Source organism: Micromonospora sp. NPDC049048 (genome assembly GCF_043197615.1).
Classification (GTDB): Bacteria; Actinomycetota; Actinomycetes; order Mycobacteriales; family Micromonosporaceae; genus Micromonospora.
On record NZ_JBICTM010000005.1, the window covers coordinates 1 to 54,923 of the forward strand.

The window sequence follows — 54,923 nt, forward strand, 5'->3', positions numbered from 1 at the left end:
CACACAACCACGAGACTCAGCGGTGGCTGCTCCATGCCCACGGACAAAACCACACCGCCACAGCAGGCCAGAACGGATCTCCTGCTGGAGTACTAGGGCGAAGGCGACGAAGTCACCGCGCAATCTAGTGACATGGTCAGTGCGCTGTTCCAGGTCCGTCAACGACCGATCCTGCCACTCGTAGAGCTGACGCACATCGTCCTCGTAGCTCTTGGCTGCTATGGGCAGGGCATTCGCCGCGCCCGCCGCCCGAATCCCCCGCAGGAGGTCGGAGGGAGTGGCGAGAGCGGTGATCACCTGCCGCCACCAAGGCCGCTGCCAACGGCGCAGCAACTCGTATGCCGTGACCCGAAGCCTCGGGTCGGTAGCAGTCACCGTCAGCGCCATCCGCACCGAGGTCAGGGCGGTCCGCCGTTCCCGTCGACGCCACGCGATCACGGCAAGTGCGAGTAGCGCCCGGCAGAGCCCGGCCGGATACTCCTGCGGCAGCCCACGGATCTCGTCGAGGACCGCACGGATCTTCTCGTTAGCCTCGTCCAGTGAACGGCGCCGGGAGGAGGCAAGCGCCAGGTCGATTCGCGCCTCCAACGCATGTCGGTCGTCGGGTGCACCCTCCGCTGCGGCCACCTCGTAGTGGAGCAATGCTCGGTCCGAGTCCCCGAGCATCTCGTACACGTGCCCCAACTGCTTGTGGGCCACACACCGCGCAGCCGCATCGTCAGCCAGTTCGATGGCGGCCAGGTAGGAGCGCAGCGCCTGCTCGGGGACACCGCGGTACAACTGAAGAAGGCCCCGCTGACTCGCCAGCCGACTGCGCAGCAGTGGTGCAGGCAGCTGGCCGACCAGCGGCTCTGCCCGCTGTAGCGCCTCCTCGCCACCAGCAACATCGCCTCGCTGCGGCAGCTTGCCGGAAAGTCGCAGCCACATCTCGGCGGCGAGTGCGAGATCGCCGACCGACTCCGCCGCGCGGGCGCCTATCCGCACAAGCGCGAGATAATCATCCCAACGGCCTGTGTGGTTGAGCCGGTCGAGCAGTGAGCGCTTCTGGCAGATCCGCACCACCAGCCTCGAAAACCCTAGCTTCTCGAGCCGGTATGCAAGCGCCGCCGCTATCGATTCCGCAGACGCTGCCTCGTCTGGCCCCGCCTCCAACACTGCGTGAACCATGTCTTGCGCGAGAAGGGCGACAGTGTCAGAGGCGACGGCCAGAGCGGCCTCCTGCACGAGCTCGGAGATCCGAATCTCGGGCTCCAACATCTCGACCATCGCGCTGCGCAGCAGTTCGAAACCGGCGTCGGCTACCTCGGGCCCACTGAATACGGGTGACCATCCGATCAGGCGCGAGGGTGCGATCCCGACGACCGGCAGCAAGCGGAACAACAGGATTCGGTCCGCCTCGGGCAAAGCCTTGATCATTTCCTGCACAGTCGTGGTCTGCGCCTTCATCGCGGCCAGTTGCCGCCGTGCGACGGCCGATGGCAGCCGGTCACACCGAGCCAGAGCAAACAACAGCGACCTTGGATGGCGCCTCACCGCCGCCGGTGCAGCGGCTAGCACGTCTGCAGAGTCGACTGCGAGTCTCAGGTATCCGACGGCCGTCTCCGCCAGCGCCGCCGCCTCCTCGTCGCTGAGCGCCTCGACATGTACGACGACCGCCGGATCTCCAGGCGGTGGCCGCCGCCGCGCGGTCGCGAGGACCCTCAAGCGCGGGAGGTCGGTGAAGGTGCGGAGCAGGACTGAACGGCGCTGGTCGTCGAGCCAGTCCAAGCCGTCCAGCACGAGGAGGACCGGTAGATCCGCCGCCACCGCCGCCAGCTTCTTGAGGGCTACCTCGTCGGGCAGGCGCTGCAGTAGCTCCGCGTCAAGGTTGATCCCGTGCGAGCGCAGGAACCGGTTCAGTTCGGTATGCAGGTACCCAGGCTCCACCGCTGCCGGGCCGTCGAAGCTGACCACGACTGCCTCGGGAAGGCGATCCGCCACCAGTGCGGTGACCTGCGCTAGGAGTACCGTCTTGCCGCTGCCGGGCAGCCCGACCAACACGACCGGTGGACCGCCGGCGAGCAGATTGTCGATGGTGGACCTGACCACCGCTTCGCGGGTCCACGGAACCCCTCGGTCGAGTCCGACGACTGCCTTCTCGGTGCCGAAGGGAATGGGATCGCGGTGTGGGACGGGTGCCTCGCCGGTGCCGTCCGGGCGTGAGCCGATCGGCCGCTCCGAGAACCAGGCCACAAGGACGCCAAGAACGACAACGATTACCAGCAGGATGCCGGCCCACCGGAACGGGTGGCGCCGGATCATCTCCAAGCCGTACGGCCACGTTGCGTCGACGTTGCTGGCCGCGTTAACCGAGATGGCGAGGAGTCCTCCGGCCAGGAATACGGACAGGGCAGTCAGGAGCGACGCCACCACCCACCGTCGCCGACTCGGCACCCTCGACCTCCAGACTGGTTGGCTTCATGGTAGGCGGTCTGCACTCCTCGCCGATGTGGCCGAAGGACCGAGGACGGTAGGTACGCGGCGCAGGCACAGACTCTCGCTGCCGTGCCACGGATGAGTGGGCGGCAACCGAAGGTGGCACGGTCGCCGCCATCGGCGAGGTAGGTAGATCATCGAGTCGGCGCCTGCCGGCGCAGGGTCAGCCGGTGACCGTACTGGTATGGGCCTTATTCGGGAGGGGCGCGCTCGGGCCGGTGTCACCCTTGGCGCACGGTGTCCCACAGATCCGGGTGGCGGTGATGATTGCGGGCACCGGTCTCCAGGACCGCGCGCAGCGGGGAGAGATGCTCGGTGTCCGCGGGTAGGTGGAGACGGTTCAACAGGGCGAGCGCCGGCCCCGGTTCGAGGTCGCCGTAGACGTCGTGGTAGCTGGTCAGCAAGCCTCTGAACAACGCAGGGTGCAGCTCGGGCACGGCCGTGGCGATCTCATAGACATCGTGTTTGCAGGTCCAGCGCACCGGCCCCGAGTGCTCCAGGACCCGGGCGATTCGGCGGTGCACAGGGTCGGTCGCCAGATCGCGAAGACGCTGTCGGGCGAGCATGTCGCGCACGTCGTCGCCGGCCACCTTCGAGAACGCCTCCTCGACGGTGTCGAGGTCCTCGAACCAGTCGACCCACAGCGAGTACAACACCTGCCTGGCCGGCTCGGTGGCTTCCAGGCGCTGTCGGTATCCCGCCCAGAAGACGTCAATGACCACCGGGTCCGCCTGTTCGGCGATGAAGAGACGCAGCTCGACGGTCACCCAGTACTCGTCGAGCAGATCGAGCAGGCCAAGGCCCGTACGTAGCCGCCGCACCGGGGTCAGCCGGTCGTCTCCCAGCGCCACGGCCGTCCACTCATGGGCGAGATCGTTGTCGGATCGCTCGATGTGACCCGACGGGCTGGACTCCTGCCAGCGTCCCTCACCGAGCGGCGTCACGCCCTGTTCGGCCAGCCAGCTCAGCGCTTCGTCCGCCTCGGGTCCGTGCACCCCAGGATTGTCGGCGATGCGGGACCAGCACCGCCACCACCTGCCACCGGGCATCGACCGACCTGCGGACATGGCGTACGACGCCGATCGAGGGGCCCGCTCTGCGTGCACCGTTCTCGGCGGTTCCGGACGGCCGCCCACCCGAGGCCGGATACCACGAGTGATTGCCTCGCCAGAAGGAACAATGAGACGGACCGCCCGGCCCGTACTGCGTACTGAAAGGCGGCTCCCGTGAAGGGCACACCGGTCACCCTCAGCCCGTACGACCCGCAATGGGCTGTGCTGTTCGAGCAGGAGCGGGTCAGCCTCGAAACCGCTCTGGCGCAATGGCTGGTCGGGCCAGTCGAGCACATCGGCTCCACATCGGTTCCCGGGCTGGCGGCGAAGCCGATCATCGACATGATGGCGCCGGTGGGCAGTCTGCCAGAGGCGGCAGCCGCCATCGAGATCGTGACCGCTCTCGGCTACCGCAAGGGCATTCACCGTCCGAAGGAAGCGCACTACTTCTTCAAGCCGGAGACCGACAACTGGTGGGAACGCACCCACCAACTTCATCTCACCGAGCCGACCTCTCTGCTCTGGCGGCGACGAATCGCCTTCCGCGATGCGCTCCGGTGCCGGGCGGACTACAGGTCCCGGTACGAGCGACTGAAGCGCGATCTCGCGCAAGCTCACGGCGCCGACCTCATGGCCTACGCACGCGATAAGGACGACTTCGTCAACGAGGTCCTCGGCGTACGCGACAAGACGGCGGCTCCGCCCGTCAGCGCGCCTCGGAGACCGGGGCGGTCTCCCTCAGCCGACGGATGAGGCCGAGCGGTCGCCGATCTGCGCAGGGACGTCGCGGCCATCGGCTACCCGATCGCCAGATTCAGCAATCCAGGAATTTCCGTCAGCCGTTTTCTCGTCACCAGTGCCGCGCCTCGGTTACCGCAAGCAGTCGTCGCCGCAGGAGTGGGCGGAGTAGAGCGGTAATGGTCACAAGTTCCGCCATGGGCGCACCATGGCAGTGCCAACCGCGAGTTTGAGAATCTCTTTCCGCTGACCTGATCCCCCTGAAGTGCCTGGTCAGCTGAGGTGCCCTGCGTCCGATCATGACCGCGCCCAGCGGGATCAGGCTAACGATTTCGTACGCGATTGGCGGGTGTGGACCCGACCTCGGAGGCAACGCTACTCGTCAGCGGGTCTCGGCATGTCAAGGCGAGGGCGGGGATACCCTGCCTGCGGTGCCTCGCACCGCATGACGGAGGAGTCGATGCTGGGATGACGGCAGGGCGACTGATGCCCACACAGGACGACGTGCTCGGGTACTTCGACACGCTGTCGAACTGGGGACGGTGGGGCGACGACGACGAGATCGGGACTCTGAACCACATTACCGACGACGTCCGGGTGGCCGCGGCGCGAGCCGTGCGGCACGGCAGGAGCGTGTCGTGCGCATGGGAGATCGCCGTACCGGACGAGATGGAGCGGTCGACGACGACATGCCCGTGCGCGGCCGACATGCCGGGTGCCGAGAACATGCCGTTGCCGGGATTCCGCGCCGATCGGCTCTGGGGCTTTTCGTCCGAGCGGCTGGGCATCACGTTCCACGGCAATACCGTCACCCATGTCGACTCACCGTGCCACGTTTTCTGGGACGGCATGATGTACAACGGGCGGTCGCACTCTTTGGTCGACGCCGCGACGGGATCGGGGTGGGCGGCCGTCACGGCGGCGGCGAACGGGATCGTCACGCGTGGTGTCCTGCTGGACATCGCGCGGGTCCGTGGCGTGCCGTGGTTAAAACCGGGGCAGGCCGTGTTTCCCGACGATCTCGAGGAGGCCGAGCGTCTCCAGGGTGTGCGGGTGCGATCCGGCGATGCGGTACTGCTGCGGACCGGCTATGGCCGCGTCCGGCACGAGGTCGGTGCGGCAAGTGGCGTCACACAGTCCGGCTGGCACGCGTCCTGCCTGCCGTGGCTGCACGAACGGGAGGTCGCGCTGATCGGTGCCGACACCCCCCAGGACGTTCAACCGTCGGGGTACGAAAAGGTGTTGATGCCGGTTCACGCCGTGAGCCTCGTCGCGATGGGTCTGTGGCTGCTCGACAACTGCGACCTGGAGGAATGTGCGACGACGGCTGCCGAGTTCGGCCAGTGGGACTTCCACCTCGCGGTCGCGCCGGTCCGCTTCGCCGGCACGTCCGGCAGCCCGGTCAACCCGATCGCCACCTTCTGAACCTGAGCACCCCAGCTCGGCGGGCCTGGATCGAACCGCCCTCTCGTGTCCCGGCCGGTACCTGCGATCGCGTCAGGATGCGGTGACGGAGGCATCGCCCTCTACTTTCGTGTGGTGTTGCGGGCAACGTACGGGCTTTCCCCGGTGACACCGGAAGTGCACGCTGACGCAAGAGGTGTGCACCCTTCGTTAAGGACAGCCGTGCGTGTGGCAGGCATCCTCGTTGCAGAACGTCCGCAACAGACAGGGGAAAACCAATGCTAGCTATACGGAAGACCCGGGTCCTGGCGGCCGCCGCCGCAGTCGCTACGCTGCTCACCATCGCCGCTTCTCCGGCGCGGGCGGAAACCACGCTGGAGGTGAGACCGGGACTCAGCCCGTTCTATGCCAACGGCAAGAACAACGGACCCCGGGAGTACGTGACCCGCAACCTCAGCACGGAGGCCCGGAACCAGTACCTGCGCAGCTGCAAGTTGCGCTACTCCTGCTACGCCGTGGGAGAGGGCGACGGCCAGCACACCTTCTTCGAGCTCTACTACTGCGACAAACGGACCCTCGCGAACTTCCTGGGCCGTGGCGCCGCCGTCAACCACCAGGAAGGCGGCGCGGTCGTGGAACTCCTCTGGCTGAACGATGTCGTGGAACAGCGGATCAAGCCGGACAACGTGCCGGTCTCCGTCGAAACCTGGGACCCGATCTGGTACATCGATCCGTGCTGACCCATGAACAGGCCCGCGCCATCGTGGTCCGGGGGCCACGGCGCAGGCGCACAGTCGGCTCGGAGAGGCCGCCGCCGGCACGGGGGTGCAGGAGACCATCCTGCCGCCGACGGCAGACCCGCACGGGCCGTAGCGCGTACAGGTGGTGGAACGATCAGCCACCGTACGCCTCGACGCAGTGACAGGCCGGCCCTCCCGAACTGAGGGGCGGACCGGCCTGTCACTGCGGTCGCCGTTAAGCGCCAACGGCACGCTGGACAGGAGAGTCACCGACACCGACACCGCGCAGTCGACCAGAGTCACCACCGAGCCGTCGGCAACGACCGCTCCCAGAGTCGCGGCCAGAGGAGTATCCACTTCTCGGCAAGCCAGCTACGACAAGTGCGGAGGCTTGGCCTTCTGCGGGTAGATCGTCTCGTGGCGGGCCAGCATGGCGACGAACTCGCCGATCTTCCGCTCGCGGGTCTGTGCCCGCTTGACCGCGTTGACGCGGTGGATGAGAGCGAACCGGTTGGTTTTCGTGAGTACGTCGAACATGGCCTGGGCGGCGGGGTTGGCAGCGATAGCGGCGAGGAGGTCGGCCGGCACCTCGGCCTCCGACGGCGGGGCGTAGGCGGCCGCCCGTCCGCCTTCGCGGCTTCCACCGCGACGCGACCTGGGGGCAGCATCCGCCCCTGCGCCTCCAGCCGGGCCACGTGGGCGACGTTGCGTTGCGACCAGGAACTGCGGGGCCGGCGAGGGGTGAACCGGATCCAGGAGGTTTCCTGATCCCGCTTACGGGCCTGCCCGTCGATCCAGCCGAAACACAGGGCTTCGTCGACGGCCTGCTGCCAGGTCAGCGTCGTGACCGTGCCGCCCTTCCTGGTCAGGGCGAGCCAGACACCGGGCGACGTGGCGTGGTTGGCCGACAACCACGCCGCAGCGCGTCGGCGTCCGCGAAGATCAACTCATTCAATCCGGCGCTCACCATGACAGCAGGCTATCGCTGCACCATGGCAGCAGCCTCTGCCCCGATCGAACGCGTCCGGCCCACCCGCCCCGGTCCAGCACCGCCACCTCGAGCTGGTTGCCCAGTTCGCCGGTTGCTGCACTTCCCTGCTGTGCTTCTGGCGTCAGACGAGGCGCTGGATGCGGACCTTGGGGTGCTCGTTCCTGAGGTGGCCTTCCTTGTGTTGACGGACCTGCTCGTCCCAGACCTCTCGGTCGTAGTCCGGGTCAGGTGGGATCAACTTGTGGGAGCCGTCGCTGTAGTGGAACTTCTCGTCGCCGCGTCGCAGGATGTTCATCGGGTCCAGCCGAGGAATCGACGGTGCAGGTAGCCGGCGGGGACGTGGGCCAGGTCCGGGCGGCGTCGACGAGCTGGGCGGCCAGATAGAGGGCCAGCGAGACCGGGGCGCGTTCGTACTCGGCTCGCAGCTCCCGCCGCAGCGTCGGACATGGCCACGGCAGGTCACAGCCGCCACAGCTCCAGATAGGCAGTACCGGCCCGTGGCTGGTCACTGCTGATCATCCGCCTGCGGCCAGTGTCCCCGGTTGATCGGTATGCGGTGCCGGGCCCGGCACGGTAGGTCGGATCCGCAGCCGTAAATGCGCCGCCAGCGCTGCCAGGACCACACCGGCCGATGCCGCCGGGCGAAGGTCAACGCGGTGGCGGACAGGTAGCCGTCGTACGAGACGCGCCGCACGTACCCCTCCCTCGTCGCTCACGAGGGCGGCGGCTCCGTCGCCCCTGGCTGAGGGACGCGGTGACCGGGCGTGACTCGCACCGACCACCGCATCCCGTGAGCGAGAAGCTACGTTCGGCGGCGAAGCGGAATGGGTAAAGTTCCTACCCCTGGTTCAGGAGACGAGTCCGACCCTCATCGCCAGGTCACGAGCGTCATCCCGGGCGGCACGCGGACCGTCGAGCAGGTCCATGGTGATCTGGCGGGCGTACCCGTTGAACCGGACCGTCTCCGGAGCCGACTCGTACGCCTGTCGAAGCATCGCCACGGTCGCTTCCTTGTCGTCCTTGCCATAGTGCGCCCGCGCGACCTCGATGAGATGGCGTGCCCGACGCGGCCTCGACGGAATCGCCGCCGCATCATGGCGACGGGCCTGCCGCACCGCCTCGCCCGACTGCTGCAACTCCACCGCCACAGTCACCGCATGAGCGTTCATGATGACCCGGGAAAACGACGTCTGCGGCTGGTAGAAGCCCTCCGGCAGACGCTGCGCCACCTGATCCGCGCGGTCCCAGTACCGCCAGGCACGACCTTCCTCACCAGCACGAGCAGCGGTGTACGCAGCCTCGAAGTTGAGCGCACCCCACAACGCCAACAGATTCGTGCTCCCGTCAGCCGCCCGCGACTCCAACGCCGACAGCACCTCCAGCGTCACCCTCATCGCGGTGTCCCAGTCGCCGGCCTCCCGATGCACCTGGCACAGGAACCATCCCGCACGGGCGATCGCCTCCGGATCACCCGACTCCTGCGCCGCCACCATCGCCCGATCCGTCACCCGCCACAACAACTCGGCGGCAGGCTGATAGGCGATGAACATCTGCGCCAACCCGAGCGTCTCCGCCCACAGAGCCTGCGCCGCCCGCCGCTGGTCACCCTCGTACGCCAACACGGCCCGCTGCCCGTCCCGCAACAACTCCGGCAACAACCCGCCCACCACCGTACGGTGATCCGCCGCCTGATGACGCGCCCGCCACCCTGCCGCAAGCCGCTGCCGCAGACCCGACAACGACTCCGGCGGGGCGTCATCGGGAAGCGCGACAAGATTCAAGGCAGCCCGGACCGACACCAGCGCCCGATGCTCCGGCCCGTTCACCACAGCAGACCGATCGCCCAACTCTGCCGCCAAGACAGACACGTCGATCTTAAGAGCACGCGCGATCCGATCCAGCATGTGAATACGCGGCGGCAGAATCCGATCCGTCTCCACCGCCTTGACCCACTCGGCGCTGCGGCCCACCAACCCGCCCAGCACCGTCCGAGTCTTCCCCGACCGCTCCCGATAGACCTTCAACCTCTGCCCGAACGTCAACTCCGGCAAGGAATCCACCCGGCACCTCCTCGCGTAGCGCAGGATGCGGCACCGACCCATCGGCCGCCGCCACGGCCAACGCTACCGACCAGTCCGACTCCTCATAACCCCTCACAAGCCAGCGACAACTCGCGCCCTGGCAGGTATCCGGACCTCTCGCTTGTAAGTTCTGGGCGCTCCGTCTCGACGCGTCCGCGTACGTCTCCGACCTCGGGCGCTGATCCGTAGCCCTCCGTCGCCGGCCCCAGACGTCCGGCCCTGTTGCTGTCACACCGTTGCTGTCGACAGCAGCTGCGCCACCTGCATTCGGTAGACCTCGCGCAACAGACTGTCAGCTTGGGAATCGAATTGATCTGCACCGCCCATAGCCTTGCAGGCTGGCAGCGGAGCACCAAGAACCGGTTTGCCGTCGCCCACCTGCCGCTGATCACCGGCTTTGACCGCTGCTTCGGGCACGCACCTGGCACGCCGGTCCGCCCGACGGGGAAGACAGCCCGCTCCGGCAACATACCCAGCCCTCTGCCCAAATCTACGCAAAAAGTCACTCATCGGACAACATCAGCGTTTGACGCCTTACGCAAGAATCAGCGAGTGGCCACCAACGACTACCTTGCGTTGATCAACGTCAGCCTTGGAGGAGCCATTGCAGGCGTTTCTGCCCTCCTTACAAGCTACTTAAGCAATAGGCACGATAGAGCCAAGTTCGAACGCGAGAGAACTCTGGTTGATCAGACCCACCGCCGCGAGCGGGTGGGCGATGTTTATTTGGAGCTACTTGCCTTTCTGCGGCGGCAACTCGAATCAGTCGAAGGGCCCCTCGACGGACGCAAGCCCGAATCGGTTCCGATGGAGCAACACGCAAGAGTTGAAGCCCTCACGAGGATCTACGGCAGCGCCGAGGTTTGGCGGCTCCTAAAGATGTACTACCTTGTCCTTGGCGGCCTAAACGGAATCGACCGAGAAGATGTCGATTCGAGACGTGCACAATACAAGAAGATGGAGGCATTGGTTAATGCAGTAGCCACTCAAATTCGAATAGAGATGGGAACGGTTCCTGACGGCAGCTCTTTGAGAGTAAAGAAGCGGCGGCGCTATCGGAGGCAAATCGACTCATGGGAGGCCGCCACCTAGCCATCCCGATGCTCCTATGGAGGTCAAGGGGTGAGGGCGGCGAAGTCGGCGCGTAGGGCGGTGTAGACGTCGCGGACGATGTAGCGCTTGAGGCAGCGGAGGATTTCTTGCTTGCTGAGGCCTTCGGTGATGCGTCGTTGCTGGTAGGCGCGGGTGCGTGGGTCGTAGCGCAGGCGGCAGAGGGCGATGGTGTAGGGCGTGGTTGGCGCCGCGGTCGCCTCCTCGGTGGAGGCGGTGGCGGCGCACTCGTCCGGAGCTGGCGGGGATGGGTGCCGCTCGGCAGAGGTGGGCCAGGGCTGCTTCGGAGCGCAGCCGGTCGGGGTTGTCGCCGTCGGTGGTGAGCAGTTGGGCGGCGACCTCGGTGCCGACGCCGAACAGGGCGCTGGTGCGGGGTGCGGCTTGGCTGACCAGTGGTGTCAGTTGCCGGTCGAGCGTGGTGATCTCCTCGGTGAGCGCGGTGACCCGTCGGGCAAGGCCGGCCAGCGCGGCAGCGGTGGCCTGTTCCGGGTCGTTGAGCTCGGTGGGGTCCACCTCAGACCCATGAGCGGCCTGACAGATTCCGTTCGGCAACTCGACCGACCGACCGTCGACCGGTCCGCGGTGAGACGTCACCAGGGTTGAAAGCCACGGAAGGTAGAGCTGTCGCGTGGTCCCGGTCATCTCCGGGACTCGTCACCAGGTCCCTTCACGGACCCAGAAGTGACGCGCGGGGCGGGGCGTGGTTTGCGGGCCGGCTGACTTTCCGCCCCGGCGCCGCAGGCGGCCGGGGCGGCGGCTCCGTCAGGAGCCGGTTGCCGCGCCCCGGCCCGCGCCGCGCGGAGCGCCTTGACCTGACCAGGAAGACGGTCGAGCTGGTCCGGGTCGCCGTGGAGGTCGCGGGCACGGTCACGATCAAGCCCTACCCGAAGTCGCAGGCAGGTCGGCGTACGGTCCCGGTCCCGGACTTCGCGTTCGAGCTGCTGACGGCCCATCGCGACGTCTTCCCCGCCGGTCCCCGCGGTGAGGTCTTCACCAACTCGTCCGCCGGTCCGCTACGCCGGACGCTGTTCCGCGCTCGCGTCTGGCGGCCGTCGCTGGTCCGTGCCGGCCTGCTCGGGAACGTGAGTCGGCTCGGGCACTTCAAGTGGCGTGCGGCCTGGCTCGACCTCGAAGGCGTCGAGTGGACGGCGGAGTTCACCACCGAGCGGGAAGCGGTCGCGCACGTGGCCAAGATGGCGCCGGGCGGGCTGCGCTTTCACGACCTGCGGCACTCGTACGCCACGGAGCTGGTGTCGCGGGGCGTCCCGGTCAACGACGTCCAGGCCGTGATGGGCCATGAGAAACCGTCGACCACCCTGAACCTCTACACCCACCGATCCGACGGGCGGGATCAACGCATCCGCGAGGCGTTCGCTGACGATCCGCTGACGCCCAACGACGACTGACGATGGAATCAGCAAGAGCCACCCTCATCCGAGGGTGGCTCTTCTGCGTTACTTCGATGGTGGGCGATACTGGGATCGAACCAGTGACCTCTTCGGTGTGAACGAAGCGCTCTCCCGCTGAGCTAATCGCCCTCAGCGCCGATGACTCTACCTGATCGTGGGACCGGACCGGAAATCCGGGGTCCGCGTGCCGCGGGCGGTCGGTCGACCAGGCGATCCGCCCCGTCGGACCGGTCAGTGCGTCGCCAGGTAGTGCAGCGCCTCGGCGACCACGTCGATGCCGAAGCTGTACTTGAGCGACAGCCAGACCACCGAGCCGACGAAGACCAGGCCGACCGAGCCGAGCAGGAACCGTACGGTCAGCGATCGTTCCTTCACCCACTGCGTCCAGTTGTGCACGTGTCGGCGGGTGAAGCCGAGCAGTCGGCGGGCCCAGTGGAACTCGACGGCCCACACGCCGAGGCCGGCGATCACCAGCAGCCAGCCGGGGCCGGGCAGCGGGATGAGGGCGATGCCGATGGTGACGACGAGGGCGCCGGCGATGGCGATGAAGATCTTGAGGGTGACCCGTCCGGTCGGGTTGGCCCGGATCAGGGCGAGGGTGGTGCTCAACCGCTGCCGCCAGCGCGGTCGCTGCCGCCGCTCGGCCAGCGCCGTACGGCCCGCGCCGCCCTGGTCGGCTCCCGGCCGACCGGGCCGCTCGTGCTGTTCCATCGGCACTCCGTACCCCCGCTTTTCGGCTGTCCGGGCCGCGACTTTCGGCGGGTCCGGCACTGCCATCGGATCCACTGAGGATCGTTTCGTAACCATTTCCTCCCCCAGTGTGGCTCGCGCCCGTCACTGGAACGGACGACTGGACGTTACCGGAGTAAGTCGACGACTGAACCACCCGATGCCGGGCGGGATCACGCACTGGGCAGAACCGGAAATCCTACATGAATCTTCACATTCACGCGGCCTTTCCGACCCCCTTCCCACCACTGGGTGAAGTCAGCGTATGGCGGAGCGTAGCCAGGAGTAGCACCTGAGTATGGGAAAAGCGGGACACGCGCGTTCCGCAGCGGTGCCGGGGGGAGATCGTCCATGAGTGTCATCCGACCGACGACCGTAGAGGTCGAGACGTCGCTAAGGCTCGTCGCACCTGACGCCACCGCCTTGCCGGTGCGTGCCAGTCTGCGTTACGACCCTGCTGATCCGTATGCGGTCCATGTCCTGTTCCACGCCGAATCTGCCGGCGGCGAGGCGGTCAGCTGGTCGTTCGCCCGGGAGTTGCTGGTCACGGGTCTTGACGAGCCGGCCGGCATCGGGGACGTGCGGGTCTGGCCCTGGGCCACCCCGCGCGGGGACTTCGTCGCGCTGGCGCTGTCGTCGCCCGACGGCAACGCCCTGTTCGAGGTGCCGCGCAGCGTCCTGGTGCGCTTCCTGCGGCGGACCTACGTCGTCGTCCCGCGCGGTCGCGAGGCCGAGCACCTGGACGTCGACACCGCGGTGACCCGGCTGCTCGCCGGCCGCTGAACCACCGGCCGCACCGGCCGTCCGGGGCCGCGCGGATCTGCCGAGTCCGCGCGGCTCCGGCCCACCAGGGGGTACGCGCACCGTCTCCCGCCCTTCGTCAGGCTCAGCCGTGGGTGGTGATGCCGCCGTCGACCGGGATCACCGCACCGGTGAGGTACGCCCCGGCGCGCGACGACAGGTAGATCGCGGTGCCGGCCATGTCCTCCGGTCGGCCGATCCGGCCCAGCGGCACCTGCCCCTCGATGGCGGCCCGGGACGCGGGGTCGTCCAGCGCGAACGCCATCATCCTGCTCTCGAACGGCCCGGGGGCGATCGCGTTGACGGTGATCCGCTCGCCGGCGAGCTGGTGGGCCAGGCTGCGGGTGAGCATGTGCACGGCGGCCTTCGTCGCCGAGTACGCGTACACCTCCATCATCGGCACCCGGATGCCGTCGATGGAGCCGATGTTGATCACGCGGGCCGGGTCGTCGGCGCTGGCTGACGCGCGCAGCGCGGGCAGCAGCGCGGTGGTGAGCCGGAAGAGCGCCTTGACGTTGACGGCCCACAGCTTGTCGAACGCACTCTCCGGGTACGACTCCAGCGGCGCGCCCCACGTGGCGCCCGCGTTGTTGACCAGCACGTCGAGCCGGTCGAACCGCTCCCGTACGGCGGCGGCCAGCCCTTCGGCGCCGGCGTCGTGGCCGAGGTCGGCGGGGATGGCCTCGCAGCGCCCCTCGGCGGCGAGTTCCTTGGCCACGGCCTCGCAGACGTCCGCCTTGCGCGACGAGATGATCACGTGAGCGCCGGCCCGGACGAAGCCCTGGGCGATCATCAGGCCGATCCCTCGCGAGCCACCGGTGACCAGGACCGTCTTGCCTTCGACCGAGAACAGATCCGTCATGCCCATCCCATCGCGAGTCGGCCCGGGGCCGTCGGGCGGGGCGACCTGACCGGCGTGGGACCGGCTCCGGCCGTGCCTGGACCGGACGGCGCTACCGTTCGGTAACGTAGCCCGGCCCGCAGGACCTCGACAACCCCCGGCCGCCGAGCTGGGAAGCCTTCCCGGGATGCGTTGATCGTCGCTCCGGGCTACCGTCGCAGGCGATGGTCTCTTCCGGTCAGCTCTCCCCCGCCCCGCCCGACAACCCGGCGACCGCCCCCGCCGAGATCGACACCGTGGCCCTCGGTGACCTCGCCTCCGAGCCGCGCTGGCGGCGCCCGGTGCTGCTGGAGAGGGACCTGCTCGTGCTGACCACGGGCGGACACGGCACCGCCGAGCTGGATTTCCGCGCGCTGCCCTGCCGCCCCGGCACGCTGCTGCGGGTACGCGCCGGGCAGGTGCTGCGCTGCGCCGGCCCGCAGCTCGACGCGACGGTCGTGCGCTGGGAGCCGGCGGCGCTGCGCGGGCTCGACGTCGACCCGGACGCCGTCACGTCCTGGCTCCAGCTCGCGGGCGAGGACGAGGACGCGGTGATCAACGAGGTGAGCCAACTGGCCGTGGACTGCCTGCGGCACCGGGGCGTGGCCGCCGCACGCGGACTGCTCCGTCACCAGCTGGCCGTGCTGCTGCTCCGGCTGTCGCTGCTGCCCGCTGGCGCCCAGCGGGCGACCCGGGCGGAGGCGGCCACGTTCCACCGGCTCTGCCGGGAGGTCGAGCGCGGCTACCAGCACACCCGCCGCGTCGAGGACTACGCCGCCCGGCTGGGCTGCTCGGTGCGTACGCTCACCCGGGCCTGCCTGGCGGTGACCGGGCGCAGCGCCAAGCAGGTGGTCGACGAGCGGGTGGCCCTGCAGGCGAGCCGGCTGCTGGCGGCCACCGACGAGCCGATCGCCCGGATCGGCCGGCGGCTGGGTTTCTCCGAGCCGACGAACTTCGGCCGGTTCTTCACCCGCGAGGTCGGGATGAGCCCGGGCGCGTTCCGCGCGGCCCGCGAGCAGCCGGTACCCGGGGCGCCCGTCCGGCCGCGCCCGCCCGCCGACATGGCCGGTCGCCCCCGCGGGGCATGATGTCAGGGTGCAGATCTCCGCACGCGGCGACTACGCGGTACGGGCGGCGCTGAGCCTCGCCACCGCGTACCCTCAGCTGCTCTCCACCCAGGCCATCGCGGCGGAGCAGGACATGCCGCGCAAGTTCCTGGAGGCGGTCCTGGCCGACCTGCGGCGGGCCGGCATCGTCCGGGCGCAGCGCGGCGCCGAGGGCGGCTACACGCTGGCCCGCCCTCCACGCGAGGTGACCGTCGGCGCGGTGCTGCGCGCCGTGGAGGGCCCGCTGGCGGGGGTACGCGGGCTGCGCCCGGAGGAGACCAGCTACGAGGGCGCGGCGGAGAACCTGCCTGGGCTCTGGGTCGCGGTGCGGGCCGCCGTGCGGCGGGTCGTCGACGAGGTGAGCCTCGCGGAGATAGTCAGTGGCCGGCTGCCGGCCCACGTGCGTAGGTTGACCGCGTTGCCCGACGCCTGGGAGCCGCGCTGATGCCCACCCCCGTCCTGCGTACCGACCGGTTGCTGCTGGAGCCCTACCGGCCGGACGACGCCGAGGACTCCATCGCCCTGCTCACCGACCCCGAGGTGGGCCGGTTCATGGGCGACGGCCCGCTGAGCGCCGAGGAGGCCGGCGCCCTCTTCGGACGCGTGTTCACGAAGGTCTACGCCGAGGAGCTCTTCGACGTCTGGGCGGTGCGCCGGGACGGTCGCTTCGTCGGGCACGCCGAGATCAAGCGGACGGACCAGGTCGACGGCCACGAGATCATCTACGCGCTGGCGAAGCGGGCCTGGGGTGCGGGCCTGGGCACCGAGCTGGCCGGGGCCCTGGTCCGCTACGGCTTCGACACCCTCGGCCTGCCCCGTGTGTACGCGACGGTCGCCGACGCCAATCACACCTCGCTGGCGCTGCTCGGCAAGCTCGGCTTCGTCCACGAGCGCGACATCGCCGAGGACGACGGCAGCGTCACCCGCGTGCTCGTCGTCGACCGCGCCGGCGCCTGACACCCGCCCGCCCTCGCCGGAGCGTCACAGCGTGGTGATCACCTCGGCGGCGTCCAGCCGGGGCAGTCGGTCGTGCCACGCGTGCGGCCCCGGGCGGCCGATGTTCATGAGCAGCAGCACCTCGTGCCGGCCGTCCGGGAAGAACTCCTGCCGTACGCCGACGGGATCGAAGCCGGCCATCGGACCGGCGGCCAGCCCCGCCGCCCGTACGCCGACCACCAGGTAGCCGATCTGGAGGGTGGCGTTGAACCGGGCCTGCGCGACCCGCTCCGCCCGGTCACCGAGCCAGTCACGTGCCCGCGGCTGGTGCGGGAACAGCTCCGGCAGCCGCTCGTGGAAGTCCACGTCGGCGGCGAGCACCGCCACCAGCGGCGCGGCGGCGGTCTTCGCCCGGTTGCCGCGGGACACGTGCGGCAGCAGCCGGGCCCGGGCGGCCGGCGAGCGCAGCAGCAGGATCCGCAGCGGCTGGGCGTTGAGCGCCGTCGGCCCGTACCGGACCAGGTCGTGGATCGCCCTGACCTGGGCGTCGGTGACGGGCTCGTCGGTGAAGGTGTTGGCCGTGCGGGCCGCCCGGAACAGCAGGTCCTGGGCGGCGGGATCCAGCGCGAGCAGGTCCCCGGCGCCGGTCGGACCGCCCGTGGGGGCCGCCTGCGGCTGATCGGCCGCCGGGCGGGTGGCCGTCCCGGTCATGACGGCATCGCCGCGCCCGTCGTGGTGTAGTCGCCCCGGTGCCGGACCAGCGGGTCGACGTCCTCGCCGCCGCCGAGGGCGAGCGGCTCGGCGATGAAGAGGGTGTGGTCGCCGGCCGGCACCCGGTGCGCGATCCGGCAGAGCAGCCGGGCCGGCACCCCGGTCAGCAGCGGCACCCCGAACGGCCCCGGCGTCCAGTGCGGATACGCGGCGAACCGGTCGATCCCGCTGGTCGCGAAGACCTGGGCGGCCTCCCGCTGGTGCGCGCCGAGCAGGTGCACGGCGACGTACTCGGCGCGGTCGAGCACGGGCCAGCTCGACGAGGCGACCCCGAGGCAGAACGAGACGAGCGGCGGGTCCAGCGAGACCGAGGTGAACGACGTGGCGGTGAAGCCGACCCGGACGGGCTCGCCCAGGCCGCCGAGGCAGGCCGGATCGACGGTGCCCGGTGCCACGGCGGTCACCACGGTGACGGTCGCGGCCTGTCGGCGCAGCAACGCGCGGAACAGGTCACCGTCCACCGGAAGCAGGTCGGTGGCGTCCGCCCGGGGGCGCGGCACGGTGGTCACGCCGGCACCGGGGTCGGGCAGGGGCCGGTGCGCCAGCGGGTGCCGGTCATCGGCGGTCGGGGCGGTGGCGGCGACGGGCGCCGTCCGGGGTGAGGCCATGAGGGCTCCTGCGGTGTCGACGAGGGGGGACGGCCCACTACGGGGGCGCGGCACGCGGCCGGGCGGTGCAGGGGTGCGGCCGGGCGGGGACCGCGACTCGGGAGGACCGGGTCGGATCAACAGAGGGCGCTCGCGTGGCGGACCAGGTCGACGTGCACGCGGGCCGTGAGGAGATGCTCGTCCCGGTGCGTCATGATCCCATGCTGCCGGGGCCGACCGCCGAGGTCAATGCCCTACCGAGGGATGGGACCCGCGCCCGCGGGGCCCACCGGAATGCCATGTCACCTGCGAAAAGCCCTCCGGCATCACCTATCTGGTTGGTAGGATTTCACGTCGTGTTCGGCCGCATCGTCCACTGGGGAGAGGGCGGGTTTCGCAATTCGTCGTTCCGGGCATGTTCGGGTTCGACAGGGCAGGGAAGGGAATCGAAAGGAGCCCCGCGATGGGTCTGATGTTCCGCAAGCGCAAGAAGTACGGCCCGATCATCCTGAACTTCACCGAGAACGGCTTCTCGTCCTGGAGCATCAAGATCGGTCGCTGGTCCTGGAACTCCCGCGCCAAGGCGCACCGGGTCGACCTGCCGGGTCCGCTGTCCTGGAAGCAGGACAAGTCCCGGGCCTGACGTCCCGAGGTCGAGCGGGGTGCCGGTGATTCACCGGCACCCCGCTCGACGTGTGTGCGGGTGGGCGTCGGTCAGGTGAGCGTGCGTGCGCCCCGGACGGAGATGAGCACGTCGCCGCCGAGCCGACCGTCTTCGGGCTCGCGGGCCACCTCCCCGGCGGCGAGCAGCCCGGTCAGCGCCCGGACGGCGTCGGACGACCGGTAGGCGGTCGCGGTGAGGGCGTGCCGGCGCAGCTCGGTGACCGTACGCGGGCCGGAGCGCGTCAGCTGGGCCAGCAGCTCGTGGCCCAGTGGGCCGGTTTCCGGGGCCGGTACGACGTCGAGGAGCTGCCCCGCCGCGTCGCGGTAGCGCACGCCGGCGGCATCGTCGACGGCCCAGAGCGCCTCCTTGAACGCCTCCAGGCTCTTGTCCGACCCGCTCGCGAAGGCGACCAGCCGCGCCGGGGCGCCGTCGGCGGGCACCAACTCCACCTCGGTCGTCAGCCGGAACCCGGCGTCGGCGAGGGCGGCGCGTACGGGGGCCCCGGCGGCGGTGGCGAACAGCACGTCCGCCGGCTTGCCGGTCGCCGCGGCGGTCAGCACGGCGGGATCGGCGGTGTCGGCGTCCACGACGGACAGCAGGGGCGCGCCGGCCGCGCCGGCCGCCTTCACCGCCACCGGCAGCCGGGCGGGACCGCCGGGCACGAGGTGCACGGCGACGCCCGCCGGCAGTCCCGCCTCCACGGCACCGAGCCGGGCCGGCAGCTCCTCCGAGCCGTCGGCGAGCACCAGCACGGTGAGCTGACGGCCCCGCAGCCGCTCGGCGTGCCCGGCGACCACCCGCAGCGCTGCCTCCGCGCGGCCGGCGTCGCCACCGGCGTACGCCAGGGCGAGGGTGGCCCGGCGGGCGCGGTGCAGCGCCCCCGGCAGCCAGGTCTCCAGGTGTCGGACGAGCAGCTCGCGCAGGACGGCGTCGGTCGGCATGCTGCCGTTCTACCGCACCCCCGCCCCGGGCCGGGCACAGCTCCCCCGACCGGCCGGCCATCGGGGCGTCGCCGGTTCCCCGATGGCCTGCTGCCGGCGGGGCACCGCCGGCCCCCCGATGGCCTGGCTGTCGGCGGGGCGGCGCCGCGCCCAGGGGCGGGTCAGGCCGGTACGGAGACGCCCACGCCGCCGCGGGTCTGGCCGCCGTAGCGCCGCCGCTCGGCGTCCAGGTCGAGCCGGCCGATCCGCTTGCGGGCGGCCAGGGCGGCGTCGTCGAGCCGGTCCGCCGGCACCAGCCAGACGATCTCGAACTCCAGCCCGTCCGGGTCCTGCCCGTAGAGGCTCTTGGTGGTGCCGTGGTCGGACGCGCCGACCAGGGCTCCGGCGGCGGCGAGCCGCTGCGCGGTGGCCTCCAGCTCGTCGAGGGTGTCGACCTCCCAGGCCAGGTGGTAGAGCCCCACGGTGGCGCGGCCGGCGGTGGAGCGGCCGGCGCCCGCGCCGATCTCGAACAGGCCCAGGTCGTGGTCGTTGGTGGAGCCGGGCGCCTGGAGGAAGGCGGCGCCCTGGAAACCGTCCGGCGTCATCGGGATCGGCCGGAAGCCCAGCACGTCGCGGTAGAAGTCGACGCTGCGGGCGAGGTCACTGACGTAGAGCACGGCGTGGTTGAGGCGGTGGATTCCCATGCCACCGACGCTAGCGCGGTTTTGTTGAACGTTCAACTATCTGCCGTATGATGGCCGTCATGACCCGCTGGCTGGATCCCGACGAGCAGCGCACCTGGCGCGCGTACCTGACCGCCTCCCGGGCGCTGATGGAGGCGCTCGACCGGGAGCTGCAACGCGACGCCGGGATGCCGCACGCGTACTACGAGATCCTGGTCCGGCTCTCCGAGGCGCCCAGACGCCAGCTGCGGATGAGCGACCTGGCCGAGGCCAGCGGCTCCTCGCGCAGCCGGCTCTCGCACGCCGTCGCGCGACTCGAAACGGCCGGCTGGGTCCGCCGCGACGAGTGCCCCACCGACCGGCGCGGGCAGATCGCCGTCCTCACCGACGAGGGATTCGCCGCCCTCGCCGCCGCCGCGCCCGGCCACGTCGAGGGGGTACGCCGCCACCTGTTCGACGCGTTGACCCCCGCCCAGGTGGACCAGTTGCGCCGGATCAGCGAGACGCTCGCCGCCCACCTGACCGGTTCCTGACCAATACACTCCCATTCGGGTCTTGTACTTACCGTCGTCGGATGAGCACGATGGGGCGTGCCTTCCGGCTTCGGGGATCTGACTGACCACGCACACCACCTGGTGTCCTCCGGCGACCTCGCCGGCGCCCAACGGCTGCTCGCCGACGCGCTGACCGACGCCGACCCGCGTCCGGCCAACGCCACACCAGAGCTGGCCGAGGCCGCCAGCCTCCAGGCCCGCGTGCTGGTCGCCCTCGGCGAGCCGCACTCGGCCCGGGGCTGGGCCGCGTTCGCGTACGCGGCCACGACCCGGTTGCACGGGCGCTCCGACCAGCGCACAGTGGCCGCCGCGGCCACCCTCGCGGCGGTGCTGCACCGGGTCGGCAGCTGGTCGCGCGCCGCCCGCCTCTACCAGGAAGTGATCATCGAGCTGACCGCGCTCGACGGCCCCGAGTCGCTGCGGGTGCTCGCCGCCCACGCCGACCTGGCCACCGTGGAGTACGCGCGCGGCCAGTGCCAGGTTGCCCGCGACCGGTTGCAGGACGCCTGGGAGCTGCACCGCGAGGTCTACGGCGACGGGCACCCCAGCGGCATCAAGATGCTGGCCCGGCTCGGCGCGATGCAACGCGACTGCGGGCAGTTCACCGAGGCGCACGACAACTTGGCGCTGGCCAGGGAGCTGTGCCGCCAGCAACTGCCGGCGGACGATCCGCTGGCCGCGCAGGTGGCGGGGCTCGCCCGGGCGGCGGCCAACCCGGACCACGTCTGCGCCGACGCCGCACCCGTGGGCCGGGACGGCCCGATCGTGCCGTCCGCGCGCACCCCACCCCCGGGCGACGGACCGTCGACGGCGCAGCACCCCTCGCAGCCGGGTTACCGCCCGACGGATCCGAGCCCGTACGCCGGGCCGCCGCACGCCGACCCGTACACGGACCCGTATGCCGGGGCGCCGCCGTCGGACCCGTACGCCGGAGCGGCGCACGCCGACCGGTATGCCGGAGCACCGCACACGGTGCCGACGCCCCGGCAGCCGACGGAGGACCCGCCGCCCGGTTGGTGGCCGCCCGAGGGCGACGCCGGGGACGGGCCGGCCGACAGCGCCGTGCCGCCAGCGGTCGTGCCGCTGGCCGGCGGTGGCGGCGAGGAGGCCGACGGGGTGCACCGCGTCCGCCGGCCCGACGCACCCGAGGAGCCGTACCAGCCGTCGCGGCTGCTGCCGGTGCCGGTCCACCGGGCACCGTCGCGGCGCGACACCCGGCTGCTGACGCTCGTCGTCGGTGGCGTCGTGGTGGCGCTGCTGGGCACGGCGGCGGTGATCGCCGGGGTGGCGGCGGTCGACGGTGGGTCCGATCCGGCGCCCCCGGCCGCGACCGGCGCACCGGCCTCCACGCCGGCCGGCGGCCCGACCGGCACGGGCGCCCCGCCCGCCGCCGGCCCGACGACCGGGGGCGCGGCCTCCCCCGGCAGCCCGCCCAGCGCGGTGACGCTGCGGGACAACCGGGACAACGTGGCGTTGCGCTGGACGTACCCGGCCGGCGGGGAGGGCCCGGTCGTGATCTCGGGCGGCCGGTCCGGCCAGGCACAGACGGCCTTCGCCAACCTGCCCGCCGGCACCACCGCCTTCGTCGTCTACGGCCTGAACCGCAGCACCGACTACTGCTTCACCGTCGCGGTCGTGTGGTCGACCGACATGATCGCCCGCGCGCCGGAGGTCTGCACCCGCCGGAGCTGACGGACCGGCAAGGACGCCGAGAGCCCGGTGCCGCCGCGCCGGACCACCCGCGCCTCTGCCGGACCACCTTGCCGGACCGCCCGTGCCTTTGCCTGCCGGACCGCCTCTGTCGGACCGCCTCCGCCCTGCCGGACCGCCTCCGCCCTGCCGGACCGCCTCCGCCCTGCCGGACCGCCTCCGCCCTGCCGGACCGCCTTGGCCCCTGCCGGTCGGGCCCGGCGCGCGTCAGGGATGTTCCGGATCGTGCAGGGCCGGGAGCAGCAGCCGTACCCGCAGCCCCGGCCCGCCGGCCCGGTCGGGGTGGGCGTCGGCCAGGTCGACGCTCCCGCCGGCCCGACGGACCAGCTCGCGCACGATGGCCAGGCCGAGGCCGGCGCCGCCGTCGTCCCGGGCCCGCGCGTCGTCGAGCCGGGTGAACCGGCCGAAGACCCGCTCCCGGTCCGCGGCGGGGATCCCCGGCCCGTCGTCGGTCACCGTCACCAGGTGGTACGCCCCCGCGCCAGCGCCGCTGCCGCCCTTTCCCCGGCCGGTGGTCCCGCCGCCCGCTCTCCCGCCGCCGTTTCCGCCGCTGCCCACCCCCGCGCTCCCGCCGCCGCCCGTTCTTCCGCCCTCGGTCCCGCCGCCGCCCGCTCTCCCGCCCGCTCTCCCGCCGCCGCCCGTTCTCCCGTCCGCTCTCCCGCCGGCGTCCCGGCCCCCGCCGTCGGCGGGGCCCTCCCGGCCGGTGGCCGGAGCGGCGGTCAGCACCACCTCGCCGCGGGCGTGCCGGACCGCGTTGTCGACGACGTTGGTCAGGATCCGCCGTAGCTCGTCGGGGTCGCCCTCGGTCCACAGCGGCGCCGCCGGCGGGTCGAGGCGCACCGGCGGCGACGGGTACCGGGCGGCCACCGCCGACAGCAGGGCACCCAGCTCGACCGGCCCGGTGGCCCGCGCCGGCGGGCGCTCGTCGAGCCGGGCCAGCAGCAGCAGGTCGTCGACGAGCCGGCCGAGCCGCTCGGCGTCGGCGAGCAGATTCGCCGACACGGCCGTCCAGTCCGTCCGGTCGGCCAGCCGCCGGGCTACCTCCAACTCCGTACGGATGTTCGCCAGCGGGCTGCGCAGCTCGTGCGCGGCGTCGGCGACGAACGCCCGTTGCCGGTCCCGGGCCGACTCCAGCCGGCCCAGCATCCCGTTGAGCGTGACCGCCAGCCGGTGGATCTCGTCCCGCGACGCCGGTACGGGCAGCCGCCCGCCCCCGTCGCGCCCGGTGATCTCCTCGGCGCCCCGGCGCAGCGCCTCGACGGGGCGCAGGGTCGCGCCGACCACCCGCCACGCCACGGCGGCGAGCACCGCCACCAGCAGCGGGAGGCTCACCAGCAGGATCGTGCGTACGACGTGCGCGCTGTGCCGCACGTCCGCCAGCGACCGGGCCACCAGGACGGTACGCGGGTCGGCGTCGGTGCCCGCCGGTACGGCCACCACCCGTACCGGCCCGGCCAGGCCGACCCGCTCCCCCGACACCGTCAACCGCTGCCGGACGCCGACGTCGATCCGCTCCGGCGACACCATCGGCACCAGCCGGTCGGCGTCGATCGAGGCGGCCCGTACCCGCCCCTCGGCGTCGATCACCTGCACCCGGACCTGACCGCCGGCCACCGGCAGCGGGTCGGGCAGGACCTCCTCGGCGGCGAGCAGCGCGACCGCGTCGGCGGTCCGGAACGCCTCGGTGTCCACGGCGCGTTGCAGGGCCCACCCCAGTACGGCGAGCAGGACGAGCCCGCCGACGGCCAGTCCCCCCGACACGCCGAGCACCCCGACCGCCATCAGCCGCCCGCGCAGCCCCGGCCCGGCGCGCAGGCGCCCGCGCAGCCCGGGCCTCATGCGGTGAGCCGGTAGCCGGCGCCCCGGACCGTCTCCAGCCGCTCCCTGCCGATCTTGCGCCGCAGGTAGCCGATGTAGACCTCGACGGCGTTGGGTGCGGTCTCGAGGCTGGCGTCCCACACGTGGTCGAGCAGCTCGGTCTTGGAGACCACCTCGCCGGGGCGGCGCATCAGGTAGTCCAGCAGCGCGAACTCGCGGCTGGTGAGCGCGACCTCGGCATCGGCCCGGGTCACCCGCCGCCGGGCCGGGTCGAGCCGCAGGTCGCCGACCGCGAGCACCGTGGGGCGTTCGGGGGCGCCCCGGCGCAGCAGGGCCCGCAGCCGGGCCAGCAGCACCACGTACGAGAAGGGCTTGGTGAGGTAGTCGTCGGCCCCGCAGTCCAGCCCGTCGGCCTGGTCGTACTCGCCGTCCTTGGCCGAGAGCATGAGCACCGGGAGCCAGTGCTCCTCGGCGCGCAGCCGGCGGACCAGCTCGTAGCCGGAGAGGCCGGGCAGCATCACGTCGAGGATCATCGCGTCGTAGCCGCCGTGGCGTGCCGCGTCCAGTCCCTCGGGGCCGGTCGCGGCCACGTCCACCGCGAACCCCTCGGCCTGCAAGCCCCGTTGCAGGGCGGACGCCAGCCGCGACTCGTCCTCCACCACCAGCAACCGCATACCCCAAGGGTGCCACCGGCGCGCCCGGGGCCGTACGGCCGTCCTCAGCGCCCTCACAGCGTCGAGGGGGCAGGATGTCGGCAGGAGGTGTCACATGTCCGTCCTGAAGAGCCGTCCCGTCCTGCGCTGGCTGGTCCCGGTGACCGCCGTCGCGACCGTCATCGGCGGCGGCGCCGCGCTCGGCACGTTCGCCGCCCAGGCCGAGCCGAGCCTGCCGCCGCGTACCGCCGCCCAACTCCTGGTCGACCTGCAGACCTCCCGGCTGGAGGGGCTCTCCGGCACGGTCGTGCAGCGCGCCGACCTGGGCCTGCCGCCGCTGGCCGGACTGGTCGGCGGCGACGGCCTGACCGGCCTGCTCACCGGCACCCACACGCTGCGGGTCTGGCACTCCGGGCCCGACCGGCAGCGCGTCGCGCTCATGGACACGCTCGGCGAGCGGGACATCCTGCGCAACGGCCGGGACGTGTGGGTCTGGAACAGCCGGTCCAACACCGCCACCCACCGCACGCTCCCCGAGGGCGCCGCCGGCGCCGAGACCCCGGAGCTGCCGGTCACTCCCGGGGAGGCCGCCGACCGGGCCCTGGCCGCGATCGACCCGAGCACCGAGGTGAGCGTCGGCCGGTCCGCCACGGTCGCCGGTCGCGACGCGTACGAGCTGGTGCTCGCCCCGCGCGACGCCGCCTCGCTGGTGCACCAGGTGCGCATCGCCATCGACGCGCGGCAGCACGTGCCGCTGCGCTTCGAGGTCTTCGCCGACGGCAGCGACAAGCCGGCCTTCGAGATGGCCTTCACCCAGGTGTCGTACGCCCGGCCGGACGCCGACCAGTTCACCTTCAACCCGCCGCCCGGTGTCAAGGTGACCGAGGAGACCGCCGGCAGGCAGCACGCCGACGTGCCCGGGAAGCGGCCCATGGCCAGCGCGCGGCCGGACGTGCGTACCGTCGGCGAGAGCTGGACCACCGTGGTGGTCGCGCGGCTCGACGGCGCCGGCGCGCCCGCGGACCGACCGGCCGCCCCCGGCCGCGCCGGGAACGGACCGACCGGCGACCCGGCGGCGCTGCTCGGCGCGCTGCCGAAGGTCAGCGGCGACTGGGGCAGCGGCCGGCTGCTGACCGGGAAGGTGTTCAGCGTGCTGCTCACCGACGACGGCCGGCTCATCGCGGGCGCGGTGACGCCGGAGCGGCTCTACGAGGTGGCGAAGGGCTGAGCATCGGCAGTCCGACGGGGTCCGCCGTTTCGGCGGGCCCCGTCGTCTGCGTGGGGTGGCCGGCGGCATGTGCCCGGCGCGCTTGGTCACGGCGACCGGCGCACGGTATCTTTCTCAGTTCAGGCAACAAAAAAGAACGGCCATTCATAGCCGTTCCGAGAGAGATTATAGGCAAATGGGAGACGGCTTGTCAAGGCATTCCGCCGATTCCACGGAATTGCAGCCGAACGACGAAATCGGTCGCGAACAGGAATACGTCTCGATGCTCTACCGCCGGCTGGACGAGCTGCGTGAGCAGGCCGCCCGTCGGCTGACCGAGGAGTTGCGGGCGACCGGTGGCACCCGTCAGGCACTCTCCCAGCGCGACAGCGCCGTGCGGATGTACGCCGACCAGGTCGAGCAGTTCTCCGCCGTCGAGAGCGGCCTCTGCTTCGGTCGGCTCGACACCGACGAAGGCGGTCCCCACTACATCGGCCGGATCGGGATCTTCGACACCGACGGCGACTACGACCCGCTGCTGATGGACTGGCGCGCCCCGGCGGCCCGCGCCTTCTACCTCGCCACCGCCGCCAACCCCCAGGGCGTACGCCGCCGCCGGCACCTGCGTACCCGCGAGCGCAAGGTGGTCGCGCTCAACGACGAGGTGCTGGACCTCGCCACCGCCTCCCCCACCGCCCACGAGGAACTGACCGGCGAGGCGTCGCTGCTCGCCGCGCTCAACGCCGGGCGCACCGGTCGGATGCGCGACATCGTCGAGACCATCCAGGCCGAGCAGGACCGCATCATCCGCGCCAGCCTGCCGGGCGTACTCGTGGTGCAGGGCGGCCCCGGCACCGGCAAGACCGCGGTCGCGCTGCACCGCGCGGCGTACCTGCTCTACACCCACCGGGAACAGCTCTCCACCCGGGGCGTGCTCATGGTCGGCCCGAACGCCACGTTCCTGCGCTACATCTCCCAGGTGCTCCCGGCGCTGGCGGAGACGGGCGTGCTGCTGCGGACGCAGGGCGATCTCTTCCCGGGCGTCAGCGCCCGCCGTGCCGAGCCCGCCGAGACCGCCGCCCTCAAGGGCCGCGCGGTGCTGGCCGAGGTGCTGGCCGCCGCCGTCCGAAACCGGCAGTGGGTGCCCGACGAGCCGCTGGAGATCGAGCTGCCGCAGCAGGAGGTGCTGCGGCTCGACCCGGAGACCGTACGCGCCGCCCGGGAGCGGGCCCGCCGCTCCGACCGGCCACACAACCTGGCCCGGGCGCTCTTCGACGTCGAGATCGTCCACGCCCTCGCCGCGCAGGTCGCCGAGCGGATCGGCGCCGACCCGCTGGGCGGGGAGAACCTGCTCGACGAGGCCGACGTGGCGGAGATCCGCCGCGAGCTGCGCGAGGAGCCCGAGGTGCGGGCCGCGCTGGACCAGCTCTGGCCGGTGCTCACCCCGCAGCGCCTGCTCACCGACCTGTACGCCTCGCCCGACCGGATCGCCGCCGCCGCGCCCATGCTCACCGACGACGAGCGGGCCATGCTGCACCGCGAGCCGGGCGGCTGGACGCCGGCCGACGTACCGCTGCTCGACGAGGCGGCCGAGCTGCTCGGCGAGGACGAGCGGGCCTCCGCCGCCCGCCGGGAACGGATCCGGGCCATGCAGCGGGAGTACGCCGAGGGCGTGCTGGAGATCGCCAGGGGCTCCCGCTCCATCGACGTGGAGGACGAGGCCGAGGGCGGCGAGATCCTCGGCGTGACCGACCTGCTCGACGCCGACCGGCTGCTGGAGCGGCAGGAGGAGGCGGACCGGCTGACCACCGCGCAGCGGGCCGCCGCCGACCGGCGCTGGGCGTTCGGGCACGTGATCGTCGACGAGGCGCAGGAGTTGTCGCCGATGGCCTGGCGGCTGCTGATGCGCCGCTGTCCGAGTCGCTCGATGACCATCGTGGGCGACGTGGCGCAGACCGGGGCGCTGGCCGGCACGCCGTCCTGGGCCGACGCGCTGGAGCCGTACGTGGCGCAGCGCTGGCGGCTGGAGGAGCTGACCGTCAGCTACCGCACCCCGGCCGAGATCATGGCGGTCGCCGCCGAGGTGCTCACCGAGATCGACCCGGCGCTACGCCCGCCCCGCTCCGTACGCTCCAGCGGGGTGCCGCCGTGGGACCGCGCGGTGGCCCCCCAGCGGCTGGCGGCGGAGCTGGTGGTCGCCGCCACCCGGGAGGCGGCCGGCCTGGACGACGGCCGGCTCGGGGTGATCGTGCCGGCCGGCCGGGTCGACGAGCTGGGCCCGGCGCTCACCGCCGCCCTGCCCGAGGCGGCCGTCGGCGAGGACCCGGAGCTGGAGAGCCGGGTGGTGGTGCTCACCGTCGGCCAGGCGAAGGGCCTCGAATTCGACTCCGTCCTCCTGGTCGACCCCGACCGCATCGTGGCGGAGTCGCCCCGGGGCCGCAGCGATCTCTACGTCGCCCTCACCCGCGCCACCCAACGCCTGGGCATCCTCCGCCCCACCTGACCCGGCAGGCGACGGGGTGGGCCACTTCGGGGTGAACCACCTGACCCGGCAGGCGACGGGGTGCGTCACTCCGGGGTGAACCACCTGATCCGACAGACGACGGACGGGTCACTCCGGGGTGAAGTCGCCGACCTGGCTGGCGGGGCCGGACTGGTCGCTGGTGGAGCCGCCCGCCGGGGTGCTCAGCCCGCCGGTGGTGGCGTCGCCCGTGGTGGTCGGCGCCACCTTGCCGGGGTGCCGCTCCGGCTGCCGCGCCAGCCGGCGGACGGACGCCGGGCCGGCGGTGCCGCCGGTCGTGGTGACGGCGCCCTGCCCCCGGGTGGGTCCGCCGTCCCGCAACACCTCAGGATCGACCGGAACGTGCGCCGGGTCGTCCGGGTCCTCGTCCTGGATGACCCGCTGCACGTCCGTCTGGGGCACGGTGACCTCGTCGAGGGCGCCCTCGCCGTACGCGCCGCCGGCGATGCGCTCCTCGGCCCGCCGGGCGGCGTCCTGCCGCATGTCGTCCTCACGCATGTCCATCACCTCGCAGGAGTGTCGTTGCGGGATGCGTGCCCGACGTCCGGACCGACAAACCCGCCGCCCGAGCCCTCCCACCTCGGTCGATCATGCAATCGTGTGCCCGTTAGATCCTTGTTCAGGCGTTTTGCGCCTCACCACGGCTGCATGATCGACGCCGGCTCTCGGGGGCGGGACGGCGGGCGACTTTTTTTGGCCGCCGTCGGCGTTACTGCCTCCGCCGGGTCGGGTAGACGGCGGTTGTCCCCGCCATGAACGCGAACCGTGCCGTGGCCGACACGCGGTAGCGGGGCGAGGGAACGCAGGTACGACTCATCGCATCCTGAGGAGGACAAGATGAGCACGCAGGCTGCTTCCACCAGGCCGACCAACCGGCCGACCCAGGACATGCCCAACCGGGCGATGCAGGACAGGGCCATGCAGGAACGGGCCATGCAGGAGACGCCCACCCGTCCGATGCCGATGATGCACGACGGGCACCGGGAGGCCATGCAGGCGCCCGGCACGGAGACCAAGCCGGCGCTGCGGACCACCGAGTTCTGGGTCTACATCGCCGCCGTGATCGGCGTGCTGGCCGCCTCGCAGCTCGTCGGCCGGAACTCGGCCGGGGTGGACATCTTCCGGGCCGACAACGCCTGGTTCATGATCACCCTGCTGACCCTCGGATACCTGGGTAGCCGTGGTCTGGCCAAGGCCGGCAGCAACTGGCGCAGCGGTGAGGAGCGCAAGGCCCGGCACTGACCGGGAGACGCGCACCACGGCAGACGGCCCCCGGGACCACGGTCCCGGGGGCCACTGTCGTGTGCGCTGCTACTCCTCGAAGCCCCAGTCCTCGGCGAAGTCGCCCTCGATCGCGTCCTCGATCATCTCTCCGGCGACCATCCCGCCGACGACCCCGAGCGCGGCACCGGCGACCACGCCACCCATGCCGACACCCCGGCCGTGCCCGTGCCCGTGCCCGCCGAAGCCGTGCGCGCCACGCAGGCTGCCGTAGCGGGACGTGGTCTCCCGCAGCCAGCCGTCGACCAGCTGGACCCAGTCGGTCCGGTCGGCCTCGGTGTGCGCGACCCGGTAGTGACCGAAGGCGTCGTGCCCGGCGGTCAGGAAGCCGCCGCGCTTGTCGCACTCGAGGATGACCTCGACGCCGTGCGGGCTGGTGACGAAGGTCAGCTCGACCTCGTTGATCGTGCCCGCGTACTGCGGCGCGGCGAAGAACTCGATCTCCTGGTAGAACGGCAGCGTCTGCTGCGTGCCCCGGATGTGGCCGCGCTCCAGGTCGGCGTGCTTGAACCGGAAACCGAGCTGCTGGAACGCCTCGAGGATCCGCTCGTGCACCGGCAGCGGGTGCACGTTGACCTGGTCCAGGTCGCCCTTGTCCACCGCCCGCGCGATCGCCAGCTCGGTGCGCAGCCCCATCGTCATGCCGCGCAGCCGCTGACCGTAGACGTCGGTGATCGGGGTCTCCCACGGCATCGGGAGCTGGAACGGGATGGCGAGCTGCTGCTTCGCGCCGAGCTGGAGCGGGCCGCTGACCGGCAGCCGGTGGAACTCCATGACGCCCGCGTACTCCGTGTCGTGGCCCTCGATCTCGACCCGGGTGACCAGGCCGACGACGATCTGCTCGATGTTGGCCGGCGCGTCGCCGCCGAGCAGGTTCACCTGGCCCTCAAGGGTCAGGCCGGGCCGGGTGTTCGGGTTGGTCAGGACGGTGTCGACGCTCGGCCCGCCCACGCCGAGCGCGCTCAACATCTTCTTGAAGACCATCGGAACTCCCGTGCAAAGACACCCTGCTCCACCTTGGAGCCGGTCGCTGACTTGCCCGGACCCTATCGAGAACCGCTGTGAAGTGCCTGTGAAGGCACGCCGGGGCCGGCGGACACCGGGGGACAGCCGCCGGGCGTACGCCCGTGGGCTCCCCTACCCGCCCGGAGAACAGCCCGTGGGCCGACGCCGCGGCCCTCGTCGCCCGACACCGTGGAGACACGTTGTCGATACGGCAGGAGGGCACATGACAGCACCAGTCACGGCGCGCATCGACCGGGTACGGATGACGCGACGACGCCTGATCGGCACGGCGCTCGCAGTCGGGGGCGCCGTGCCGATCGGCGTCGCGGGCCGCGCGTCGGCGGCCCAGAGCACCCCGGTACGGCTCACCCTGCCCGCGCCCACCGGCCCGTACCCGGTGGGCACGGTGCGACTGCACCTCGTCGACCGGGCGCGCCCGGATCCCGTTGCCGGCCCCGGGCGTCACCGCGAGTCGATGGCCAGCGTCTGGTACCCGGCCCGCGACGTCGGGCAGTACCCGCGGACGCGGTGGACGGCCCCGGCCGTCCTGCGTGCGTACCTCACGTCCGGGGGATTCCCGGCCGACGTCGCGCTCGCGCCCCTCACGGTCGGCCACGAGGGCGCACCGGTACGGCGAACGGGCGCACGGTTGCCCGTCGTCGTGTTCTCGCACGGCGCGCACGATCACCGCGCCAGCAACACGATCATCGTCCAGGAACTCGCCAGCCACGGGTACGTGGTGGTCACGGTGGATCACACGTACGACGCGTTCACCGAGTTCCCCGACGGCCGGCTCCTCGTCCCGCTCGACGACGTGGCGCTGTTCCCGGCGGACTTCGCCACGGACATCCGGTTCGTCCTCGACCGCCTTGAGGACGTCGCCGCCGGACGCAATCCCGACGTACGACACCGGCCGCTGCCGACCGGCCTGTCGGGTGCCCTCGACCTGCGACGCATCGGCATGTTCGGCTGGTCGAAGGGCGCGACGGCGACGGCCCTCGTCATGAACGACGACCAGCGCGTACGGGCCGGGCTGGGCCTCGACGGCCCGATGCAGTCGCGACCGCCGCTCACCACTGACCTGGATCGGCCGTTCATGCTGATGACCGCACGGTTCACGCGGGCCGAGGAGCCGAGCGTCGCCCAGTTCTGGTCACACCTGCGCGGATGGCGGCGCGACGTCCAGGCCGACGGCGCGGTCCACTCGTCGTACGGCGACAACCAGGTGCTGATCCCGCAACTGGCGAAAGCCGTGGGGATGAGCGACGAGGAGCTACCGGGCTGGATCGGCACGCTGGATCCGGCCCGGGCGCAGCGGATCCAGCAGGCGTACCCCCTCGCGTTCTTCGACCTGCATCTGCGGGGGCGGCGTGGGCGCCTGCTCGACGGCCCCAGCGCGGCCTTCCCGGAGGTGAAGTTCATTCCGTGAGGGCGACGGACCGCGGCGCGGCACCAGGCCCGCGCCGTGGTCCGCGCCGGTCACCGGCGCGCCCGGGTCCGGCTCCTGCCACGAGGGTGCCGGCCGGCACCGCCCGGATCAGCCGTCGCCGGGCCGGCTCGGTTCCGCGCCGGTCGGCACGACGATCAGCTCGCCGACCTGGTCGGCGAGCTGGCCGCGCGCCTGCGCGGGCAGCCCCGCGTCGGTGACGAGCACGTCGGCCGCGGAGAGCGGGGCGATCGTGGCCATTCCGATGGTCTCCCACTTGGTGTGGTCGGCCAGCACCACCAGCCGCCGCGCCGCGTCGATCAGGAACCGGTTCGTCCCGGCCTCCAGCAGGTTCGGGGTGGTGAACCCCGTGCGCGGGCTCATCCCGTGCACGCCGAGGAAGAGCACGTCGACGTTGAGGGAGCCGATCGCCGCCTCCGCCACCGGCCCGGTCAGGGCGTCCGACGGGGTACGGATGCCGCCGGTGAGCACGACCGTCCGGTCGGCGCGGGGGCGCTGGTGCAGGGCGTCGGCGACGGGGACCGAGTTGGTCACCACCGTCAGGCCGCGTACGTCGGCCAGCAGGGCGGCCAGCGCGGCGGTCGTGGTCCCGGCGGAGAGCGCGACGGCCATGCCGGGCTCCACCAGGGCGGCGGCCCGCTCGGCGATGGCCCGCTTCTCGGCCCGCTGCCGGACCGACTTCGCGTCGAAGCCGGGCTCGTCGGTGGAACCGGGGCCGGGCAGGGTCGCGCCGCCGTGGACCTTGTCGATGAGCCCGCGCTCGGCCAGCGCCTCCAGGTCCCGCCGGATCGTCATGTCGGAGACGCCGAATCGGCTCACGAGGTGGCTGACCCGCACGCCGCCGTGCTGGCGGATCAGTTCGAGGATCGCGGTCTGCCGCTGTCGGGCCAGCATCCGGATGTCCTCCCTCGGGCCGTCCGCGTCAGCGGGTCGCGTCGGCGGCCGGGTCCTCGCGGACCACGGCCACCTCGCCGGCCGGCACGACCAGGTGGCCGGTGCAACGTGCGCCGGTCAGCAGCTCCACGCCGGCGACGTCGAGCCGGGCGTCGGTGTCGGTGTGGTTGATGACGAAGAGCCAGCTGCGCTCTCCGGCCCGGCGCCGGACCACCTCCACCTCGGCGGGCACCCGCGCCGCCGGGCGTACCCCCGAGTCGGCCACCAGCCGGGCGACCAGCCGGTCGGTCGCGGCCGGGTCCAGCCGGGTGCCGACGTACCAGGCCGCGCCCGCGCCGACGGGGTGCCGGGTGAGCGCCGGCACGCCCGGCAGGGGCCCGTCGGCGTACGCGGCGAGCACCTGCGCGCCCTCGGGGTGCAGCCACTCCGTCCACACGTCGGCGGCGGAACCGTCGTCCAGGGTGACCCGCTCCCCCGCTCGCAGCGGAAAGAACTCCTCGACGCGTACGCCCAGCAGGTCCCGGAACGCGCCGGGGTAGCCGCCGAGGCGGACGTGGTCGTGCTCGTCGACGATGCCGCTGAAGTACGTGACCAGGGCCGTGCCGCCCGCCTCCACGTACGCGCCCAGCGCCGCGGCGTGCGCGTCGCGCACCAGGTAGAGGGTGGGCACCAGCACCAGCCGGTAAGGGGAGAGGTCGGCCGACGGGTGCACGACGTCGGCGGTGATGCCGGCCCGCCACAGCGAGTCGTGCAGCGCGCCGAGCCGGTCGGCGTACGCGACGTCCACGGTGGGGTGCGAGTCCAGCTCGGCGCCCCACCACGCCTCGTAGTCGAAGAGGATCGCCACCTCCGCCTCGACCCGGCTGCCGCGTACCTCGGCGAGGGCCCGCAGGTCCGCGCCGAGCCGGCACACCTCGCGGAACACCTTGGTCTCGACGCCGGCGTGCGGGACGAGCGCCGAGTGGAACTTCTCCGCCCCGGCGCGGGAGGCCCGCCACTGGAAGAAGAGCACGCCGTCCGCGCCGCGCGCCACGTGCGCCAGGCTGTTGCGGCGCAGCTGGCCGGGGAGCTTGGCGACGTTGCGCGGCTGCCAGTTGACGGCGCTGGTGGAGTGCTCCATCAGCAGCCATGGCGCGCCCCCGGCCACGCCCCGGGTGTGGTCGGCCGCGAGGGCGAGGCCGACGTGCGGGCGCGGGTCGGCGGCGGTGAGGTAGTGGTCGTTGGCGACGAGGTCCACGTCGGACGCCCAGGAGTGGTAGTCGAGGTGTTTGACGCCGGTGCCGATCATGAAGTTCGTGGTGACCGGCTGGCGCACGAGCCGGCGCAGCACCTCGCGTTCGGCGCGCAGCTGGGCGCGCTGCTCGTCGGAGGAGAAGCGCAGGAAGTCCAGTTGCTGGGTGGGATTGGCGAAGGTCGGTGCGGCGCGCGGCGGGTTGATCTCGGCCCAGTCGCCGTAGCGCTGGCTCCAGAAGGCGGTGCCCCAGGCGTCGTTGAGCCCGTCCAGGTCGCCGTGGCGCTCGCGTAGCCAGCGGCGGAACGCCTCGGCGCTGACGTCGCAGTAGCAGTGCACGTTGTGGCAACCAAGCTCGTTGGAGACGTGCCACATGACCACGGCGGGGTGGTCGCCGTACCGGGTGGCGAGGGCCTCGACCAGGGCCAGCGACCGTTCCCGGAACACCGGCGAGCTGGGGCAGTACGCCTGCCGTCCGCCCGGCCACAGGATCGTGCCGTCGGCCCGCCGGGGCAGCGTCTGCGGGTTCCGGTGCGCCAGCCACGGGGGCGGGCTGGCGGTGGCGGTGGCGAGGTCGACCGAGATCCCGCCGTCGTGCAGCACGTCGAGCACCCGGTCCAGCCAGCCGAACTCGTACTCGCCGGGGGCGGGCTCCAGCAGCGCCCAGGAGAAGATGCCCACCGACACCAGGTTGACCCCGGCCCGGCGCATCAGCTCGACGTCCTCGGCCCACGTCGCCTCGGGCCACTGCTCGGGGTTGTAGTCGGCGCCGAACCAGATCCGCTCACCCTGCCATCGCCGCATGCACACAGAGGGTGCCCGGCCGGGCCAGCCAAGTCAACACGTTCCAACATCGATCATCGTTACGACGCCAACGTCCGATGCGCTTGCCGCAGCTGGGGATGTCGGGCCTCGGCGGCCCTCTTGACAGCGCCCGGAGGACGAGTAGCTTGAGGCGCCACTGGCAAATCGTGTTCGCCAATGTGGATTCGCGATGGATCCGGGTGTGTGTTCACGGTTGCCGGGGCACCGCCACCGACGGCCCTCGGGCACCTCTTCATCCGCAGGAGGCACCATGTCCCGTCCCCGCACCCGAGCCGAATACCTCGCCCGCCTCGTACCCCCCTCCGTGGCCGGCCTCGACCGTCGCTCGCTGCTGGCCGGCGCCGCCGGCACCACCGCGCTGCTCGGCACGGGCCTGCTCGCCGGCTGCGGTTCCGACTCCGGAGGGTCCGACGCCAAGACGGTGTCGCTGGGCTCCAACCAGTCCGATCCGAAGCCCAAGGAGGTGGTCGCGAAGGTCGTGGAGGGGTTCCAGGCCTCGTCCGGCCTCCAGGTGGCCGTCAACACCGTCGACCACAACACGTTCCAGGAGAACATCAACAACTATCTCCAGGGCAGGCCGGACGACGTGTTCATGTGGTTCGCCGGCTACCGGATGCGGTTCTTCGCCGCCCGGGGCCTCGCCGGTGACCTCAGCGACGTCTGGGGCAGGCTATCCGGGTTCTCCGACGCGTTCCGCAAGGCGTCGACCGGGGACGACGGCAAGCAGTACTTCGTGCCGTCGTCGTACTACCCGTGGGCCGTCTTCTACCGCAGGTCCGTCTGGCAGCAGAACGGCTACCAGGTCCCGAAGACCCTCGACGACCTGACCGCGCTCGCCGGTCAGATGAAGAAGGACGGCCTCACCCCGATCGCCTTCGCCGACAAGGACGGCTGGCCGGCGATGGGCACCTTCGACATCCTCGACCTGCGGATCAACGGCTACCAGTTCCACATCGACCTGATGGCCGGCCGGGAGGCCTGGACCTCCGAGAAGGTGAAGAAGGTCTTCGACACCTGGCGCGGCCTGCTGCCGCTGCACCAGCCGGACAGCCTCGGCCGGACCTGGCAGGAGGCCGCCCAGTCGTTGCAGCAGAAGAAGAGCGGGATGTACCTGCTCGGCCTCTTCGTCGGCCAGCAGTTCGACGGAAAGGACCTGGAAGACCTCGACTTCTTCACCTTCCCCGAGATCGACCCGGCGATCGGGGCCAAGGCCCTGGACGCGCCCATCGACGGCTACATGCTGGCCCGCAGGCCGAAGCAGGAGGCCAACGCCAGGAAGCTGCTGGAGTACGTCGGCTCGAAGGCCGCCGCGGACATCACCGTCAAGAACGACCCGAGCACGCTGGTCGCCAACGGCGAGGCCGACACCAGCGGCTACAGCGCCCTGCAACGCAAGGCCGCCGAGCTGGTCGGCTCGGCCACGGAGATCGCCCAGTTCCTGGACCGCGACACCCGCCCCGACTTCGCCTCGACGGTGATCATCCCGGCGTTCCAGCAGTTCATCAAGGACCCGAAGGACATCGACGGGCTGACGTCCAGCATCGAGAACCAGAAGAAGTCGATCTTCACCGACTGACGGCGAGAGGGTGAGGGCACCGTGTCCGACCTGCCCCTGATCCAAGCGGATCGCGCCGCGCCGCCGCCGGCGGCGGCCACCACCCCCGCGGGTGGCCGCCGCCGGCGCGTACGGCTGCTGTCCCGTACCGACCGCGTGGTCGTCGCGCTCATGGTGGCCGTACCGCTGCTGCTCGTCGTCGGCCTGGTCTGGCTGCCGGCGGGCGCCACCGTACTGCTCTCCGGCACCGACTGGGACGGCATCGGCCCGGTCTCCGACATCGAGTGGGTCGGCGGGCGCAACTACGCCGACGTGGTGCGGAACTATCCGCCGTTCGTGCCGGCCGTGCAGAACAACCTGCTCTGGCTGGCGGCGCTGTTCGTGGTGGCCACCCCGTTCGGCATGTTCCTGGCCGTCCTGCTGGACAAGGAGCTGCGCGGCACCCGGTTCTACCAGACGGCGCTCTACCTGCCGGTGGTGCTCTCGCTGGCGCTGATCGGCTTCGTCTGGCAGCTGCTCTACTCCCGCGACCAGGGCCTGCTCAACGCCCTGTTCGGCACCGACGTCGACTGGTACGGCGACCCCGGCGTCAACATCTGGGCCGTGCTGGTGGCCGCCGGCTGGCGGCACGTCGGCTACATCATGCTGCTCTACCTGGCCGGGCTGAAGGGCGTCGACCCGTCGCTGCGGGAGGCCGCCGCCGTGGACGGCGCGTCGGAGGGCCGGACGTTCTTCGCGGTGATCTTCCCGGTGCTGCGGCCCATCAACATCATCGTGCTGGTGGTGACGGTGATCGAGTCGCTGCGCGCGTTCGACCTGGTCTGGGTCATCAACAAGGGCCGCAACGGCCTGGAGCTGCTCTCGGCGCTGGTCACCCAGAACGTGGTGGGCGAGGCGAGCCGGATCGGCTTCGGCTCGGCGCTGGCGACGATCATGCTGGTCGTCTCGCTCCTCTTCATCACCGTCTACCTGGCGACCGTGCTGCGGGAGGGCCGCCGATGAGCACCGCGACCGTGCCCCGGGAAGTCGAGACCACTCCCGCGCCCCGGCGCCGCCCACCGCCGCGCCCCGCCCGGGTGGTGCTGCACGTCTTCCTCGCCGCGGTGGCGGTCGGTTGGCTCTTCCCGATCCTCTGGGCCGTGCTGACCTCGCTGCGCTCCTACGAGTACACGGCCGTCCACGGCTACGTCTCGCTCGGCGGGTGGACCCTCGACAACTACGTCACCGCCTGGCGGACCGCCGAGTTCGGCAAGCACTTCCTCAACTCCGTCTACATCACCGTGCCGGCGGTGCTGCTGACCCTCTTCCTCGCCTCGTGCGTGGCGTTCGTCATCGCCCGGTTCCGCTGGAAGACCAACATCGTCCTGCTCGGCCTGTTCACCGCCGCGAACCTGCTGCCCCAGCAGGCCCTGCTCATCCCGCTGTTCCGGCTCTTCACCCAGGTGCCGCTGCCGGCGTTCATGAGCGACTCGGAGGTGCTCTACGACAGCTACTGGGGGCTGATCCTGGTCAACGTCGCCTTCCAGTGCGGCTTCTGCGTCTTCGTGCTCAGCAACTACATGAAGGCCCTGCCGCACGACCTCTACGAGGCGGCGATGATCGACGGGGCGAGCGTCTGGCGCCAGTACTGGCAGGTGACCGTGCCGCTGTGCCGGCCGGCCCTCGCCGCGCTGGCCACCTTGGAGGTGACCTGGATCTACAACGAGTTCTTCTGGGCCACCGTGCTCATGCGTACCGGCGACAAGTTCCCGGTCACCAGCTCGCTGAACAACCTGCGCGGCGAGTTCTTCACCGACAACAACCTCGTCTCGGCCGGCTCGGTGCTGGTCGCCATCCCGACCCTGGTGGTGTTCTTCCTGCTCCAGAGGCAGTTCGTCCGGGGCCTGACCCTGGGAGCGTCAAAAGGATGAGCATCGTCCACCTGCGCCGTGCCCGGACCAGCCTGGTGCTCGACGCGCGCGGCCCGGGGCTGCCCCGCGTCGCGCACTGGGGCGCCGACCTCGGCCCGGTCCCGGCCGGCGACCTGCCCGCCCTGGTCGACGCCACCGTCGCGCCGGTCGTACCGAGCAGCTTCGACGCGCCCACGGTGCTGTCCCTGCTGCCGGAGGCGTCGGCCGGCTGGGGCGGCCGGCCCGCGCTGGCCGGGCACCGCGAACGCCGGGACTGGTCCACCGCCTTCCGCCTCGACTCCCTCGACGTCGGCGACGACGAGCAGGCCGCGCCGGCCCGGGTCACCGTCCGGGCCTCGGACGCCGCCGCCGGGCTGTCGCTGACCGTCGAGCTCACCCTCGACCCGACCGGGCTGGTGCTGCTGCGGCACCGGCTGCGCAACGACGGCGACCGTCCGTACGAGCTGCGGGAGCTGACGCCCGTCCTGCCGGTGCCGACGGTCGCCACCGAGCTGCTCGACCTGACGGGCCGGTGGTGCCGGGAGCGGTCCCCGCAGCGGCACCCGTGGCCGATGGGCACCTGGGTACGCGAGGGACGGCACGGCCGCACCGGGCACGACGCGACCCTGCTGCTGGTCGCCGGCACGGCCGGGTTCGGCTTCGGCCACGGCGAGGTGTGGGCGGTGCACACCGCCTGGAGCGGCGACCACGTGACCTTCGCCGAGCGGCGGCCGACGGGCGAGTCCATTCTCGGCGGCGGTGAGCTGCTCGCCCCCGGCGAGGTGGTGCTCGACCCGGGCGCGGAGTACGCCACCCCCCTGCTGTACGCGGTCTTCTCCGCCGCCGGGCTGGACGGGCTCAGCGACGTCCTGCACACCCACCTGCGCGCCCGCCCGCGGCACCCGACCACGCCCCGCCCGGTCACCCTCAACGTCTGGGAGGCCGTCTACTTCGACCACGACCTGGACCGGCTGCGGGCGCTGGCCGACCACGCCGCCGAGGTCGGGGTGGAGCGGTTCGTGCTCGACGACGGGTGGTTCCGGGGCCGCCGCCACGACCTCGCCGGCCTCGGCGACTGGTACGTCGACGACACCGTCTGGCCCGACGGCCTGCACCCGCTCGTCGACCACGTACGCGGGCACGGGATGCAGTTCGGGCTCTGGGTCGAGCCGGAGATGGTCAACCCCGACTCCGAGCTGTTCCGCGCCCACCCGGAGTGGGTGCTGTCGGTGCCCGGCCGGCTGCCCCCGTCATGGCGGCACCAGCAGGTGCTCGACCTGGCCCACCCACCGGTCTACGACCACCTGCTGCACCGGCTGGACGACCTGCTCACCGCCTACCCCGGCATCGGCTACCTCAAGTGGGACCACAACCGGGACCTGACCGAGGCCGGCCACCACGGCCGCCCGGGGGTGCACGGGCAGACCCTCGCGGTGTACCGGCTCCTCGACGAGCTGCGCCGCCGCCACCCCGGGGTGGAGATCGAGAGCTGCGCGTCCGGGGGTGCCCGGGTGGACCTGGAGATCCTGCGGCGCACCGACCGGGTCTGGGCCAGCGACTGCAACGACGCCCTGGAGCGGCTGGCCATCCAACGCTGGACGGGGCTGCTCCTGCCGCCCGAGCTGGTCGGCACCCACATCGGCCCGGAACGCTCGCACACCACCCACCGCGTGCACGACCTGGGCTTCCGGGCGGCGACCGCGCTCTTCGGTCACCACGGCATCGAGTGGGACATCGGCGCGATCGGTTTCATCCAGCGCCGCGAGCTGGCCGCCTGGGTCGCGCTGCACAAGCGGCTGCGCCCGCTGCTGCACGCCGGCCGGGTGGTCCGGGTTGACCATCCCGACCCGGCCGTCTGGGCGCACGGCGTCGTCGCCCACGACCGGTCCCACGCGGTGTACGCCGTGACCCGGCTGACCACCTCGACGGCCCAGGCGCCCGGGCCGGTCCGGCTTCCCGGCCTGGACCCCCACCGGCGGTACGCGGTGCGCCCCGTCACCGGAGTGCCGGAGCCCGCCACCCTCCAACTCACCGAGCCAGGCTGGCTGGCCGACGGCGACGGCGTGACGCTCGGCGGCGCGGTGCTGGCGACCGTCGGGCTCCAACTGCCGGCGCTGCACCCCGAGCAGACCGTGCTGCTGGAGGTCACCGCCGTCGACGGGTGACGGCCGGCGCCGGGGCGGCTGTCGGGCAACGGCACCGGTGGCTGGGTGCGGCTACTCTCGCCGGCATGCCGCGCTTCCGCCTCGGACCGCGTTATGTGGTCCTCCTCGCGCTTGCCGTTACAGCAGCCTTTTGCTGGAACATGGCAGTGGACGCCGACGAGCCGGACCTGCCGGCAGAGCTGTTCGTGGTGACGGGCACGGTCGACTCGGTCGGGACCGCCCAGGAGAGGTCGGGATCAGGCAATAGCAGGACCTTCGTCGTGCGTAATCTGGTGACGCTCCGCGAGCACCCCGGGGTCGAGTTCAGGGTGCGGAGTCTGCCGGGCAGGGAGCTGCTGCCCGGCACGCCGGTCCGATTCGAGTTGCGCGAAGACCCCGAGTCGAAGCTGGAGAACGCAGGCTCCTACCACGTGCACCACCGGATCACCGCCGACGGCTTCGTCGCCGACGGCACTGTGGTCTACACGGCGACCGAGGCCCAGGCACGCCGCGACGCGGCAGTCATGCGGTTCCGCAGCGTCTCTCTGTTGCTGTGGGCTGTGGTGGTCTTCTGGATCGCGCTACTGGCCTGGCGGCACCGGGTGTTTCTGCAGTCTTTGCTGCAGCCCGACGGCGCGTCAGCCATGGCCGACAGGTTTCGGAGGTGGGTGTACAGGGAGTAAGGCGACCTCACCGTCATGCGCGCCGACTCCCGCGGCGGCACAGCCGGTGGTATCCGTCGTTCGACCGGCAGGTGGCAGTCGGTGCGGCACTGCGGACACGTCCTCATGAGGTTGTCCTCCCACCGGTGGCCGGGGACGTGCGGACCGGCCACCGGTGGGCGGGGATGCTCAGCTCGCGGTGCAGGTCACTGCGGGCGTGGCGTTGGTGCCGTTCCAGCTGGCGATGAAGCCGAAGCTGGTACTCGCCCCGGCGCCCAGCCGGCCGTTCCAGTCGGCGTTGCGGGCCGTGACGGTCGACCCGCTGCTGCTCAGGACGGTGCTCCAGGACTGGCTGACGGTCTGGCCGTTGGCGAACGTCCACCTCGTCGTCCAGCCGGTGATCGCCGCCGAGCCGGCGGTCACCTTCACCTCGCCCTGGAAGCCGCCCTGCCACTGGTTGGTCACCGTGTACGTCGCGGTGCAGCCGCCCGGCGGCGGGGTCGTCGGCGGCGGGGTGGTGGGCGGAGGCGTGGTGGGGGGCGGGCTCGTCGGCGGCGGGGTGCTGGCGTAGACCGTCGCCTCCCGGGCGGTGGCCTTGATCCCGTTCGCGCCGTTGAAGATGCGCTGGCCCCAGGTGGTCAGTGCGGCGGGGTTGAAGTTGGTGACCATGTCGAGGTACTCGACGCCACCGCCGTTGCCGCTCCACGACCAGCCCAGGTAGCCGATCCCGTTGGCCTGGGTGTAGGAAAGGATGGCGTCCTCGTCCGGGTTGCCGTCGGAGTGGTCGAAGCCGAACTCACCCACGACGATCGGCAGCTTGGCCGTACGGAACCGACCGAGGTAGTCGCTGATCTCGGCGGCGGTGTCGAAGACGCCGTACATGTGGATGGAGAAGACGGTGTTCTTCTGCGGGTCCGCCGCGAAGACCGACGCGGCGTTGTCGCGCATGGTGAACGTCCAGTCCTGGCCCCAGTTGGGGGCGTCGACCATGATCGTGTGCGTCAGGCCGCCCGCCCGCAGCCGCTTGATCGCGTTGGCGGTGTCGGTCGCCCAGGTGCCGTAGCCCTGGTTGCCGTACGGCTCGTTGCCGATGTTGACGATGACGTACTTCTCCTGGCCGGCGAGGGCGCTGGAGATGCTCAGCCAGTAGTCGACCGCCTGGTCCAGGGTGGCCGCCCCGCTCTGCTCGCCGTAGCCGGTGGTGTCGTGCACCTCCAGCACGCAGATCAGCCGGTTGGCCTTGCACAGCGAGATGACGTTGGCGACGTCGGCGGTGTCGTTCTTCGTCCACCGCTGGCCGCTGGCCAGGACCACCCGCACCGTGTTCGCCCCGAGCGCCTTGATGTTGGCGAAGGAGCTGGTCTGCTGCTGGTACCAGGTGTGCGCGTGGTTCACGCCGCGCATGATGAACTCGCTGCCGTTGGCGTCGTAGAGCTTGCCGTCGGCGACGGTGAAGCCGGTGGCGGCCCGCGCGGGCTGACCGAACGCCAGCACGGCGACCAGCAACGCGAGCAGGGCCGCACCGGCGGCGGAGAGTCTCTTCTTCATGGCCTTCCTCAAAAGGGAGGACCCCCGCTGCCCAGGTGGGGGTGGGGCGTACAGGGGATGGCGGCTGTAGCCCGACAGCCGCCGCCCGGCTCCCGGCGGCGCAGGAATCAGCGTAGGCGGGTCGGGGCGGTCACGCAATGAACCGGTTAAGCGGCGGCAGACTCGGCACCGGACGCGGGGGTTGACCCGGGCTGGTGGGGGTATCCGGGGATGATCCGCCCCGGGTCGGAAGGAGACAGCCATGGTCAACGTCGGCTACACCCTGCTGTGCGAGCAGGCCGGTCCCAAGCAACTGGTCGACTACGCGGTACGGGCGGAGGCGGCCGGCTTCGACCAGCTCGTCATCTCCGACCACTACTACCCCTGGCTGGACTCCCAGGGCCACTCCCCGTACGCCTGGTCGGTGCTCGGCGCGGTCGCGCACGCCACCAGCCGGGCGCAGCTGATGTCCTTCGTCACCTGCCCGATCCGCCGCTACCACCCGGCGGTCGTGGCGCAGAAGGCCAGCACGGTCGGGGTGCTCTCCGACGGCCGGTTCACCCTCGGCCTCGGCGCGGGCGAGAACCTCAACGAGCACGTGGTGGGCGGCTGGCCGCACGTGCAGCAGCGCCACGAGATGTTCGAGGAGGCGCTCCAGGTCATCCGGCCGCTGCTCAACGGCGAGACGCTGACCTTCTCGGGCAACCACTACGACGTGCCCGACGCCTACGTGTGGGACCGCCCGGAGCGGCCGGTGCCGATGGCCGTCGCCGCCTCCGGCCGCCAGTCGGTGACCCTCGCCGCCGAGTACGGCAACGGCCTCGTCGCCACGGAACCGGACCCGCACATCATCGAGATGTACGACGACGCCGGCGGCGCCGGGCAGCCCCGTTACGGCCAGGTGGCCATCTGCTACGGCCCCGACGAGGCCGAGTGCCGCAAGATCGTGCACGACCAGTTCCGCTGGTTCGGGATGGGCTGGAAGGTCAACACGGACCTGCCCGGGCCGAATTCGTTCGCCGCCGCCACCCAGTTCGTCCGCGAGGAGGACGTGGCCGAGGGGATCGCCTGCGGACCGGACGTGGACCGGCACGTCGAGGCGTTCAAGAAGTTCGTCGACGCGGGCTTCACCCACGTGGCGATCGTGCAGGTGGGCGGCGAGACGCAGCCGATGTTCCTGGACTGGGCGCAGGAGCAGCTCCTGCCGAGGCTGCGCGAGCTGTGAGGGCGTCGCCGCTCCGGCCGCCCCGGACGACCCCGCCGGGCCGGTTCGGTCCGGCGGAGCTGCGCGTCGCGCTGGCCGCCCCGAAGCCGGCCGCCGGACTGAGCAGCGAGTGGCGGCTGGTCGACGGACTCCGTACGCACACCCGCCGCGCGGGCGACCCCGGCGCCGCAGCCACCCCGGTCGTGCTGGTGCACGGGCTGGCCGTGTCCCACCGCTACCTGACCCCGCTCGCCCTGGCGCTGGCCGACACCCGTCCGGTGTACGTGCCCGACCTGCCCGGCTTCGGGCTGACCGAGCACCCCGGCAGCGCCTACGACGTACGCCAGCACGCCGCGCACCTGGCCGCCTGGCTGGCCGCGTACCGGCTGCCGCCCGTCTGCCTGCTCGGGCACTCGTTCGGCGCGGAGGTCGTCGCGGCGCTGGCCGCCCGGCACCCCGATGCGGTCCGGGCCGTGGTGCTCGCCGGCCCGACCAGCGACCCGGCCGGCCGGTCCCGCCGGAGGCAGTTCGGACGCTGGCTCGTGGACACCCTGCGGGAGGCGCCGTTGCAGGCGCCCATCCTGCTGCGGGACGTCCTCGACGCCCGCCCCTGGCGGGTCCACGCGACGCTGTCGCACTCGGTGCGCAACGACATCGAGGCGGACCTGGTCCGCATCGCCGCGCCCACCCTGGTGGTCGCCGGCTCCCGGGACCCGCTCGTGCCGCCCTCCTGGCGTACGCAGGTGGGCCGACTGCTGCCGCACGCCCGTACGGTCACCGTGCCGGGTGCCGCGCACAACGTCGCCACCACCGCCCCGGCGCAGCTCGCCGACGCGATCCGCGCCCTCCTCGCCCCCTCGCTGACGAACAGGTGATCGCATGCGTATCGGCAACACGGAGATCCGGCCGGCCGGCGGCGGTCTCGGCTGCCTACTGATGATCCTCTTCTCGATCGTCGCCTCGGTCGTCCTGACCGTGGTGCTAAACCTGCTCCTGTAACCCTGCTCGGGCTCGGGCGTCGGCTTCGGCTTCGGCTTCGGCTTCGGCTTCGGCTTCGGCTTCGGCTTCGGCTTCGGCTTCGGCTTCGGCTTCGGCTTCGGCTTCGGCTTCGGCTTCGAGATCTTGGTACGGAAGTGCCCCTGGAGGGGCCGTTTCTTGCCAAGATCTCGCTCGGGTACCGCTCGTCGGGTGGCCCTCCGCCGTCGTCGCGGCGTCCGCGGGTCAGCTCCGCAGGCCGAGGGCGGTCAGCGCCTCATGGGTCGCCTGGCGAACCGGGTCCACGACGGCGCGGCGCACCCAGCGGACGGCCGGCGACACGGTCGCCCGCCACGCGGCGGCCACCGCCCGACCCACCGGGCGGACGGCGTGCCGCCACAGCCAGGCCGCCCCGAGCACGAACGGCCGCAGCGTGAGCGCGTAACACCACCAGAGCAGCCGGCCGGCTGCCCACCACGCCCAGCCGAGCGCGCCGAGCAGCACCCGCCCCACCGCCGCCAGCCACCGCCCGACCGCCACGAGCCCCGCCACCAGCAGGCGTCCGAGCGGCGCGAGGAGCCGGGCCAGCCAGCGCAGCGGCACCCAGATCAGGTGGTACGCCAACCAGGCCAGCGGTATCCACACCACCGTCCGGGCCAGCCAGGCCAGCCCCCGTACGAGCCACACCAACGGCACCCAGACCAGCGTGCGCAGCAGCCAGGACAGGCCAAGGCCGAACCAGCGCAGCAGCCAGGCCACGCTACGGCCGAGCCAGCTCAGCGGCACCCACACCAGGATCCGCAGTAGCCAGCCCAACGGGCGCAGCAGCCAGCGGTCCAGGAACCGGCCGAGCGGCGCGAGCAGCCAGCGGTGCAGCCACCGGCCGACGGCGGCGACCACCTCCCACGCCAGCCGGAAGGGCAGCACCACTACCAGCGCGATTCCCCGGACGACGGCGACCAGCAGCGGGGTGGGTGGGGACCCGGCGTTCCCCGAGTCCGCGCTCGGCGAGTCGATCACCGGCTCACGGTAGTCAGCACCGGCAACGCGCCGCCCTCCCGCCCCCCTGGGAAGGACCGGGGTCGCCCGGGCAGGGCGGGCGGTCAGCCGGGCAGAGCGGGCGGTCAGCCGGGCAGAGCGGGCGGTCAGCCGGGCAGAGCGGGCGGTCAGCCGGGCAGAGCGGGCGGTCAAGCCGGGCAGAGCGGGCGGTGAGGGCGGGCGGTCAGGGCGGGCAAGCAGGGCAGGCGCGGGCAGAGCGGGCGGGCACGCGCGGGCAAGGCGGTCAGGGCGGGCATAAGCGCGGGCAGGGGCGGGCGGGCAGGCGGGGGCAGGGCGGTCAGGCGGGGTCGAGATCCAGGTCCGCGACGACCGGGTAGTGGTCGGAGGCGTACTCGGTGTCGCCGCCGCGCAGCACCCGGCAGTCCCGCACCCGCTCGGCGAGCGCCGCCGTGCCGAACAGGTAGTCCAGCCGCATCCCCGAGAACTCGGCCCCGCCGCCGTGCCGGGTCGGCGCGGTCAGCCCGGCGTCCGCCGTGCCGTCGTCCGGCGGGCTGATCGCCGCGTACAGGTCGACCAGGCCGGCGGCGAGCAGCCGGGCCACCGCCCGGGTCTCCACCGTCCGCCCGTCGCGGCGCAGGTGACGTCGGCGGTACGCGGCCGGCAGCCGGGCGATGCGGTCGGTGTGCTCGGCCACCGGGTCGAGGGTGTTCAGGTCCCCGGCCAGCATTCCCAGCTCCCCCGGCGCGCGGCGCAGCGCGGCGGCGGCCCAGCCCGCCTCGACGCGGCGGCGCAGCCCCGAGTACGGGTCGAGGTGCACGCTCAGCACCGTGAGCGCTCCGGCGGTGGTCGCCACGGTGACGCGCTGCGCGGCGTGGTGGAACGGCCGGCGCACCCGGGTCGCGGCGAGCGCCCGCAGCGGCGGTCGCAGCAGCACCGCCACCGGCTGTCCGAAGCAGGACCGGGCCAGGTGGGGGCGCATCCCCACCCGGCCCGCGAAGTCGGCGAGCGCCCCGCCGGCAGCTGCGCGGCGACCACCACCGGGGGCGGGCGCAGCGGCCGGCCGGTCGTCGAAGCCCCGCAACTCCTGCAACGCCAGCACGTCCGGCCGCTCGGCGGCGACGACCCGGACCAGCAGGTCCCGGCGGTCGGCGCCGCCGCGGTCGCGCCCGCCCGTGCGGATGTTCCAGGTCATCGCCCGCAGCATGGGCGGCGTCAGTCCGCCCGGCCGGCCTTGGCCAGCTCGTCGTCGAGGGTGTGCACGTCCTCGGATTCGATGCTCGGCTGGTTGCCCTCGCGCACGTCCTCGTTGGGGCGGATCACCCAGTAGAGCAGCCCGATCCAGAGGGTCGTGAGGATGATCGCGCCCATGAAGTCGGTGGGGTGGTGCATCCCTCGGTACATCCGGCTGATCGCCACGCCGACCGGCATCACGACCGCCAGCGCCACGAAGATCCACCGCCACCACCGGTCGGTACGCGGAAAGACGATCACCGCGATCGCCACCCAGACGCAGAGCGTGGCCGCGATGTGGCCGGACGGGAAGGAGGAGGTCGGCATCGGTCCGTCGAGGTTGCCCACCGGCGGGCGCGGCCGGTCGACGGCGGCGGCGGAGGCGAGGAAGAGGCTCAGCTCGCCGAACATGGTCAGCGCCACGAACAGCACCGGCCGCCAGCGCCGCCACACGGCGAGCACGATCGGGCAGAAGACCAGCGAGATGAGCAGGATGGCGTGGGTGTCGCCGACCTTGCTCCACCAGTAGCTGACGTCGTCCCGGCCGGGGGTGCGGTGCTCGGCGAACCACCTCGGCACGTCGGTGTCCAGGGTGGCGAAGAAGGTGCCCCCGGCGTGGTAGCTGACGAACATGCCGAAGCCGTAGAGCGCGCCGAGGACCAGCACCCAGCCGACGATCAGCTCGAACACGGCGGCCCGGGGGTGCGGCAGCAGGTGCGCCTCGTCGGGAGCGGGCGCCACGTCGTGCGCGGCCTCCGGCTCCAGCCCGTCGGTCAACGCCGGGACCGGCCGGCCGCGCTCGAGCCGCCAGAGCCGGAAGGCGTACGCGGTGACGCCGAGCCAGGCGGCGCCGAGCAGCCAGGCGCCGAGGACGTCCGAGACGAAGTGCACGCCCAACGCGATCCGGGTCAGGCCGATGAGGAACACGATGACGGCGACCAGGGCGATCGCCGGCTTGCGCCAGCGGCGCGACATGGCCGGCAGGAAGACGAGCAGCAGCGCCCCGTAGGCGACCATCGAGCCGAGTGCGTGCCCGCTGGGGAAGCTGTCCCCGGCGTACGTGCCGATGGGCACCTCCACCTCGGGGCGCAGCCGGTCCACCAGTGTCTTGAGCGCCGGGTCGAGGACGAGGGCGCCGACGCCGGTGACGATCAGGAACACCGCGAGCCGGCCCTGCTTGCGGATCAGCAGGCCGACCACGGCGACCGAGACCAGCCAGACGATCACCGCCCGCCCGCCGAGGTCGGTGAGCGCGTTGAGCACGGTCACCAGCGGCCCGTGCGGGGCGACCAGGTCGTTGAGCCAGGCGGCCACGCCGTGGTCGACGTCGTAGAGCGGGGTCCACCGGGTCCGGACCAGCACGAGGAGCACCCCGAACCCGACCCCGGCGCCGAGCACGATCGCCAGGCCGGCGAGCGTACGCTCGGTGAAGTGACCCAAGGGTCGTCGCAACGCCTCTTTGACCGCGCCCACGGCAGCCTCCCTCTCGCTTCTGGCGTGCCGCTTTACCCGATCGGCGTCGCGCGTACACCGGGAGGTGTCCGAATCAGAGCTAGAGCGCGGTCATCTCGCCGGTGTCGTGGGTCTCCACGCGCTCGGTCTCGGGCTCCCAGAGGTCCGGCTGGGCGGGCTCCCGCACGCCGATGCGCAGCGCCTCCAACTGGGCGGCGAAGGAGAGCCCCCCGAAGAGCGCCATGCCGGTCAGGTTGGCCCAGAGCAGCAGCGCCATCATCCCGGTCAGCGCCCCGTACGTCTGGCCGAAGCCGCCGCTGAACCGCACGTACGCGGCGAGCAGCAGGCTGGCCACCCACCACAGCACGGTGGCGATGCCGGCGCCCAGGAAGAGCCACGACAGGCCGGGCTGCTTACGGCGGGGCGCGTGCCGGAAGATCACCGCGACGGCGAGGACGGTCAGGCCCAGGCTGAGCGGCCAGCGCACCACGTCCCAGAGGCCGTTGGCGAGTTCGCCCCAGGCGTAGTGCCGCTGCACGGAGTCGCCCATCGGGCCGCCGCCGACGAGGATCAGGAACCCGGTGAGCGCCGGTACGCCGGCGATCAGGGCGAGGACGGTGGCGCGGACGTACTTCCACAGCGCGGGCCGGTCCCGCTCCACGCCGTAGATCCGGTTGGCGCCGCGCTCGATCTGCGCCATGGTGCTGGTCAGCGCGACCAGCCCGGTGACCAGGCCGAGGCTGAGCGCCAGCTCGCCGGCCCGTTCGGTGCGGTCCCCCTCCCCCAGCAGTTCGGCCACCATCGGCTCGCTCGCCCCGGGGGTGAGCGCGAGCACCGTGTCGGCGACCACCCGGCCGCCCTCCGCCACGCCGAGTTCGCTGATCAGGCCGGTCAGCGCGATCAGGAACGGCACCACGGCGAGACAGAGTTGCAGCGCGAAGGCCCGGGAGTGGCTGAACCCGTCGCCGTAGCGGAACCGGATGAACGCGTCCCGCAGCAGGTGCCAGCCGCCCTGCCTGCGCAGTGTGTGCCAGGCGTCGTCGGCGTTGAGTTCCTCGTCGGACATCAGCCGGGTCTCCGGCACCATGCGGGTGCTACTCACGGCGGGCTTCCTCGACGAGCCGCTCACCGCGTTCGCCGGCTGCCTCGGCGTCCTCGGCCAGGTCGGGATCCTGCGCCGGCTGCGGCACGCAGAGCCACAGCGCCCGCCGCCGGATCTCGGCCCTGAGGGTGCGCCCCGGCTCGATGAGATCACCGTCGAGTTCCCGGGGCTGGGGCCGGTTGCTGGTGATCTCCACCCGCCTGGCCCGGAAGACCTCCATCCGGGGGACGCGGTCCTGCCGGCGTACGACCGCCCAGCCGAGCGCCAGCCAGTGCCGCAGCGTACGCGGGGTGAGCACCGCGACGTCGAGGTAGCCGTCGTCCGGTTCCGCGTCGGTGAGCAGGCGTACGCCGCCCTGGAGGCGGCCCACGTTGGCGACGAGGACCGAGCGGGCCCGGCGCCGGATCGGCTGCTGGTCGTCGATGCGGATGGAGACCCTCATCGGCCGGTCGCGCAGGTGCCGGGCGGCCCCCACGACGTACGCCGGCCAGCCGATCCGCTTCTTGGTGGTCTCCGAGGTGTCGGCGAGCATCTGGGCGTCGAAGCCCATGCCGGCCATCACCGTGAAGTAGTGGTCCTCGACCGCGCCGACGTCGAGCAGCCGGCGGCCACGCTCGACGGCGACCTCCAGCCCGGCGGCCAGGTCACCCGAGAGCCCCAGGTTGGCCGCGAGCAGGTTGCCGGTGCCCTGGGGCAGCACGGCGAGCGCCACGTCGGTGCCGACCAGGCCGCTGACGCAGGCCATCACGGTGCCGTCGCCGCCGCAGGCGAAGACGACGTCGACGCCGGCCTCGACCGCCTCCCGCGTCTGGCCCCGGCCCGGGTCCTCGACCGTGGTCTCGAACCACAGCGGCTCGGGCCAGCCGGCCGCGGCGAGGGCGTCGGTGACCGTACGACGCAGTTCGTCGAGGTCGGCCACCTTCGCCGGGTTGACCACCACCGCGGAGCGCAGACCGCCGTGGTGCGCCGCGCGCTCCCTGTCCTGTCGAGCATCCACGGCGCCAGTGTGCAGCAGATCCGGTACGGCAGCGACCCGGCGACGTGGTGACGTTACGCGCAACGAAAACGCGTTTATCCTCGCTCTCCCCCGTTTCCCGCCCGTCGTCGGCAACCTCGTGATCGGCGGGCGGGGTGGGGTCGGGGGACCGTCAGGCGGGGGTGTGCAGGGCGGACTCCACCCGGCGGCGCAGGTCGTCGAGGTCGGCCCCGGCCTCGGTGAGCACCAACGCACCCAGCCCGTGCCCCTCGCGGAGCACGCCGAGCAGGATGTGCTCGGTGCCGATGTGCCGGTGGCGCAGTCGCAGCGCCTCCCGCAGCGCCAACTCCAGCACCTTCCTGGCACGCGGGGAGAAGGGGCCGCCCGCGTACCGCCGGCGACCCCAGCGGCGGCGCGGGGCCGGCGCGGCCTCGCGCAGCGCGTCGGGGCCGAAGGACTCCTCGATCCGGGCCACGATGGCGGCCAGGTCGATGCCGATCTCACGCAGGGCGGCGGCGTCGGCGTCGGCGAGGCCGGTGGCGCTCCGCTCGGTGTGCCGGCGGACGCGGGCCCGCAGGTCGTCGGCGCGCAGGCCGGCCTCGGCGAGCACCCGCGCGGCGAGGCTGTCGCCGTCGGAGAGCAGGGCCAGCAGCAGGTGCTCGGTGCCGACGGGCCGCTGGCCTTCGGTCCGGGCCTCGTCCCGGGCGTCCCGCACGACGGTGCGGGCCCGGTCGGTGAACCGTTCGAACATCACGCCTCCCAGGAGGATCCGACCGCCGGACGACCGGCGTGCTTCTTGTGGACCGCCTGCCGGCTGACCTCGAGTTCGTCGGCGATCTCCTGCCAGGACCAGCCCTGTCGACGGGCGTTGTCCACCTGGACCACCTCGAGCCGCTCGAGCAACCGGCGCAGCGCGCGGACGGCACGCAGCCCGACCCGGGGGTCGGTGCTGCCGGCTGCCGCCGCGAGTTCCGTCGCCTGACTCATGTCGTCAACTTACGTTGACATGGGCCGGATGTCAACCCATGTTGACATCCGACCAGGGCGACCCTGCGCGGACGATGGCAGGCCCCGCCTCTACAGTGGATCAATGGCGTCGGTCAAGCAGATCCAGGTCACCTTCGACTGCGCGGAACCGGAGCGCGTCGCTCGCTTCTGGTGCGAGGCGCTGGGGTACGTCGTACCGCCTCCGCCGGAGGGGTTCGCCACCTGGGACGATTTCGACCGCTCACTGCCGCCCGGGAAACAGGGTGCCGCGTTCGCGTGCGTCGACCCCTCAGGCGTTGGCCCGCGGCTGTACTTCCAGCGTGTCCCCGAAGGCAAGGTCGTCAAGAACCGGCTGCACCTCGACGTACGGGTCGGCACCGGCCTCGTGGGTGAGGAGCGCGTGGCCGTACTCGAGGCCGAGTGCGCACGGCTGGTCGCGCTCGGCGCGGTACGCGTGCAACTCCTGCTCGCCGACGACGACAACGAGTCGTGCCTCGTGATGCAGGACGTCGAGGGCAACGAGTTCTGCCTCGACTAGCGCGCCCGCGAACCGGCCCCTTCGCCCAGGTACGCGGTCAGCCGGTCGGCGAGCTGCTCCGGATGGCTGAGCGCCACGCTGTGGCAACCGTCCATCTCATCCGGTGCGACGCCCAGCCGGTCGGCGGCCACCCGACGCTGGAAGTCCGCCGGGAAGAACCGGTCCTCGCGGGCGATGAGCACCTTCGTCGGCACGGCCGGCCATGACTCCAGCGGCCACGGCTCTTTCCACTCCGCGCTGACCTGCGCCCGGCCATGAGCCGCAGCCTCCGCCACGATCTCGGCCGGTACGCCGTTGTGGAACTGCTGCTCCTCGGTCAGCCCCTCCGCTTCGCGGTGACCGGTGTTGCCCCACCAGTCCCCGGGCTTCTCGCCGGGCTTCGGCACCATCGGGGTGAGCAGGACGATCAGCCGCACCGGCAGCCTGTCGGCGATCAGCGGCGCGGTGAACGCCCCGTACGAGTGCCCGACGACCACGAGGTCACGCCGGTCGCCGATCGCGTCGACGACCGCTTCGCGGAACTCGGCGAACCCCGCCGAACTGTCCTCGATCGGAAGCTCGGGCACCACCACGTCGTGGCCGCGACCGGTCAACTCGGGCACCAACAGGTGCCAGCCCCAGGCGCTGCCTCCGCCGCCGTGGATCAGAACGAAAGTCGCCATGCCCCGAAGCCTCACACAAGGGACCGACAGCCGACCGGAGTCCGGTTCGCCACGGTTAGGTCGACCGCCTCACCGGCACTGGCCCACCCGCGCCCTCAGCGCTGCCGCCGGACCGACCGGACCCACCGCCGGCCACACGTGCTACCGATGTCGCGGTAGAGCGGGCGGCGTCGACTCCAGTTCGTCGAGCAGCGCCTGCAACCGGCCTCGGCACCGCAGGATGAGGTTGGCGATCTCGTCGAAGGTCGCCGCGTCGACGGAGCCGCTCTCGAACCACATCGCGCACACGGCCGTACGACTCTGCACCAGGTACGTCGCGGCGGCTTCGACCAGCCCGACGAACTCGTCCCGGCGGTCCGCGGAGACGCGCTGAGCGACATGCCGTGCCGCACGCAACGGCTCGCCGGAAGCGGTGAAGATCGCGGCAAGGCCGCCGTCGACCTGACCGGCGCCGATGTCCGCGAGAAGGTACTCCAACTCGGTCGCGGCCAGCGTCAGCCTACCGACGGCCAGGACCGTCTCGTCGGTGAGTCGCCGCATCAGCCAACCGTAGTGGACCCGGCCCCGATTGGGCTTCCTCACATGCCGCCGGCGGAGCCCCGGCTGCCGCCAGGACTCCTCGCGCGCGTCCCGGGCGCCGCCCCCGTGGGCGTACGCGGCTAGGCTTGGCGGCCGTAGGTGACGGCTTCCCGGACGAGCCGGGGCGCCTTCTCCGCAAGCTGCGGATCCGGCCGTGCACCCAGCGCGTCGTTGACAGTGGAGAACGCCAACCGGAACGCGATCAAGGCCGTCGCCTCGAAGATCTCCTGGTCGTCGAGACCCGCGTCGCGCAAGCGTTCCACGTGCGCCCCGGTCGTGGCATTCGGATCCCCGACGACCTGACGGGACCAACCGGCCAGTGCGGCCTCCCGTTCGGACAGGTCGCCGTCAACGCCCCGCAGCACCCCCGCGGCGGTGGCCTCGTCACTGAGTTCGGCCAGCCGGGAGCCCCACGCCAGCGCGCAGTAGGCGTCACCGCGGGCGGCGGCGGTGGCCGCGACCATGACGGCCACCTCCCTCGACGACAGGCCTGAATCGGCCAGGAGATCGGCACGCAGGGCCTGGAAGGACGCCAGCACGTCCGGGCGCCAGGACCAGACACGGGTGAGGTTGTTGACGTATCCGTCGGAGGCGAGATCGGCCTCGTAGGCGGCGGTCACCGCTGGGCTCTGCGGCGGATCGGCGAGGAAGGCGTCCGGATGGTTCATAGGGTCAGTGTGCGGCACCCCGCGACCGCCCAGAGACCGATAATCGACAGCTCGGGAGTCACGTTCCCACCCGGGTCCGCCGCTCACCGCCGCGAGTCCGCCGGCTCACCGCAGCGCCGCCGCGACTTCGACGGCTCACCGAAGTGCCGGCAGCGAGTCCGGCGGCTCACCGTAGTGCCGCAGCGAGTTCGGCGGCGTTCTCGAACGCAGGCGCCGCCCGTTCGATCTCGTCCTCACCGAGCACGACGCGTTCCGCGCGCGCCAGCATGTCGGTTGCCGTCTCCGGGTCGTGCAGCACCATCGCCAGTTCGGCGCGGTAGATCAGAACCTCCACCTGCGTGACCGGGTCGTCGTCGGCCCTCGGGTGGGTCAACGCGCCGTCGAGGATCCGGACGGCCTGCCGGACGTCACCCCTGGAGTCGGCCTGCACGACAGCGTTCGCCAGAGCCCTGGCCAGCCGCCCCTCGGGCGCGGTCGCCGGCTCAGCAGGAGCGCTGGCGTGCCGAACGACGCGAATCCAGTTGCCACCGGGGTCGATGACGCTGAACCCG

The 54,923-nt window shown here is 72.1% G+C and carries 55 protein-coding genes, 1 tRNA gene and 2 pseudogenes (1 of these 58 running past the window's edge); 24 read left to right on the forward strand and 34 right to left on the reverse strand.

The window, feature by feature from the left end; genetic code table 11:
- Both ACGFIG_RS16950 and ACGFIG_RS16955 read right to left on the reverse strand, forming a co-directional pair.
- Positions 1 to 2,409, reverse strand: a 2,409-nt coding sequence (locus ACGFIG_RS16950; RefSeq protein ID WP_393003803.1) for an AAA family ATPase, incomplete at its 3' end; no start/stop codon positions are given.
- A gap of 287 nt (positions 2,410 to 2,696) precedes the next feature.
- A complete protein-coding gene (locus ACGFIG_RS16955) occupies positions 2,697 to 3,470 on the reverse strand; it encodes a hypothetical protein (protein ID WP_393003805.1) in 774 nt (257 codons plus the stop codon).
- A 231-nt stretch (positions 3,471 to 3,701) separates the two neighbouring features.
- Between ACGFIG_RS16955 and ACGFIG_RS16960 the strand changes: the two genes are divergently transcribed.
- From ACGFIG_RS16960 to ACGFIG_RS16970, 3 genes are all read left to right on the forward strand, one after another.
- Positions 3,702 to 4,280, forward strand: a complete 579-nt coding sequence (locus tag ACGFIG_RS16960; RefSeq protein ID WP_393003807.1) for a GrpB family protein — start codon at positions 3,702 to 3,704, stop codon at positions 4,278 to 4,280.
- Between the two features lie 471 nt (positions 4,281 to 4,751).
- Positions 4,752 to 5,690: a cyclase family protein gene (locus ACGFIG_RS16965; RefSeq protein ID WP_393003809.1), complete on the forward strand. Its 939-nt coding sequence runs from the start codon at positions 4,752 to 4,754 to the stop codon at positions 5,688 to 5,690.
- 257 nt (positions 5,691 to 5,947) lie between these two features.
- Complete coding sequence (locus ACGFIG_RS16970; protein ID WP_393003811.1) at positions 5,948 to 6,409, forward strand: hypothetical protein; 462 nt, start codon at positions 5,948 to 5,950, stop codon at positions 6,407 to 6,409.
- A gap of 372 nt (positions 6,410 to 6,781) precedes the next feature.
- Here the strand turns inward: ACGFIG_RS16970 and ACGFIG_RS16975 are convergent.
- The 5 genes and pseudogenes from ACGFIG_RS16975 to ACGFIG_RS16995 all read right to left on the reverse strand — a co-directional run bounded on the left by ACGFIG_RS16975 (position 6,782) and on the right by ACGFIG_RS16995 (position 9,898).
- Positions 6,782 to 7,379 (reverse strand): annotated as a pseudogene (locus ACGFIG_RS16975) (YdeI family protein).
- Between the two features lie 142 nt (positions 7,380 to 7,521).
- A complete protein-coding gene (locus tag ACGFIG_RS16980) occupies positions 7,522 to 7,695 on the reverse strand; it encodes a hypothetical protein (protein ID WP_393003813.1) in 174 nt (57 codons plus the stop codon).
- Positions 7,692 to 7,909: pseudogene (locus ACGFIG_RS16985) on the reverse strand (hypothetical protein). The gene ACGFIG_RS16980 and the pseudogene ACGFIG_RS16985 overlap by 4 nt, the downstream one beginning before the upstream one ends.
- 339 nt (positions 7,910 to 8,248) lie before the next feature.
- Positions 8,249 to 9,460, reverse strand: a complete 1,212-nt coding sequence (locus ACGFIG_RS16990) for a helix-turn-helix domain-containing protein (protein WP_393003815.1) — start codon at positions 9,458 to 9,460, stop codon at positions 8,249 to 8,251.
- A gap of 249 nt (positions 9,461 to 9,709) precedes the next feature.
- A complete protein-coding gene (locus ACGFIG_RS16995) occupies positions 9,710 to 9,898 on the reverse strand; it encodes a hypothetical protein (RefSeq protein WP_393003817.1) in 189 nt (62 codons plus the stop codon).
- 135 nt (positions 9,899 to 10,033) lie between these two features.
- Between ACGFIG_RS16995 and ACGFIG_RS17000 the strand changes: the two genes are divergently transcribed.
- Entirely contained in the window at positions 10,034 to 10,573 is a 540-nt protein-coding gene (locus tag ACGFIG_RS17000) for a hypothetical protein (protein WP_393003819.1), read from the forward strand.
- On the opposite strand, the gene ACGFIG_RS17005 is transcribed toward ACGFIG_RS17000, so the two are convergent.
- On the reverse strand, positions 10,553 to 11,233 hold the full coding sequence (locus ACGFIG_RS17005) for a transposase (protein ID WP_393003821.1): 681 nt from the start codon (positions 11,231 to 11,233) through the stop codon (positions 10,553 to 10,555). The genes ACGFIG_RS17000 and ACGFIG_RS17005 overlap by 21 nt on opposite strands.
- A 131-nt stretch (positions 11,234 to 11,364) precedes the next feature.
- Between ACGFIG_RS17005 and ACGFIG_RS17010 the strand changes: the two genes are divergently transcribed.
- Entirely contained in the window at positions 11,365 to 11,997 is a 633-nt protein-coding gene (locus ACGFIG_RS17010) for a tyrosine-type recombinase/integrase (RefSeq protein WP_393003823.1), read from the forward strand.
- A 57-nt stretch (positions 11,998 to 12,054) separates the two neighbouring features.
- On the opposite strand, the gene ACGFIG_RS17015 is transcribed toward ACGFIG_RS17010, so the two are convergent.
- Positions 12,055 to 12,129 (reverse strand) — tRNA-Val (locus ACGFIG_RS17015).
- Between the two features lie 102 nt (positions 12,130 to 12,231).
- The gene (locus tag ACGFIG_RS17020; protein ID WP_393003825.1) at positions 12,232 to 12,807 is read right to left on the reverse strand and encodes a TIGR02611 family protein; all 576 of its coding nucleotides are present in this window, start codon (positions 12,805 to 12,807) and stop codon (positions 12,232 to 12,234) included.
- 273 nt (positions 12,808 to 13,080) lie between these two features.
- On the opposite strand from ACGFIG_RS17020, the gene ACGFIG_RS17025 reads away from it, so the two are divergent.
- Complete coding sequence (locus tag ACGFIG_RS17025) at positions 13,081 to 13,512, forward strand: SsgA family sporulation/cell division regulator (RefSeq protein WP_053653619.1); 432 nt, start codon at positions 13,081 to 13,083, stop codon at positions 13,510 to 13,512.
- Positions 13,513 to 13,615: 103 nt separating this feature from the next.
- Here ACGFIG_RS17025 and ACGFIG_RS17030 read toward each other — a convergent pair whose 3' ends face one another.
- Positions 13,616 to 14,392: a glucose 1-dehydrogenase gene (locus ACGFIG_RS17030; RefSeq protein WP_393003827.1), complete on the reverse strand. Its 777-nt coding sequence runs from the start codon at positions 14,390 to 14,392 to the stop codon at positions 13,616 to 13,618.
- Positions 14,393 to 14,595: 203 nt separating this feature from the next.
- On the opposite strand from ACGFIG_RS17030, the gene ACGFIG_RS17035 reads away from it, so the two are divergent.
- From ACGFIG_RS17035 to ACGFIG_RS17045, 3 genes are read left to right on the forward strand one after another with little or no spacing between them, the layout of a single operon-like run.
- Positions 14,596 to 15,498, forward strand: a complete 903-nt coding sequence (locus ACGFIG_RS17035) for a helix-turn-helix transcriptional regulator (RefSeq protein WP_393003829.1) — start codon at positions 14,596 to 14,598, stop codon at positions 15,496 to 15,498.
- 7 nt (positions 15,499 to 15,505) lie between these two features.
- A complete protein-coding gene (locus tag ACGFIG_RS17040; RefSeq protein WP_393003831.1) occupies positions 15,506 to 15,961 on the forward strand; it encodes an RrF2 family transcriptional regulator in 456 nt (151 codons plus the stop codon).
- Positions 15,961 to 16,473, forward strand: coding sequence for a GNAT family N-acetyltransferase (locus ACGFIG_RS17045; RefSeq protein WP_393003833.1), 513 nt, complete (start codon positions 15,961 to 15,963; stop codon positions 16,471 to 16,473). The genes ACGFIG_RS17040 and ACGFIG_RS17045 overlap by 1 nt, the downstream gene beginning before the upstream one ends.
- Before the next feature lie 24 nt (positions 16,474 to 16,497).
- Here ACGFIG_RS17045 and ACGFIG_RS17050 read toward each other — a convergent pair whose 3' ends face one another.
- The 3 genes from ACGFIG_RS17050 to ACGFIG_RS17060 form a co-directional block, all read right to left on the reverse strand.
- Positions 16,498 to 17,163, reverse strand: coding sequence for a malonic semialdehyde reductase (locus tag ACGFIG_RS17050; protein ID WP_393003835.1), 666 nt, complete (start codon positions 17,161 to 17,163; stop codon positions 16,498 to 16,500).
- Positions 17,160 to 17,732, reverse strand: coding sequence for a flavin reductase family protein (locus ACGFIG_RS17055; protein WP_393004683.1), 573 nt, complete (start codon positions 17,730 to 17,732; stop codon positions 17,160 to 17,162). Before ACGFIG_RS17055 ends, ACGFIG_RS17050 begins: the two co-directional genes overlap by 4 nt.
- A 215-nt stretch (positions 17,733 to 17,947) precedes the next feature.
- Positions 17,948 to 18,025 (reverse strand): putative leader peptide, encoded by a 78-nt coding sequence (locus ACGFIG_RS17060; protein ID WP_393004685.1) that lies wholly within the window; start codon positions 18,023 to 18,025, stop codon positions 17,948 to 17,950.
- A 248-nt stretch (positions 18,026 to 18,273) separates the two neighbouring features.
- Between ACGFIG_RS17060 and ACGFIG_RS17065 the strand changes: the two genes are divergently transcribed.
- Positions 18,274 to 18,453: a DUF4236 domain-containing protein gene (locus tag ACGFIG_RS17065; RefSeq protein WP_007075522.1), complete on the forward strand. Its 180-nt coding sequence runs from the start codon at positions 18,274 to 18,276 to the stop codon at positions 18,451 to 18,453.
- A gap of 71 nt (positions 18,454 to 18,524) precedes the next feature.
- On the opposite strand, the gene ACGFIG_RS17070 is transcribed toward ACGFIG_RS17065, so the two are convergent.
- Positions 18,525 to 19,415 (reverse strand): hypothetical protein, encoded by an 891-nt coding sequence (locus ACGFIG_RS17070; protein ID WP_393003837.1) that lies wholly within the window; start codon positions 19,413 to 19,415, stop codon positions 18,525 to 18,527.
- A 161-nt stretch (positions 19,416 to 19,576) separates the two neighbouring features.
- Entirely contained in the window at positions 19,577 to 20,098 is a 522-nt protein-coding gene (locus ACGFIG_RS17075; protein WP_393003839.1) for a VOC family protein, read from the reverse strand.
- A 50-nt stretch (positions 20,099 to 20,148) separates the two neighbouring features.
- Here ACGFIG_RS17075 and ACGFIG_RS17080 point away from each other — a divergent pair, with 50 nt between their 5' ends.
- Positions 20,149 to 20,610 (forward strand): MarR family winged helix-turn-helix transcriptional regulator, encoded by a 462-nt coding sequence (locus tag ACGFIG_RS17080; protein ID WP_393004687.1) that lies wholly within the window; start codon positions 20,149 to 20,151, stop codon positions 20,608 to 20,610.
- 57 nt (positions 20,611 to 20,667) lie between these two features.
- Positions 20,668 to 22,323: a tetratricopeptide repeat protein gene (locus ACGFIG_RS17085; protein WP_393003841.1), complete on the forward strand. Its 1,656-nt coding sequence runs from the start codon at positions 20,668 to 20,670 to the stop codon at positions 22,321 to 22,323.
- 225 nt (positions 22,324 to 22,548) lie between these two features.
- Here the strand turns inward: ACGFIG_RS17085 and ACGFIG_RS17090 are convergent, their stop codons facing one another.
- Both ACGFIG_RS17090 and ACGFIG_RS17095 read right to left on the reverse strand, forming a co-directional pair.
- Complete coding sequence (locus tag ACGFIG_RS17090) at positions 22,549 to 24,180, reverse strand: sensor histidine kinase (protein ID WP_393003843.1); 1,632 nt, start codon at positions 24,178 to 24,180, stop codon at positions 22,549 to 22,551.
- Entirely contained in the window at positions 24,177 to 24,833 is a 657-nt protein-coding gene (locus ACGFIG_RS17095; RefSeq protein ID WP_393003845.1) for a response regulator transcription factor, read from the reverse strand. Before ACGFIG_RS17095 ends, ACGFIG_RS17090 begins: the two co-directional genes overlap by 4 nt.
- 94 nt (positions 24,834 to 24,927) lie before the next feature.
- Here ACGFIG_RS17095 and ACGFIG_RS17100 point away from each other — a divergent pair, with 94 nt between their 5' ends.
- Positions 24,928 to 26,040, forward strand: coding sequence for an outer membrane lipoprotein carrier protein LolA (locus ACGFIG_RS17100; RefSeq protein ID WP_393003847.1), 1,113 nt, complete (start codon positions 24,928 to 24,930; stop codon positions 26,038 to 26,040).
- A gap of 175 nt (positions 26,041 to 26,215) precedes the next feature.
- Positions 26,216 to 28,522, forward strand: a complete 2,307-nt coding sequence (locus tag ACGFIG_RS17105; protein WP_393003849.1) for a HelD family protein — start codon at positions 26,216 to 26,218, stop codon at positions 28,520 to 28,522.
- A gap of 108 nt (positions 28,523 to 28,630) precedes the next feature.
- On the opposite strand, the gene ACGFIG_RS17110 is transcribed toward ACGFIG_RS17105, so the two are convergent.
- Entirely contained in the window at positions 28,631 to 29,038 is a 408-nt protein-coding gene (locus ACGFIG_RS17110; protein ID WP_393003851.1) for a hypothetical protein, read from the reverse strand.
- A 339-nt stretch (positions 29,039 to 29,377) separates the two neighbouring features.
- Here ACGFIG_RS17110 and ACGFIG_RS17115 point away from each other — a divergent pair, with 339 nt between their 5' ends.
- Positions 29,378 to 29,782, forward strand: a complete 405-nt coding sequence (locus ACGFIG_RS17115) for a hypothetical protein (protein WP_393003853.1) — start codon at positions 29,378 to 29,380, stop codon at positions 29,780 to 29,782.
- A 69-nt stretch (positions 29,783 to 29,851) separates the two neighbouring features.
- Here ACGFIG_RS17115 and ACGFIG_RS17120 read toward each other — a convergent pair whose 3' ends face one another.
- Positions 29,852 to 30,805 (reverse strand): sporulation protein, encoded by a 954-nt coding sequence (locus tag ACGFIG_RS17120; RefSeq protein WP_393003855.1) that lies wholly within the window; start codon positions 30,803 to 30,805, stop codon positions 29,852 to 29,854.
- A 244-nt stretch (positions 30,806 to 31,049) separates the two neighbouring features.
- Between ACGFIG_RS17120 and ACGFIG_RS17125 the strand changes: the two genes are divergently transcribed.
- The gene (locus ACGFIG_RS17125) at positions 31,050 to 32,255 is read left to right on the forward strand and encodes an alpha/beta hydrolase family protein (RefSeq protein WP_393003857.1); all 1,206 of its coding nucleotides are present in this window, start codon (positions 31,050 to 31,052) and stop codon (positions 32,253 to 32,255) included.
- A 108-nt stretch (positions 32,256 to 32,363) separates the two neighbouring features.
- On the opposite strand, the gene ACGFIG_RS17130 is transcribed toward ACGFIG_RS17125, so the two are convergent.
- Both ACGFIG_RS17130 and ACGFIG_RS17135 read right to left on the reverse strand, forming a co-directional pair.
- On the reverse strand, positions 32,364 to 33,167 hold the full coding sequence (locus tag ACGFIG_RS17130; RefSeq protein WP_393003859.1) for a DeoR/GlpR family DNA-binding transcription regulator: 804 nt from the start codon (positions 33,165 to 33,167) through the stop codon (positions 32,364 to 32,366).
- Positions 33,168 to 33,195: 28 nt separating this feature from the next.
- Positions 33,196 to 35,202: a beta-galactosidase gene (locus tag ACGFIG_RS17135; protein WP_393003861.1), complete on the reverse strand. Its 2,007-nt coding sequence runs from the start codon at positions 35,200 to 35,202 to the stop codon at positions 33,196 to 33,198.
- A 271-nt stretch (positions 35,203 to 35,473) separates the two neighbouring features.
- Between ACGFIG_RS17135 and ACGFIG_RS17140 the strand changes: the two genes are divergently transcribed.
- The 5 genes from ACGFIG_RS17140 to ACGFIG_RS17160 all read left to right on the forward strand — a co-directional run bounded on the left by ACGFIG_RS17140 (position 35,474) and on the right by ACGFIG_RS17160 (position 41,494).
- On the forward strand, positions 35,474 to 36,799 hold the full coding sequence (locus ACGFIG_RS17140; protein ID WP_393003863.1) for an ABC transporter substrate-binding protein: 1,326 nt from the start codon (positions 35,474 to 35,476) through the stop codon (positions 36,797 to 36,799).
- 21 nt (positions 36,800 to 36,820) lie between these two features.
- Positions 36,821 to 37,780: a carbohydrate ABC transporter permease gene (locus ACGFIG_RS17145; protein WP_393003865.1), complete on the forward strand. Its 960-nt coding sequence runs from the start codon at positions 36,821 to 36,823 to the stop codon at positions 37,778 to 37,780.
- Positions 37,777 to 38,688, forward strand: a complete 912-nt coding sequence (locus ACGFIG_RS17150; protein ID WP_393003867.1) for a carbohydrate ABC transporter permease — start codon at positions 37,777 to 37,779, stop codon at positions 38,686 to 38,688. Before ACGFIG_RS17145 ends, ACGFIG_RS17150 begins: the two co-directional genes overlap by 4 nt.
- Complete coding sequence (locus tag ACGFIG_RS17155) at positions 38,685 to 40,832, forward strand: alpha-galactosidase (protein ID WP_393003869.1); 2,148 nt, start codon at positions 38,685 to 38,687, stop codon at positions 40,830 to 40,832. The genes ACGFIG_RS17150 and ACGFIG_RS17155 overlap by 4 nt, the downstream gene beginning before the upstream one ends.
- 65 nt (positions 40,833 to 40,897) lie before the next feature.
- Complete coding sequence (locus ACGFIG_RS17160) at positions 40,898 to 41,494, forward strand: hypothetical protein (protein ID WP_393003871.1); 597 nt, start codon at positions 40,898 to 40,900, stop codon at positions 41,492 to 41,494.
- A 168-nt stretch (positions 41,495 to 41,662) separates the two neighbouring features.
- Here ACGFIG_RS17160 and ACGFIG_RS17165 read toward each other — a convergent pair whose 3' ends face one another.
- Positions 41,663 to 43,021, reverse strand: a complete 1,359-nt coding sequence (locus tag ACGFIG_RS17165) for a cellulase family glycosylhydrolase (RefSeq protein WP_393003873.1) — start codon at positions 43,019 to 43,021, stop codon at positions 41,663 to 41,665.
- Positions 43,022 to 43,262: 241 nt separating this feature from the next.
- Here ACGFIG_RS17165 and ACGFIG_RS17170 point away from each other — a divergent pair, with 241 nt between their 5' ends.
- Positions 43,263 to 44,225, forward strand: coding sequence for a TIGR03557 family F420-dependent LLM class oxidoreductase (locus tag ACGFIG_RS17170; RefSeq protein ID WP_393003875.1), 963 nt, complete (start codon positions 43,263 to 43,265; stop codon positions 44,223 to 44,225).
- Positions 44,222 to 45,079 carry an alpha/beta fold hydrolase gene (locus ACGFIG_RS17175; protein ID WP_393003877.1) on the forward strand — a complete coding sequence of 286 codons (858 nt, stop codon included), beginning with the start codon at positions 44,222 to 44,224 and terminating at the stop codon, positions 45,077 to 45,079. The genes ACGFIG_RS17170 and ACGFIG_RS17175 overlap by 4 nt, the downstream gene beginning before the upstream one ends.
- A 346-nt stretch (positions 45,080 to 45,425) precedes the next feature.
- Here ACGFIG_RS17175 and ACGFIG_RS17180 read toward each other — a convergent pair whose 3' ends face one another.
- The 7 genes from ACGFIG_RS17180 to ACGFIG_RS17210 all read right to left on the reverse strand — a co-directional run bounded on the left by ACGFIG_RS17180 (position 45,426) and on the right by ACGFIG_RS17210 (position 51,925).
- Complete coding sequence (locus ACGFIG_RS17180) at positions 45,426 to 46,199, reverse strand: hypothetical protein (RefSeq protein ID WP_393003879.1); 774 nt, start codon at positions 46,197 to 46,199, stop codon at positions 45,426 to 45,428.
- Between the two features lie 316 nt (positions 46,200 to 46,515).
- A complete protein-coding gene (locus tag ACGFIG_RS17185; RefSeq protein ID WP_393003880.1) occupies positions 46,516 to 47,382 on the reverse strand; it encodes an endonuclease/exonuclease/phosphatase family protein in 867 nt (288 codons plus the stop codon).
- Between the two features lie 8 nt (positions 47,383 to 47,390).
- The gene (locus ACGFIG_RS17190) at positions 47,391 to 48,881 is read right to left on the reverse strand and encodes a phosphatase PAP2 family protein (RefSeq protein ID WP_393003882.1); all 1,491 of its coding nucleotides are present in this window, start codon (positions 48,879 to 48,881) and stop codon (positions 47,391 to 47,393) included.
- Between the two features lie 79 nt (positions 48,882 to 48,960).
- Positions 48,961 to 49,962 (reverse strand): YihY/virulence factor BrkB family protein, encoded by a 1,002-nt coding sequence (locus ACGFIG_RS17195; RefSeq protein ID WP_393003884.1) that lies wholly within the window; start codon positions 49,960 to 49,962, stop codon positions 48,961 to 48,963.
- Positions 49,955 to 50,959, reverse strand: a complete 1,005-nt coding sequence (locus tag ACGFIG_RS17200; RefSeq protein ID WP_393003886.1) for a diacylglycerol/lipid kinase family protein — start codon at positions 50,957 to 50,959, stop codon at positions 49,955 to 49,957. Before ACGFIG_RS17200 ends, ACGFIG_RS17195 begins: the two co-directional genes overlap by 8 nt.
- Positions 50,960 to 51,110: 151 nt before the next feature.
- A complete protein-coding gene (locus ACGFIG_RS17205) occupies positions 51,111 to 51,689 on the reverse strand; it encodes a Clp protease N-terminal domain-containing protein (protein ID WP_393003888.1) in 579 nt (192 codons plus the stop codon).
- The gene (locus ACGFIG_RS17210) at positions 51,689 to 51,925 is read right to left on the reverse strand and encodes an HTH domain-containing protein (RefSeq protein WP_089001290.1); all 237 of its coding nucleotides are present in this window, start codon (positions 51,923 to 51,925) and stop codon (positions 51,689 to 51,691) included. The genes ACGFIG_RS17205 and ACGFIG_RS17210 overlap by 1 nt, the downstream gene beginning before the upstream one ends.
- A gap of 103 nt (positions 51,926 to 52,028) precedes the next feature.
- On the opposite strand from ACGFIG_RS17210, the gene ACGFIG_RS17215 reads away from it, so the two are divergent.
- Entirely contained in the window at positions 52,029 to 52,463 is a 435-nt protein-coding gene (locus tag ACGFIG_RS17215) for a VOC family protein (RefSeq protein WP_393003890.1), read from the forward strand.
- Here ACGFIG_RS17215 and ACGFIG_RS17220 read toward each other — a convergent pair.
- The 4 genes from ACGFIG_RS17220 to ACGFIG_RS17235 all read right to left on the reverse strand — a co-directional run.
- Entirely contained in the window at positions 52,460 to 53,125 is a 666-nt protein-coding gene (locus ACGFIG_RS17220) for an alpha/beta fold hydrolase (RefSeq protein WP_393003892.1), read from the reverse strand. The two genes, ACGFIG_RS17215 and ACGFIG_RS17220, sit on opposite strands and share 4 nt — an antisense overlap.
- Before the next feature lie 141 nt (positions 53,126 to 53,266).
- On the reverse strand, positions 53,267 to 53,665 hold the full coding sequence (locus tag ACGFIG_RS17225) for a hypothetical protein (protein ID WP_393003895.1): 399 nt from the start codon (positions 53,663 to 53,665) through the stop codon (positions 53,267 to 53,269).
- A gap of 119 nt (positions 53,666 to 53,784) precedes the next feature.
- Complete coding sequence (locus ACGFIG_RS17230; RefSeq protein WP_393003896.1) at positions 53,785 to 54,372, reverse strand: carboxymuconolactone decarboxylase family protein; 588 nt, start codon at positions 54,370 to 54,372, stop codon at positions 53,785 to 53,787.
- Positions 54,373 to 54,538: 166 nt separating this feature from the next.
- On the reverse strand, positions 54,539 to 54,923 hold the 3' portion of the coding sequence (locus ACGFIG_RS17235; RefSeq protein ID WP_393003898.1) for a VOC family protein. Its footprint extends 335 nt past the window's final position; only the last 385 of its 720 coding nucleotides appear in the window; its start codon lies beyond the right edge, outside the window; it ends in the stop codon at positions 54,539 to 54,541.

Coding starts and splice junctions, on each gene's coding strand:
- ACGFIG_RS16965 (WP_393003809.1), top strand. CDS start 4,752: ATGCCCACACAGGACGACGTGCTCGGGTACTTCGACACGCTGTCGAAC.
- ACGFIG_RS16970 (WP_393003811.1), top strand. CDS start 5,948: ATGCTAGCTATACGGAAGACCCGGGTCCTGGCGGCCGCCGCCGCAGTC.
- ACGFIG_RS16980 (WP_393003813.1), bottom strand. CDS start 7,695: ATGAACATCCTGCGACGCGGCGACGAGAAGTTCCACTACAGCGACGGC.
- ACGFIG_RS17005 (WP_393003821.1), bottom strand. CDS start 11,233: ATGACCGGGACCACGCGACAGCTCTACCTTCCGTGGCTTTCAACCCTG.
- ACGFIG_RS17020 (WP_393003825.1), bottom strand. CDS start 12,807: ATGGTTACGAAACGATCCTCAGTGGATCCGATGGCAGTGCCGGACCCG.
- ACGFIG_RS17025 (WP_053653619.1), top strand. CDS start 13,081: ATGAGTGTCATCCGACCGACGACCGTAGAGGTCGAGACGTCGCTAAGG.
- ACGFIG_RS17030 (WP_393003827.1), bottom strand. CDS start 14,392: ATGACGGATCTGTTCTCGGTCGAAGGCAAGACGGTCCTGGTCACCGGT.
- ACGFIG_RS17035 (WP_393003829.1), top strand. CDS start 14,596: ATGGTCTCTTCCGGTCAGCTCTCCCCCGCCCCGCCCGACAACCCGGCG.
- ACGFIG_RS17045 (WP_393003833.1), top strand. CDS start 15,961: ATGCCCACCCCCGTCCTGCGTACCGACCGGTTGCTGCTGGAGCCCTAC.
- ACGFIG_RS17050 (WP_393003835.1), bottom strand. CDS start 17,163: ATGACCGGGACGGCCACCCGCCCGGCGGCCGATCAGCCGCAGGCGGCC.
- ACGFIG_RS17060 (WP_393004685.1), bottom strand. CDS start 18,025: ATGACGCACCGGGACGAGCATCTCCTCACGGCCCGCGTGCACGTCGAC.
- ACGFIG_RS17065 (WP_007075522.1), top strand. CDS start 18,274: ATGGGTCTGATGTTCCGCAAGCGCAAGAAGTACGGCCCGATCATCCTG.
- ACGFIG_RS17070 (WP_393003837.1), bottom strand. CDS start 19,415: ATGCCGACCGACGCCGTCCTGCGCGAGCTGCTCGTCCGACACCTGGAG.
- ACGFIG_RS17075 (WP_393003839.1), bottom strand. CDS start 20,098: ATGGGAATCCACCGCCTCAACCACGCCGTGCTCTACGTCAGTGACCTC.
- ACGFIG_RS17080 (WP_393004687.1), top strand. CDS start 20,149: ATGGCCGTCATGACCCGCTGGCTGGATCCCGACGAGCAGCGCACCTGG.
- ACGFIG_RS17090 (WP_393003843.1), bottom strand. CDS start 24,180: ATGAGGCCCGGGCTGCGCGGGCGCCTGCGCGCCGGGCCGGGGCTGCGC.
- ACGFIG_RS17095 (WP_393003845.1), bottom strand. CDS start 24,833: ATGCGGTTGCTGGTGGTGGAGGACGAGTCGCGGCTGGCGTCCGCCCTG.
- ACGFIG_RS17100 (WP_393003847.1), top strand. CDS start 24,928: ATGTCCGTCCTGAAGAGCCGTCCCGTCCTGCGCTGGCTGGTCCCGGTG.
- ACGFIG_RS17105 (WP_393003849.1), top strand. CDS start 26,216: ATGGGAGACGGCTTGTCAAGGCATTCCGCCGATTCCACGGAATTGCAG.
- ACGFIG_RS17110 (WP_393003851.1), bottom strand. CDS start 29,038: ATGCGTGAGGACGACATGCGGCAGGACGCCGCCCGGCGGGCCGAGGAG.
- ACGFIG_RS17115 (WP_393003853.1), top strand. CDS start 29,378: ATGAGCACGCAGGCTGCTTCCACCAGGCCGACCAACCGGCCGACCCAG.
- ACGFIG_RS17120 (WP_393003855.1), bottom strand. CDS start 30,805: ATGGTCTTCAAGAAGATGTTGAGCGCGCTCGGCGTGGGCGGGCCGAGC.
- ACGFIG_RS17125 (WP_393003857.1), top strand. CDS start 31,050: ATGACAGCACCAGTCACGGCGCGCATCGACCGGGTACGGATGACGCGA.
- ACGFIG_RS17130 (WP_393003859.1), bottom strand. CDS start 33,167: ATGCTGGCCCGACAGCGGCAGACCGCGATCCTCGAACTGATCCGCCAG.
- ACGFIG_RS17135 (WP_393003861.1), bottom strand. CDS start 35,202: ATGCGGCGATGGCAGGGTGAGCGGATCTGGTTCGGCGCCGACTACAAC.
- ACGFIG_RS17140 (WP_393003863.1), top strand. CDS start 35,474: ATGTCCCGTCCCCGCACCCGAGCCGAATACCTCGCCCGCCTCGTACCC.
- ACGFIG_RS17150 (WP_393003867.1), top strand. CDS start 37,777: ATGAGCACCGCGACCGTGCCCCGGGAAGTCGAGACCACTCCCGCGCCC.
- ACGFIG_RS17155 (WP_393003869.1), top strand. CDS start 38,685: ATGAGCATCGTCCACCTGCGCCGTGCCCGGACCAGCCTGGTGCTCGAC.
- ACGFIG_RS17160 (WP_393003871.1), top strand. CDS start 40,898: ATGCCGCGCTTCCGCCTCGGACCGCGTTATGTGGTCCTCCTCGCGCTT.
- ACGFIG_RS17165 (WP_393003873.1), bottom strand. CDS start 43,021: ATGAAGAAGAGACTCTCCGCCGCCGGTGCGGCCCTGCTCGCGTTGCTG.
- ACGFIG_RS17170 (WP_393003875.1), top strand. CDS start 43,263: ATGGTCAACGTCGGCTACACCCTGCTGTGCGAGCAGGCCGGTCCCAAG.
- ACGFIG_RS17185 (WP_393003880.1), bottom strand. CDS start 47,382: ATGCTGCGGGCGATGACCTGGAACATCCGCACGGGCGGGCGCGACCGC.
- ACGFIG_RS17205 (WP_393003888.1), bottom strand. CDS start 51,689: ATGTTCGAACGGTTCACCGACCGGGCCCGCACCGTCGTGCGGGACGCC.
- ACGFIG_RS17210 (WP_089001290.1), bottom strand. CDS start 51,925: ATGAGTCAGGCGACGGAACTCGCGGCGGCAGCCGGCAGCACCGACCCC.
- ACGFIG_RS17215 (WP_393003890.1), top strand. CDS start 52,029: ATGGCGTCGGTCAAGCAGATCCAGGTCACCTTCGACTGCGCGGAACCG.
- ACGFIG_RS17220 (WP_393003892.1), bottom strand. CDS start 53,125: ATGGCGACTTTCGTTCTGATCCACGGCGGCGGAGGCAGCGCCTGGGGC.
- ACGFIG_RS17225 (WP_393003895.1), bottom strand. CDS start 53,665: ATGCGGCGACTCACCGACGAGACGGTCCTGGCCGTCGGTAGGCTGACG.
- ACGFIG_RS17230 (WP_393003896.1), bottom strand. CDS start 54,372: ATGAACCATCCGGACGCCTTCCTCGCCGATCCGCCGCAGAGCCCAGCG.